At 60.7% G+C, this 56261-nt stretch carries 54 protein-coding genes and 1 pseudogene (2 of these 55 running past the window's edge); 25 read left to right on the plus strand and 30 right to left on the minus strand.

Annotation, left to right across the window (positions count from 1 at the left end; genetic code table 11):
- Window positions 1-3 carry the 3' end of a DUF6279 family lipoprotein gene (locus ELQ88_RS26295; protein ID WP_138968692.1) on the plus strand. The gene continues 867 nt to the left of window position 1, outside the view, so only the last 3 of its 870 coding nucleotides appear in the window; its start codon lies off the left edge, out of view; it ends in the stop codon at window positions 1-3.
- A 154-nt stretch (window positions 4-157) separates the two neighbouring features.
- On the opposite strand, the gene ELQ88_RS26300 is transcribed toward ELQ88_RS26295, so the two are convergent.
- Window positions 158-547 (minus strand): transcriptional regulator, encoded by a 390-nt coding sequence (locus ELQ88_RS26300; RefSeq protein ID WP_128871775.1) that lies wholly within the window; start codon window positions 545-547, stop codon window positions 158-160.
- A gap of 185 nt (window positions 548-732) precedes the next feature.
- On the opposite strand from ELQ88_RS26300, the gene ELQ88_RS26305 reads away from it, so the two are divergent.
- Both ELQ88_RS26305 and ELQ88_RS26310 read left to right on the plus strand, forming a co-directional pair.
- Window positions 733-1467, plus strand: a complete 735-nt coding sequence (locus tag ELQ88_RS26305) for a thioredoxin family protein (protein WP_138968694.1) — start codon at window positions 733-735, stop codon at window positions 1465-1467.
- 153 nt (window positions 1468-1620) lie between these two features.
- Entirely contained in the window at window positions 1621-1896 is a 276-nt protein-coding gene (locus ELQ88_RS26310) for a hypothetical protein (RefSeq protein WP_128871777.1), read from the plus strand.
- A 94-nt stretch (window positions 1897-1990) separates the two neighbouring features.
- Here ELQ88_RS26310 and ELQ88_RS26315 read toward each other — a convergent pair whose 3' ends face one another.
- Window positions 1991-3337 carry a DEAD/DEAH box helicase gene (locus tag ELQ88_RS26315; RefSeq protein ID WP_128871778.1) on the minus strand — a complete coding sequence of 449 codons (1347 nt, stop codon included), beginning with the start codon at window positions 3335-3337 and terminating at the stop codon, window positions 1991-1993.
- A 191-nt stretch (window positions 3338-3528) separates the two neighbouring features.
- Here ELQ88_RS26315 and ELQ88_RS26320 point away from each other — a divergent pair, with 191 nt between their 5' ends.
- Entirely contained in the window at window positions 3529-4827 is a 1299-nt protein-coding gene (locus ELQ88_RS26320) for a mechanosensitive ion channel family protein (protein WP_128871779.1), read from the plus strand.
- Between the two features lie 107 nt (window positions 4828-4934).
- On the opposite strand, the gene ELQ88_RS26325 is transcribed toward ELQ88_RS26320, so the two are convergent.
- From ELQ88_RS26325 to ELQ88_RS26335, 3 genes are all read right to left on the minus strand, one after another.
- A complete protein-coding gene (locus tag ELQ88_RS26325; protein ID WP_138968696.1) occupies window positions 4935-5801 on the minus strand; it encodes a carboxylate/amino acid/amine transporter in 867 nt (288 codons plus the stop codon).
- A gap of 335 nt (window positions 5802-6136) precedes the next feature.
- Window positions 6137-6736 carry an FMN-dependent NADH-azoreductase gene (locus ELQ88_RS26330; RefSeq protein WP_138968698.1) on the minus strand — a complete coding sequence of 200 codons (600 nt, stop codon included), beginning with the start codon at window positions 6734-6736 and terminating at the stop codon, window positions 6137-6139.
- A 244-nt stretch (window positions 6737-6980) separates the two neighbouring features.
- Window positions 6981-7310 (minus strand): 3-phosphoglycerate kinase, encoded by a 330-nt coding sequence (locus ELQ88_RS26335; RefSeq protein ID WP_128872058.1) that lies wholly within the window; start codon window positions 7308-7310, stop codon window positions 6981-6983.
- 48 nt (window positions 7311-7358) lie between these two features.
- On the opposite strand from ELQ88_RS26335, the gene ELQ88_RS26340 reads away from it, so the two are divergent.
- The 5 genes from ELQ88_RS26340 to aqpZ all read left to right on the plus strand — a co-directional run bounded on the left by ELQ88_RS26340 (window position 7359) and on the right by aqpZ (window position 12592).
- Window positions 7359-8282, plus strand: coding sequence for a LysR family transcriptional regulator (locus tag ELQ88_RS26340; protein WP_064679189.1), 924 nt, complete (start codon window positions 7359-7361; stop codon window positions 8280-8282).
- Between the two features lie 14 nt (window positions 8283-8296).
- On the plus strand, window positions 8297-9112 hold the full coding sequence (locus tag ELQ88_RS26345; protein WP_128872057.1) for an alpha/beta hydrolase: 816 nt from the start codon (window positions 8297-8299) through the stop codon (window positions 9110-9112).
- On the plus strand, window positions 9106-9666 hold the full coding sequence (locus ELQ88_RS26350) for a peptidylprolyl isomerase (RefSeq protein WP_128872056.1): 561 nt from the start codon (window positions 9106-9108) through the stop codon (window positions 9664-9666). Before ELQ88_RS26345 ends, ELQ88_RS26350 begins: the two co-directional genes overlap by 7 nt.
- 82 nt (window positions 9667-9748) lie before the next feature.
- Window positions 9749-11581 (plus strand): ABC transporter ATP-binding protein, encoded by a 1833-nt coding sequence (locus ELQ88_RS26355; RefSeq protein ID WP_138968700.1) that lies wholly within the window; start codon window positions 9749-9751, stop codon window positions 11579-11581.
- A 315-nt stretch (window positions 11582-11896) separates the two neighbouring features.
- Complete coding sequence (gene aqpZ, locus ELQ88_RS26360) at window positions 11897-12592, plus strand: aquaporin Z (protein ID WP_138968702.1); 696 nt, start codon at window positions 11897-11899, stop codon at window positions 12590-12592.
- A 15-nt stretch (window positions 12593-12607) separates the two neighbouring features.
- On the opposite strand, the gene ELQ88_RS26365 is transcribed toward aqpZ, so the two are convergent.
- The gene (locus ELQ88_RS26365) at window positions 12608-13732 is read right to left on the minus strand and encodes a GNAT family N-acetyltransferase (RefSeq protein ID WP_138968704.1); all 1125 of its coding nucleotides are present in this window, start codon (window positions 13730-13732) and stop codon (window positions 12608-12610) included.
- A 289-nt stretch (window positions 13733-14021) separates the two neighbouring features.
- Between ELQ88_RS26365 and ELQ88_RS26370 the strand changes: the two genes are divergently transcribed.
- A complete protein-coding gene (locus ELQ88_RS26370) occupies window positions 14022-15314 on the plus strand; it encodes a putative porin (RefSeq protein WP_138968706.1) in 1293 nt (430 codons plus the stop codon).
- A gap of 124 nt (window positions 15315-15438) precedes the next feature.
- Here ELQ88_RS26370 and ELQ88_RS34830 read toward each other — a convergent pair.
- The 4 genes and pseudogenes from ELQ88_RS34830 to aceK form a co-directional block, all read right to left on the minus strand.
- A pseudogene (locus ELQ88_RS34830) lies at window positions 15439-15525 on the minus strand (outer membrane lipoprotein carrier protein LolA); the annotation flags it as partial.
- Window positions 15526-15550: 25 nt separating this feature from the next.
- On the minus strand, window positions 15551-16672 hold the full coding sequence (locus tag ELQ88_RS26380; protein WP_138968708.1) for a beta-ketoacyl-ACP synthase III: 1122 nt from the start codon (window positions 16670-16672) through the stop codon (window positions 15551-15553).
- 432 nt (window positions 16673-17104) lie between these two features.
- On the minus strand, window positions 17105-21016 hold the full coding sequence (hrpA, locus tag ELQ88_RS26385; RefSeq protein ID WP_138968709.1) for an ATP-dependent RNA helicase HrpA: 3912 nt from the start codon (window positions 21014-21016) through the stop codon (window positions 17105-17107).
- A gap of 304 nt (window positions 21017-21320) precedes the next feature.
- Entirely contained in the window at window positions 21321-23042 is a 1722-nt protein-coding gene (gene aceK / locus ELQ88_RS26390; RefSeq protein WP_138968711.1) for a bifunctional isocitrate dehydrogenase kinase/phosphatase, read from the minus strand.
- A 130-nt stretch (window positions 23043-23172) separates the two neighbouring features.
- Between aceK and ELQ88_RS26395 the strand changes: the two genes are divergently transcribed.
- The gene (locus ELQ88_RS26395; RefSeq protein WP_138968713.1) at window positions 23173-24084 is read left to right on the plus strand and encodes a DMT family transporter; all 912 of its coding nucleotides are present in this window, start codon (window positions 23173-23175) and stop codon (window positions 24082-24084) included.
- A gap of 135 nt (window positions 24085-24219) precedes the next feature.
- Here the strand turns inward: ELQ88_RS26395 and ELQ88_RS26400 are convergent, their stop codons facing one another.
- The 5 genes from ELQ88_RS26400 to ELQ88_RS26420 all read right to left on the minus strand — a co-directional run bounded on the left by ELQ88_RS26400 (window position 24220) and on the right by ELQ88_RS26420 (window position 30584).
- A complete protein-coding gene (locus tag ELQ88_RS26400; RefSeq protein WP_138968714.1) occupies window positions 24220-25800 on the minus strand; it encodes an aldehyde dehydrogenase (NADP(+)) in 1581 nt (526 codons plus the stop codon).
- A gap of 120 nt (window positions 25801-25920) precedes the next feature.
- The gene (gene araD1, locus ELQ88_RS26405; protein ID WP_138968715.1) at window positions 25921-26916 is read right to left on the minus strand and encodes an AraD1 family protein; all 996 of its coding nucleotides are present in this window, start codon (window positions 26914-26916) and stop codon (window positions 25921-25923) included.
- Window positions 26917-26972: 56 nt separating this feature from the next.
- Window positions 26973-28148 (minus strand): L-rhamnonate dehydratase, encoded by a 1176-nt coding sequence (locus tag ELQ88_RS26410; RefSeq protein ID WP_128872047.1) that lies wholly within the window; start codon window positions 28146-28148, stop codon window positions 26973-26975.
- A gap of 478 nt (window positions 28149-28626) precedes the next feature.
- Window positions 28627-29631, minus strand: a complete 1005-nt coding sequence (locus ELQ88_RS26415; RefSeq protein WP_138968716.1) for a 4-hydroxythreonine-4-phosphate dehydrogenase PdxA — start codon at window positions 29629-29631, stop codon at window positions 28627-28629.
- Window positions 29628-30584: an amidohydrolase gene (locus tag ELQ88_RS26420; RefSeq protein ID WP_138968717.1), complete on the minus strand. Its 957-nt coding sequence runs from the start codon at window positions 30582-30584 to the stop codon at window positions 29628-29630. The genes ELQ88_RS26415 and ELQ88_RS26420 overlap by 4 nt, the downstream gene beginning before the upstream one ends.
- Window positions 30585-30934: 350 nt before the next feature.
- Here ELQ88_RS26420 and ELQ88_RS26425 point away from each other — a divergent pair, with 350 nt between their 5' ends.
- From ELQ88_RS26425 to ELQ88_RS26440, 4 genes are all read left to right on the plus strand, one after another.
- Complete coding sequence (locus ELQ88_RS26425) at window positions 30935-31951, plus strand: tripartite tricarboxylate transporter substrate binding protein (protein WP_138968718.1); 1017 nt, start codon at window positions 30935-30937, stop codon at window positions 31949-31951.
- A 53-nt stretch (window positions 31952-32004) separates the two neighbouring features.
- Complete coding sequence (locus ELQ88_RS26430; protein ID WP_138968719.1) at window positions 32005-32538, plus strand: tripartite tricarboxylate transporter TctB family protein; 534 nt, start codon at window positions 32005-32007, stop codon at window positions 32536-32538.
- Window positions 32535-34064: a tripartite tricarboxylate transporter permease gene (locus tag ELQ88_RS26435; protein WP_128872042.1), complete on the plus strand. Its 1530-nt coding sequence runs from the start codon at window positions 32535-32537 to the stop codon at window positions 34062-34064. The genes ELQ88_RS26430 and ELQ88_RS26435 overlap by 4 nt, the downstream gene beginning before the upstream one ends.
- 69 nt (window positions 34065-34133) lie before the next feature.
- The gene (locus ELQ88_RS26440) at window positions 34134-35075 is read left to right on the plus strand and encodes a LysR family transcriptional regulator (protein WP_128872041.1); all 942 of its coding nucleotides are present in this window, start codon (window positions 34134-34136) and stop codon (window positions 35073-35075) included.
- Window positions 35076-35112: 37 nt separating this feature from the next.
- On the opposite strand, the gene ELQ88_RS26445 is transcribed toward ELQ88_RS26440, so the two are convergent.
- From ELQ88_RS26445 to cysK, 4 genes are all read right to left on the minus strand, one after another.
- A complete protein-coding gene (locus ELQ88_RS26445; RefSeq protein ID WP_138968720.1) occupies window positions 35113-35976 on the minus strand; it encodes a DMT family transporter in 864 nt (287 codons plus the stop codon).
- 95 nt (window positions 35977-36071) lie between these two features.
- Window positions 36072-36236 (minus strand): hypothetical protein, encoded by a 165-nt coding sequence (locus tag ELQ88_RS34380; protein ID WP_168187379.1) that lies wholly within the window; start codon window positions 36234-36236, stop codon window positions 36072-36074.
- A 221-nt stretch (window positions 36237-36457) separates the two neighbouring features.
- Complete coding sequence (locus ELQ88_RS26450) at window positions 36458-37396, minus strand: aspartyl/asparaginyl beta-hydroxylase domain-containing protein (RefSeq protein WP_138968721.1); 939 nt, start codon at window positions 37394-37396, stop codon at window positions 36458-36460.
- Window positions 37397-37689: 293 nt separating this feature from the next.
- Entirely contained in the window at window positions 37690-38664 is a 975-nt protein-coding gene (gene cysK, locus ELQ88_RS26455) for a cysteine synthase A (RefSeq protein ID WP_138968722.1), read from the minus strand.
- A 126-nt stretch (window positions 38665-38790) separates the two neighbouring features.
- On the opposite strand from cysK, the gene ELQ88_RS26460 reads away from it, so the two are divergent.
- On the plus strand, window positions 38791-39867 hold the full coding sequence (locus tag ELQ88_RS26460; protein WP_138968723.1) for a DUF748 domain-containing protein: 1077 nt from the start codon (window positions 38791-38793) through the stop codon (window positions 39865-39867).
- On the opposite strand, the gene ELQ88_RS26465 is transcribed toward ELQ88_RS26460, so the two are convergent.
- Both ELQ88_RS26465 and ELQ88_RS26470 read right to left on the minus strand, forming a co-directional pair.
- Window positions 39864-40364, minus strand: a complete 501-nt coding sequence (locus ELQ88_RS26465) for a DUF2442 domain-containing protein (protein WP_128872036.1) — start codon at window positions 40362-40364, stop codon at window positions 39864-39866. The two genes, ELQ88_RS26460 and ELQ88_RS26465, sit on opposite strands and share 4 nt — an antisense overlap.
- Entirely contained in the window at window positions 40352-40582 is a 231-nt protein-coding gene (locus ELQ88_RS26470) for a DUF4160 domain-containing protein (protein ID WP_138968724.1), read from the minus strand. The genes ELQ88_RS26465 and ELQ88_RS26470 overlap by 13 nt, the downstream gene beginning before the upstream one ends.
- A 203-nt stretch (window positions 40583-40785) precedes the next feature.
- Here ELQ88_RS26470 and ELQ88_RS26475 point away from each other — a divergent pair, with 203 nt between their 5' ends.
- Window positions 40786-41631, plus strand: coding sequence for a MoxR family ATPase (locus ELQ88_RS26475; protein ID WP_128872034.1), 846 nt, complete (start codon window positions 40786-40788; stop codon window positions 41629-41631).
- A gap of 33 nt (window positions 41632-41664) precedes the next feature.
- Window positions 41665-42843: a VWA domain-containing protein gene (locus tag ELQ88_RS26480; RefSeq protein WP_138968725.1), complete on the plus strand. Its 1179-nt coding sequence runs from the start codon at window positions 41665-41667 to the stop codon at window positions 42841-42843.
- Window positions 42844-42978: 135 nt separating this feature from the next.
- On the opposite strand, the gene ELQ88_RS26485 is transcribed toward ELQ88_RS26480, so the two are convergent.
- Window positions 42979-43905: a biotin-dependent carboxyltransferase family protein gene (locus tag ELQ88_RS26485; protein WP_138968726.1), complete on the minus strand. Its 927-nt coding sequence runs from the start codon at window positions 43903-43905 to the stop codon at window positions 42979-42981.
- On the minus strand, window positions 43902-44606 hold the full coding sequence (locus ELQ88_RS26490) for an allophanate hydrolase subunit 1 (RefSeq protein ID WP_138968727.1): 705 nt from the start codon (window positions 44604-44606) through the stop codon (window positions 43902-43904). The genes ELQ88_RS26485 and ELQ88_RS26490 overlap by 4 nt, the downstream gene beginning before the upstream one ends.
- A gap of 240 nt (window positions 44607-44846) precedes the next feature.
- Between ELQ88_RS26490 and ELQ88_RS26495 the strand changes: the two genes are divergently transcribed.
- On the plus strand, window positions 44847-45761 hold the full coding sequence (locus tag ELQ88_RS26495) for a LysR family transcriptional regulator (RefSeq protein ID WP_128872032.1): 915 nt from the start codon (window positions 44847-44849) through the stop codon (window positions 45759-45761).
- A gap of 55 nt (window positions 45762-45816) precedes the next feature.
- On the opposite strand, the gene ELQ88_RS26500 is transcribed toward ELQ88_RS26495, so the two are convergent.
- Genes ELQ88_RS26500 through ELQ88_RS26510 form a run of 3 tightly spaced genes read right to left on the minus strand, consistent with a single transcriptional unit; the run spans window position 45817 to window position 47675 of the window.
- Window positions 45817-46359 carry a DUF2937 family protein gene (locus ELQ88_RS26500; RefSeq protein WP_138968728.1) on the minus strand — a complete coding sequence of 181 codons (543 nt, stop codon included), beginning with the start codon at window positions 46357-46359 and terminating at the stop codon, window positions 45817-45819.
- Window positions 46360-46371: 12 nt separating this feature from the next.
- Window positions 46372-47148 carry a class II glutamine amidotransferase gene (locus ELQ88_RS26505; protein ID WP_128872030.1) on the minus strand — a complete coding sequence of 259 codons (777 nt, stop codon included), beginning with the start codon at window positions 47146-47148 and terminating at the stop codon, window positions 46372-46374.
- 32 nt (window positions 47149-47180) lie between these two features.
- Window positions 47181-47675 (minus strand): MFS transporter, encoded by a 495-nt coding sequence (locus ELQ88_RS26510; RefSeq protein WP_128872029.1) that lies wholly within the window; start codon window positions 47673-47675, stop codon window positions 47181-47183.
- A gap of 230 nt (window positions 47676-47905) precedes the next feature.
- Between ELQ88_RS26510 and ELQ88_RS26520 the strand changes: the two genes are divergently transcribed.
- Entirely contained in the window at window positions 47906-49960 is a 2055-nt protein-coding gene (locus ELQ88_RS26520; protein WP_138968729.1) for a S9 family peptidase, read from the plus strand.
- A 32-nt stretch (window positions 49961-49992) separates the two neighbouring features.
- Here the strand turns inward: ELQ88_RS26520 and ELQ88_RS26525 are convergent, their stop codons facing one another.
- Window positions 49993-50283, minus strand: a complete 291-nt coding sequence (locus ELQ88_RS26525; protein ID WP_128872027.1) for a hypothetical protein — start codon at window positions 50281-50283, stop codon at window positions 49993-49995.
- 97 nt (window positions 50284-50380) lie between these two features.
- Between ELQ88_RS26525 and ELQ88_RS26530 the strand changes: the two genes are divergently transcribed.
- The 4 genes from ELQ88_RS26530 to ELQ88_RS26545 all read left to right on the plus strand — a co-directional run bounded on the left by ELQ88_RS26530 (window position 50381) and on the right by ELQ88_RS26545 (window position 52631).
- Window positions 50381-51067, plus strand: a complete 687-nt coding sequence (locus ELQ88_RS26530; RefSeq protein ID WP_138968730.1) for a hypothetical protein — start codon at window positions 50381-50383, stop codon at window positions 51065-51067.
- Window positions 51068-51116: 49 nt separating this feature from the next.
- Complete coding sequence (locus ELQ88_RS26535; RefSeq protein ID WP_064679221.1) at window positions 51117-51488, plus strand: YajD family HNH nuclease; 372 nt, start codon at window positions 51117-51119, stop codon at window positions 51486-51488.
- A gap of 202 nt (window positions 51489-51690) precedes the next feature.
- Window positions 51691-52161 carry an RNA methyltransferase gene (locus ELQ88_RS26540; RefSeq protein WP_128872026.1) on the plus strand — a complete coding sequence of 157 codons (471 nt, stop codon included), beginning with the start codon at window positions 51691-51693 and terminating at the stop codon, window positions 52159-52161.
- Between the two features lie 92 nt (window positions 52162-52253).
- Complete coding sequence (locus ELQ88_RS26545) at window positions 52254-52631, plus strand: DUF2892 domain-containing protein (protein WP_128872025.1); 378 nt, start codon at window positions 52254-52256, stop codon at window positions 52629-52631.
- A 134-nt stretch (window positions 52632-52765) separates the two neighbouring features.
- Here the strand turns inward: ELQ88_RS26545 and ELQ88_RS26550 are convergent, their stop codons facing one another.
- Window positions 52766-53995, minus strand: a complete 1230-nt coding sequence (locus ELQ88_RS26550; protein ID WP_138968731.1) for a hypothetical protein — start codon at window positions 53993-53995, stop codon at window positions 52766-52768.
- A gap of 21 nt (window positions 53996-54016) precedes the next feature.
- On the minus strand, window positions 54017-54466 hold the full coding sequence (locus ELQ88_RS26555; protein ID WP_128872023.1) for a YcgN family cysteine cluster protein: 450 nt from the start codon (window positions 54464-54466) through the stop codon (window positions 54017-54019).
- Window positions 54467-54744: 278 nt separating this feature from the next.
- Between ELQ88_RS26555 and ELQ88_RS26560 the strand changes: the two genes are divergently transcribed.
- Window positions 54745-55338, plus strand: coding sequence for a nitroreductase family protein (locus ELQ88_RS26560; RefSeq protein WP_138968732.1), 594 nt, complete (start codon window positions 54745-54747; stop codon window positions 55336-55338).
- A gap of 195 nt (window positions 55339-55533) precedes the next feature.
- Here the strand turns inward: ELQ88_RS26560 and ELQ88_RS26565 are convergent, their stop codons facing one another.
- On the minus strand, window positions 55534-56261 hold the 3' portion of the coding sequence (locus ELQ88_RS26565; protein WP_128872021.1) for a D-2-hydroxyacid dehydrogenase. Its footprint extends 205 nt past the window's final position; the window shows 728 of its 933 coding nt (coding positions 206-933); its start codon lies beyond the right edge, outside the window; the stop codon is at window positions 55534-55536.

The following is a 56261-nucleotide window of genomic DNA, read 5'->3' on the forward strand; positions in this document are numbered from 1 at the left end:
TAGCCCCCCCTGTACGAGCTGGCTTGCCAGCGAAGGCGGCCTTGAGCCTTGCAGTGCCCATGACGACGCCTTCGCTGGCAAGCCAGCTCCTACAGGGGTCAGGCGTTGATCACAATCCAGCGGTATGCAGGTGATCATGTAGGAGCTGGCGTGGGGCTCAGGCGATCTGCGCCTTCGACGCCACTTGATCAAACGTCACTTCGTCCAGCGCATCGTCCTGCTCATCCAGCACCTGGCGCGGATGGTCATTGCCCGGAATGCTGCTGTCGATCAGGCTCAATAAACTCGAGCCCCGTGGCGTCAAAATGTAGTTCGAGCCAGTGCCTCCCTGTTCTTCAGGCCGAGGCTCGATATAGCCGCGCTCCAGCAGCAATTTTTCGTACTCGCCAGCCACCGCTTTCAGGTGATCCAGGTTTTCCGTCTGCTCGCCTTCAGTCGCTTTCTCGGCCGCAAGTTGTTCGGCATAAGGCCGTGGCGTAAAGCTGCTGGCACCGTTCTGTACTTCGTGCAGCAAGCGTTCAATCAAATCCCAGTTATAAGTCGTCATCCTGATCAACCTCCAGCGCCCGTGAGTGAGATGGCTTACATAGGTTGTGACCGACAGCGTGCGCAGCCGTTCAGCCGAGGTATTGAATAGCTTTTGAACAGCACCGACCGGCGGTATGTCGAATTGGGCACAGGTCAAACGACTAGCTGTGTCAGATACCTCCCCGCATCCCGCAGGAGAAACCCATGAACATTCAGAATCATCCCGTCGTCTCCCGAGAAGAATGGCTCGCCGCCCGTAAACAACACCTGGCCAACGAAAAAGCCTTCACCCGGGAACGGGACAAACTCAGCGCCGAACGTCGCGCCCTGCCCTGGGTGAAAATCGACAAGGACTACCGTTTCCAGGGTCCTGACGGCGAATTGAAACTGGCCGATCTGTTCGGCGGCCGCAGCCAGTTGATCATTTACCACTTCATGTTTGCCAAAGGCTGGGACGAAGGCTGTTCCGGTTGCTCCTTCCTGTCCGACCATATCGACGGAGCCAACCAGCACCTGGCCCACCATGACGTGGCAGTGGTGGCGGTTTCCCACGCACCCTTCGCCGAGTTCCAGGCGTTCAAACGGCGCATGGGCTGGAAATTCGCCTGGGTATCGTCAGCAGGCTGCGATTTCAATTACGACTTCGGTGTTTCCGCTCGGGCCGAAGACGTCGCCGCCGGCAAGGCGACCTACAACTACGAAAAATCCGACGGCAGCGAAGACGAACTCCCCGGCCTGAGCGTGTTTTATCGCAACGACGACGGCGAAATCTTCCATACCTACTCCACCTACGCCCGCGGCCTCGACCTGTTGGTCGGCGCCTACAACTACCTGGACCTGACGCCCAAGGGCCGCAATGAAGAGCAAATCATGGAATGGGTGCAGCTTCATGATCAGTATGGAGGTGAGGCTTCATCCAGCTGCTGTCATGGGGAATAGACCGTGGGGACCGAGTCGCGGCTATCGCGAGCAAGCTCGCACAGGTGCAGCTTGAAAGGATAATCTGCATTCGCCCATTCCCGGTGCTGAACTTTTTCCACGCTTGAACCCTCAACCGGATAACCCGCCTTAACCGGAACTGAGGCTCGCCCTATGAAAACCTTGCTGAAATTCACTATCGCCGCCACCCTCGCCTGCGCCCTCCCCGCATTTGCTTGCACGCCAGAAGAAGCCACGGCCAAGCGCGAACAACTGGCCAGGGAGGTCGCCAAGCTCACCGAGCAGAATCCGGCCAAGGCCAAGGAAATCAATGACGAGCTGCAGAAAATGGACCTTGGCACTGCGAGCAAGGATTTGCCGGATAAGTGCCAGTTGATCGATCAGCGATTGAAGGAGCTGGGAACGGCTGAAAAGAAAGCTGAGGGTTGAAGGCCAGATCAAAAGATCAAAAGATCAACCAGATTTCCAGGCATAAAAAAACCCGGACGCTGTCCGGGTTTTTTACTACATCGCTACCAACGCCTTATTCAGCAGCCGGCGCTTCCGGCTTGCGGCGCTTGAGCGGCGCCATGCCGTCCTTGCTGACCAGCGACAGGGCGTCGGTCTTCGGGCGGTTGGCGATCTTGCGCTTGGTCGGGGCCTTGGCGCCGGTTTTCTTCTTGTCGCCCTTGGCGTCGACCTTTTTCTTCTTCACGCCAACGGCTTTGCCCGAGGCCTTGACCTTTTTCGGTCCGCCGTAGGTACCTTTGACTTCCTTGATGGTGCGGCGCTCGAAGCTCTGCTTGAGGTAGCGCTCGACGCTCGACATCAGGTTCCAGTCGCCGTGGCAGATCAGCGAGATGGCCAGGCCATCGTTGCCGGCGCGGCCGGTGCGACCGATGCGGTGCACGTACTCGTCGCCGCTGCGCGGCATGTCGAAGTTGATCACCAGGTCCAGGCCGTCAACGTCCAGGCCGCGAGCGGCGACGTCGGTGGCGACGAGGATTTTCACGCCGCCCTGCTTCAGGCGGTCAATCGCCAGTTTGCGATCTTTCTGGTCTTTGTCGCCGTGCAGCACGAATGCTTTGTAGTCCTGCGCCACCAGGCGGCCGTAGATACGGTCGGCCATGGCCCGGGTGTTGGTGAACACGATGGCCTTCTGATAGGTCTCGTTGGCCAGCAGCCAGTTCACGATCTGTTCTTTGTGCTGGTTGTGGTCAGCGGTGATGATCTGCTGACGGGTGGTCGCATTCAGGTCGCTGACGTTGTTCAGCTGCAGGTGCTCAGGGTCGTTCAGCACCTTGGCGACCATCTCGCGCAGGCCCGAACCGCCGGTAGTGGCGGAGAACAGCATGGTCTGCTGGCGGTTGGTGCACTCTTGCACCAGACGCTGCACGTCTTCGGCAAAGCCCATGTCGAGCATGCGGTCGGCTTCGTCGAGCACCAGGACTTCAACTTCTTTCAAGTCGAGGTTGCCGGCGTTGAGTTGCTCGATCATCCGCCCCGGCGTACCGATCAGGATGTCCGGCACTTTGCGCAGCATCGCGGCCTGGACCTTGAAGTCTTCACCGCCGGTGATCAGACCGGATTTGATGAAGGTGTACTGGGCGAAGCGCTCGACTTCCTTGATGGTCTGCTGGGCCAGCTCGCGGGTCGGCAGCAGGATCAGGGTCTTGATACTGACGCGGACTTTCGCCGGGCCGATCAAGCGGTTGAGGATCGGCAAAACGAATGCAGCGGTTTTGCCGCTACCGGTTTGCGCTGTCACCCGCAGGTCACGCCCTTGGAGCGCCAGCGGAATAGCCGCTGCTTGCACAGGCGTTGGCTCGACAAATTTAAGCTCGGCCACGGCTTTGAGCAGGCGTTCGTGCAGGGCGAATTGGGAAAACACGGGTGCTACCTCGAAGAAATACAAAAAAACAGCTGCATAGGGTAACGGTTTCGAGCGCCCAGGCCGAGTTTCTTTATACAAACGGCTGCAAACAGTGGCTTTTTTGTTGCCTGATTTGTCCCAGAACGTAATACGTAGCGTCTTAAATGCTCTAATCGCCCCGTCGCGTCCTACAGAAGATACGTTTGCCCATGGATATCAAACAGCTCTGGCTCAATGTCCAAGACCTTTGGGGTGCTCTCGATCAGCACCCGCTCCTGCATTCCAGCCTCGGTTTGCTGTTGCTGCTGGTGGTGGCGCTGGCCCTCGGACGAGTGGCGCGTTACCTGATTCTACACGCGACCAAAATACTTGGCCGCCAACCGGCGCTGCACTGGATCAACGATTTTCGCCACAACAAGGTGTTTCATCGCCTGGCACAGATGACGCCGTCGCTGGTGATCCAGTTCGGTCTGCACCTGGTGCCGGAACTGGGCAAGACCAGCCTGGTGTTCCTCGGCAACGTGGCGCTGGCGTTCACCATTCTGTTCCTGGTGCTGGCCGTCAGCGCCCTGCTCAACGCCCTGCTGGACATCTATGCCCGCACCGAACACGCCCGTACCCGTTCGATCAAAGGTTATGTGCAACTGGCGAAAATGGTGTTGTTCGTGTTCGGCGCGATCATCATCGTCGCCACCCTGATCGACCGTTCTCCGCTGTTGCTGCTGTCAGGCCTGGGCGCCATGTCGGCGGTGATTCTGCTGGTCTACAAGGACACCCTGCTGTCGTTCGTCGCCAGCGTGCAGCTGACCAGCAACGACATGCTGCGGGTCGGCGACTGGATCGAGATGCCGCAAGTCGGCGCCGATGGCGATGTGGTGGACATCACGCTGCACACGGTGAAGGTGCAGAATTTCGACAAGACGATTGTGTCGATCCCGACCTGGCGCCTGATGTCCGAGTCGTTCAAGAACTGGCGCGGCATGCAGCAGTCCGGTGGTCGACGGATCAAGCGCAGCCTGTTCATCGATGCCAGCGGCGTGCGTTTCATTCGCGACGACGAAGAACAGAAGCTGGCCCAGGTGCATCTGCTGACCGACTACATCAGCCGCAAACAGGCCGAACTCAAGGCCTGGAACGAAGCCCAGGGCAACGTCGCGGCGATGTCGGCCAACCGGCGGCGGATGACCAATATCGGGACCTTCCGCGCCTATGCGCTGGCCTATCTGAAGAGCCACCCGGAAATCCAGCCGAACATGACCTGCATGGTTCGCCAGATGCAGACCACCGCCCAAGGCATTCCGCTGGAAATCTATTGTTTCACCCGCACCACGGTGTGGGCCGATTACGAGCGGATCCAGGGGGATATTTTCGATTACCTGCTGGCGGTGCTGCCGGAGTTTGGCTTGAGTCTTTATCAGCAGCCCAGTGGCGGGGATCTAAGGGCCGGGTTGTTGCCGGCGGTGCTTGGCGCGAGCCATATTCCCCAGCCTGAAAAGCACGTTATGTAAGACTACATACCCCGTAGGAGCGAGGCTTGCCCGCGAAGGCGGTGTGTCAGACACCCATCGCCTGACTGACACACCGCCTTCGCGGGCAAGCCTCGCTCCTACAGGGTTCAGTGTACGGTTACAGGTTTGCGTACACCCAACCGGCTGATCCAAACCGCCATCAGTATCACCGACCCGCCCAGGAACAACCGCCCCAGCTCCTCATCCTGATTCCAGATCAGCAAATTGATCAGCAGCCCCACCGGCACATGCAAATTGTTCATCACCGCCAGCGTCCCGCCGTTCACCAGGCACGCCCCCTTGTTCCACCAGTACAGGCCCAATGCCGTCGAGACCAGGCCGAGGAATAGCAGCACGCCCCATTGCAGGGGTGCCTCAGGCAGGAAGTTCTGTTTGCCGAACAACAGAAACGCCGGCAATGCCACCGCCAGTGCGCCGAGGTAGAAGTAACCGAAGCGCCGGTAGTGCGGCAGGTCGCTTGGGTGACGGGCCACCAGATGTTTGTAGAGCACCTGCCCGGCCGCGTAGGTGAAGTTGGCCAATTGCAGCAGCAGAAAACCCATGAAGAAGTCCGGGTTGATCCGGTCGAAGCGGATCACCGCCGCGCCGAGCACGGCCACCAGGGCCGCCACCAGGGCCCAGGGATTGAAACGCCGGTTCAGGGCATCTTCGATCAGGGTCACGTGCAACGGCGTGAGGATGGTGAACAGCAACACTTCCGGCACCGTCAGCACCCGGAAGCTCAGGTACAGGCAGACGTACGTCACGCCGAACTGCAAGGCGCCGATCAACAGCATGCCGCGCATGAACGCCGGTTCCACCGAGCGCCAGCGCGTCAGCGGGATAAAGACCAGGCCGGCGAGCACGACTCGCACCAGCACCGCGAAGTAGCTGTCGACATGTCCGGCCAGGTATTCACCGATCAGGCTGAAGGAAAACGCCTGGATCAGCGTGACAAAAAGTAGATAGCCCATGCTCGCCTCATTTTCGGATGGCGGCGACGATAGCGGGTTTTGCCCGTCACTGCGACTCGGCAACCAATACAAAACCCCCTGTAGGAGCTGGCTTGCCAGCGAAGGGGCCCTCAAGTCTTGCAGCGCTCTCCAGGCCGCCTTCGCTGGCAAGCCAGCTCCTACAGGGGGTTGTGTGTGAGCCCAGCAAATCCCGGGCAAAAAAAAGCCCGATCTCGCTAAAGCGTTCAATCGGGCTACCGCACTCAGGAGCAACAAGTGCAAAGGGAGGTTTGATGCGTGTTCAAGTGTTGCGTCAGGTCACTAGACCCTCCAGCGATTATCTGGCGATTAACGGCTCAGGCGACCAGGGAAAGCCTGGCGTTGGCCTGGTTCAGGCCTTTCTCCTGGAAGTCACCGCCCAGGTTCATGCCTTCGGCGTGAATGAAGGTCACGTCGTGAATGCCGATGAAGCCCATGACCTGGCGCAGGTAGGGTTCCTGGTGATCCGCCGGGCCGCCGGCATAGATCCCGCCGCGAGCGGTCAGCACGTAGGCACGCTTGCCGCTGAGCAAGCCTTGCGGGCCGGTCTCGGTGTACTTGAAGGTCACGCCGGCGCGCAGCACGTGGTCGAGCCAGGCCTTGAGGGTGCTCGGGATCGCGAAGTTGTACATGGGCGCGGCCATGACCAGCACGTCGGCGGCCAGCAGTTCGTCAGTCAGTTGGTTGGAGCGTTCCAGCGCAACCTGTTCGATGTCGTTGCGCTGCTCGGCGGGTTTCATCCAGCCGCCCAACAGGTTGATGTCTAGATGCGGCACCGGGTTGATGGCCAGGTCACGCACGGTGATCTGGTCGTCAGGGTGAGCGGCTTTCCACTGGCTGATGAAGGTCTGGGTCAGTTGACGGGAAACCGAGTCTTGCTGACGGGCACTGCTTTCGATGATCAGAACGCGGGACATGGGCTGTAGCCTCCATCTGAGAATGCTGTAGGTCGATGGAGTGAAGGTTAAACAGAACCATATCGATGAAAAAGCGCAAATAACTGCTATAACCCATCAATAAATTCGTTTATAAACTGAGCATACCTGTGGGGCGGGCTTGCTCGCGAAGGCGGTGTGCCATTCAACAAATTTGTCGACTGATACGCCGCCTTCGCGAGCAAGTCGAATCGTCTCACCGCCGCTCCCACAGGGGACATCGATGCTATTTGGGGGTGCAACTCAGGTTGATCCGCATCTTGATGATGGTCCGGGTGAACTTCGCGGTGGCATTGGTGTGCTTGCCGGCAGGCACGTCGATCCTGCGGGTGCGCGGTGCTTCCGGGCCATTGTTGAACACCACCTTGCAGATCGCATCGGTCGTGCCGAAGTTGTTGACCTGAATGGAAGCGATGTCGCTGTCGGTGTCGTAGGCGTTGTAGTCGATGCTCATGCCGTTCAGCTGTTTCTGCACATCGATCGGATAGGCAAACGCCGTCAGCGGCAGCAGCGCCAGCACGACACAACCCGACAGCACACCACAAAGCTTTTTCATTCAGCAGTCTCCAATAAGGACTGCCAGCTTAGACAAGAGGAGCTGTTCATGAAAGCGCCCCGCGTGACCCTTGATCAATGGCGAACGCTACAGGCCGTGGTCGACCACGGTGGTTTCGCCCAGGCCGCCGAAGCGCTGCACCGCTCGCAATCGTCGGTCAGCTACACCGTGGCACGCATGCAGGATCAACTCGGCGTCCCGCTGCTGCGCATCGACGGCCGCAAAGCGGTGCTGACCGAAGCCGGCGGGGTGCTGCTGCGTCGCTCCCGCCAACTGGTGAAACAGGCCAGTCAGCTCGAAGACCTGGCCCACCACATGGAACAAGGCTGGGAAGCGGAAGTGCGCCTGGTGGTCGACGCCGCGTACCCGAGCGCCCGTCTCGTGCGCGCCTTGACCGCGTTCATGCCGCAAAGCCGTGGCTGCCGGGTGCGTCTGCGCGAAGAAGTGTTGTCGGGCGTAGAGGAGGTATTGCTCGAGGGCGTGGCCGATCTGGCCATTACCGGTTTCAGCATCCCCGGTTACCTGGGCGCGGAATTGAGCGACGTCGAATTCGTCGCGGTCGCGCACCCCGACCATCCCCTGCACCGCCTCAATCGCGAACTGAATTTCCAGGACCTGGAAAGCCAGATGCAAGTGGTCATTCGCGACTCCGGTCGCCAGCAGCCACGGGATGTCGGCTGGCTCGGTGCCGAGCAGCGCTGGACCGTCGGCAGCCTGGCCACCGCGGCGACCTTTGTCGGCAGCGGCCTGGGTTTTGCCTGGTTGCCGCGGCACATGATCGAACGGGAACTCAAGGAAGGTACGCTCAAGCTGCTACCGTTGGATCAGGGCGGCAGCCGTAATCCGAGCTTCTACCTGTATTCGAACAAGGACAAACCCCTGGGCCCGGCGACACAGATCCTCATCGAATTGCTGCGCACCTTTGATACCGCGCCGCTGGATGCGCCTTTCGCCGCCCCTGAACAAGCCTGACACGGAGTGAGAACATGGCCTATTTCGAACATGAAGGTTGTAACCTGCACTATGAGGAATATGGCCACGGCGCGCCGTTGCTGCTGGTCCACGGCCTGGGTTCGAGCACCCTGGACTGGGAACAGCAGATCCCGGCGTTGTCGGCGCGCTACCGGGTGATCGTCCCGGATGTACGCGGCCACGGTCGTTCCGATAAACCCCGCGAACGCTACAGCATCGCCGGGTTCAGTGCCGACCTGGTCGCGCTGATCGAGCATTTGCACCTTGGCCCGGTGCATTTTGTCGGGCTGTCCATGGGGGGCATGATCGGTTTTCAATTGGCAGTGGACCAGCCGCAGCTGCTCAAAAGCCTGTGCATCGTCAACAGCGGGCCGGAGGTCAAACTGCGCAGTCGCGATGATTATTGGCAGTGGTTCAAACGCTGGAGCCTGATGCACGTGTTCAGCATGGGCGCCATCGGCAAAGCCCTGGGCGCCAAGCTGTTTCCTGAACCCGAGCAGGCTCAATTGCGACAAAAAATAGCCGAGCGCTGGGCAAAAAACGACAAGCGTGCTTATCTCGCCAGCTTCGATGCGATCATAGGCTGGGGGGTTCAGGAACGACTTTCCAGGGTTGCCTGTCCAACTCTCATCATCAGCGCCGACCGTGACTACACACCGGTATCGCTGAAAGAGAAGTACGTAAAACTGCTGCCCGATGCGCGGCTGGTGGTGGTCGCCGACTCGCGCCACGCCACCCCGCTGGATCAACCCGAACGCTTCAACCAAACCCTGCTCGAGTTTCTCACCGCAGTCGACACAAACCCAATCAGGATCACTGACCCATGCTGAAAAAAATCGCCCTCGTCGCCGGCTCCGTGCTGTTTGCCGCCAATCTGATGGCCGCAACGCCCGCCGCCAAGGCGCCGCACGTGCTGCTTGAAACCACCAATGGCCAGATCGAGATCGAACTGGACCCGGTCAAGGCGCCGATCAGTACCAAGAACTTCCTTGATTACGTCAACAGCGGCTTCTACAACAACACGATTTTCCACCGGGTGATTCCGGGCTTCATGGTCCAGGGTGGTGGTTTCACTCAACAAATGCAGCAGAAAGACACCAAGGCACCGATCAAGAACGAGTCCAAGAACGGCCTGCACAACGTCCGTGGCACCCTGTCCATGGCCCGTACTTCCGTGCCGGACTCGGCCACCAGCCAGTTCTTCGTCAACGTCAAGGACAACGACTTCCTGGACCAGGGCGACGGCTATGCGGTGTTCGGTAAAGTCGTCAAAGGCATGGACGTGGTGGACATCATCGTCAACACGCCAACCACCACCCGTGGCGGCATGAAAGATGTGCCGGCCGACCCGGTGTTCATCAAGTCGGCCAAAGTCATCGACTAAGCTACACGGCAAGTCTTGAGCGGCTGCCGGAGTGCGCCGCTCACACTGTTCAAAGGAGAGCCCGTGCGCGGGCGGAGAACTGATGCTTTATCGCCGTTTCGAGAAATTGATCGACATTTTCCGCGATGCACCGACGGCCGCTCCACCGGATCGGGTTCTCCCCTTTTATACCTATTACTTGAAGCAGGTCTGGCCGAGTTTCGCCGTGCTGCTGCTCGTCGGTCTGATCGGCGCGCTGATCGAAGTGGCGTTGTTCAGTTACCTGAGTCGGATCATCGACCTGACCCAAGGCACGCCTAACGTCGATTTCTTCAAGGAACACGGGATCGAGCTGGCCTGGATGGCGGTGGTCGCCCTGGTTTTTCGGCCGATTTTTGTTGGCCTGCATGACCTGCTGGTGCACCAGACCCTGAGCCCGAGCATGACCAGCCTGATCCGCTGGCAGAACCACAGTTATGTGCTCAAGCAGAGCCTGAATTTTTTCCAGAACGACTTCGCCGGACGCATCGCCCAACGCATCATGCAGACCGGCAACTCGTTGCGCGACTCGGCCGTGCAAGCGGTGGACGCGCTGTGGCATGTGCTGATCTACGCGATCAGCTCGCTGGTGCTGTTCGCCGAGGCCGACTGGCGCCTGATGATCCCGCTGCTGACCTGGATCGTCGCCTTCATCAGTGCCCTTTATTACTTCGTGCCGCGGGTCAAGGAGCGCTCGGTGGTGTCCTCCGATGCGCGCTCCAAACTCATGGGGCGGATAGTCGACGGCTATACCAACATCACCACCCTGAAGCTGTTCGCCCACACCAACTTCGAGCAGCAATACGCGCGCGAAGCGATCAAGGAACAAACTGAAAAAGCCCAACTGGCCGGCCGGGTTGTGACCAGCATGGACGTGGTCATCACCAGCATGAACGGCTTGCTGATCGTCTGCACCACCGGCCTGGCGTTGTGGCTGTGGACGCAGTCGCTGATCACCGTGGGGGCCATTGCGCTGGCCACCGGCCTGGTGATCCGTATCGTCAACATGTCCGGCTGGATCATGTGGGTGGTCACCGGCATCTTCGAAAACATCGGCATGGTCCAGGACGGTCTGCAGTCTATTTCCCAACCGGTCAGCGTCACCGACCGCGAGCAGGCCAAGCCCTTGGTGGTGCCCCGTGGCGAAGTGCGTTTCGAGCAGGTGGATTTCCACTACGGCAAGAAGAGCGGGATCATCGCCGACCTCGACCTGATCATTAAACCTGGCGAGAAAATCGGCCTGATCGGCCCGTCCGGCGCCGGTAAATCGACCCTGGTCAATTTGCTGCTGCGCCTGTATGACGTGCAGGGCGGGCGGATTCTCATCGACGGCCAGAACATCGCCGAGGTCGGCCAGGAAAGCCTGCGCGAGCGTATCGGCATGATCACCCAGGATACGTCGCTGCTGCACCGCTCGATCCGCGACAATCTGCTGTACGGCAAGCCCGACGCCACCGACGCCGAGCTGTGGGAAGCGGTACGCAAGGCCCGGGCCGACGAGTTCATCCCGTTGCTGTCGGACTCCGAAGGGCGTACCGGCTTCGATGCCCACGTCGGTGAGCGCGGGGTGAAGCTCTCCGGCGGCCAGCGTCAGCGTATTGCGATTGCCCGGGTGCTGCTCAAGGACGCGCCGATCCTGATCATGGACGAAGCCACCTCGGCCCTGGATTCGGAGGTCGAAGCGGCGATCCAGGAAAGCCTCGAAACCCTGATGCAGGGCAAGACCGTGATCGCCATCGCCCACCGGCTCTCGACCATTGCCCGGATGGACCGGCTGGTGGTGCTGGAAAAAGGCACGATCGCCGAAACCGGCAGCCATGCCGAACTGCTGGCCCATGGCGGGTTATATGCGCGGTTGTGGCAGCACCAGACGGGTGGGTTTGTCGGCATCGATTAAACATTCTGATCGCCCCCCATCCTGTGGGAGCGGGCTTGCTCGCGAAAGCGTCGTGTCAGTCGACATAAATGTTTCTGTTACACAGCTTTCGCGAGCAAGTCGAATCGTCGCACCGCCGCTCCCACATTTGATCTTCGACAACCTGAAAAACCGTCAGAGACCTTCAACCACGGGCTCTGGCGGTTTTTTATTGCCACTGGAAATCCATCAAAACCCTGCTGTAATCAGCCAAGGTTCTGGAGATGAGCCTGTCGTAAATGTGCAGGATGCATCACTCGATACAGTCTCGATAGGAAGCCTATCAAGGACACTCTCATGTCTCTGTTCAAACGTTCAGTCACTGAGTTGTTAGGTACGTTCTGGCTGGTGTTGGGGGGTTGCGGCAGTGCGGTCCTGGCCGCGTCTTCTCCGCTGGGGATCGGGGTGCTGGGTGTGGCCCTGGCCTTTGGTCTGACGGTACTGACCATGGCATTCGCCATTGGCCATATTTCCGGCTGCCATCTCAACCCCGCCGTTTCGGTCGGTTTGTTCGTTGGCGGTCGATTCCCCGCCAGAGAGCTGCCCGCCTACATCATCGCTCAGGTAATTGGCGCGATTATCGCGGCGGCCTTGATCTACTACATCGCCAACGGCAAGGAAGGCTTCGAGCTCGCCAACGGTCTGGCTTCAAACGGCTATGGCGAGCATTCTCCCGGCAAATACTCGATGGCCGCAGGCTTTGTCTGTGAGCTGGTGATGACGGCGATGTTCGTGCTGATCATCCTCGGTGCCACCGACAAGCGAGCCCCCGCCGGGCTGGCGCCGATCGCCATCGGCCTGGCCCTGACGCTGATTCACCTGATATCGATTCCAGTCACCAATACTTCGGTCAACCCGGCCCGTAGCACTGGCCCGGCGCTGATCGTCGGTGGCTGGGCCATCGCGCAATTGTGGATGTTCTGGGTGGCACCGATGGTCGGCGCGGTGATCGGCGGCGTGACATATCGATGGTTAGGCAAGGAAGGCAGCTGAAGCCCAGGGCGAGGATCAGTCTTGCCGGTAAGGCAAGGCCGTCCTCGCTTCCTCGGCATACGCCAACACACCGACGCGCTCTTGCTGCAGGAAGTCTTTGACGGCCGCTTTCAGGCCGGGATGGCGCAGGTAGTGCCAGGAATGGGTGATCACCGGTTCGAACCCGCGAATCAACTTGTGTTCGCCCTGGGCACCGGCATCGAAACGCTGGAAGCCGTTGGCAATCGCGTAGTCCATGCCCTGATAGAAACACGTCTCGAAGTGCAGGCGGTCAAACTCCGCCAGGCATCCCCAATAGCGACCGTAAAAGCTGTCGCCCCCCACCAGGCTGAACGCCATGGCTACTGGTCGCGAGCCCTGTTTGGCCAATACCACGCGAATCGATTCCGGCATCCGCTCGGCCAACAGACTGAAAAACTCCCGGGTCAGATAAGGCCGTTGCCGCCGCACTGCGTAGGTGTTGGCGTAGCAGGCATAGACAAAATCCCACTGCAGCTGATCCAGCTGCCGACCTTCAAGCCATTCGAAATCAATCCCCTGCCCCGCCACTTGCTCGCGCTCTTTGCGCATCTGCTTGCGCTTGCGCGAACTGAGGACGTCGAGAAAATCCTGAAAGTCCCGATAGCCGCGATTCTGCCAGTGGTACTGACAGCCGATGCGCTGCAACCAGCCCGGTTGTTCGGCCAATGCGGCATCGGTGAAGGGATCGGTGAAGTTGATGTGAGCACTTGAGAGCTGTTCGATCTCAAGGTAGCCGGGCAGGCTTTTCAACAGCTCGAAACCATCTTCGAGGGAGGCCGCCAGCAAGCGCGGGCCACTGACCGGGCTGAACGGTACGGCGCTCAACAGCTTGGGGTAATAGTCGATGCCGGCGCGCTCGCAGGCATCGGCCCAGGCGTGATCGAACACGTACTCGCCATAGGAATGCCATTTGCGGTAACCGGGCAGCGCGGCAATCAGGCGATCGCCTTCGATGTTCAGCAAATGCTCGGGTTGCCAGCCGGAATGCGGGCCGACGCTACCGCTGTCTTCCAGGGCGCAGAGAAAAGCATGGCGCAGGAATGGCTGGCTATCCGGCACCAGGGCATCCCAGGTGTTCGCAGCGATTTCGGACAGATTTTCCAGACGTTGCAACGGCATCAACTTCCTCTCCACTTCTTTGCGTGAAAGCCCCGCGAGTATCGCTTATCGCGCAGCTCTCCACACGATCTATCCGACCGCAGCGCTCTGGAAAGGGGTTTCCAGGTGGTTCCAGGGGCATCGGTACGGTCATCGAGACGCCATCATTTTGCCACTGCTTTGTCATAATCGATCGCGATACTGGCGCCAGTTTTTAGAGCGTCGGGTTCTACCCGGCCCCTGTTTCCGTCCTCAAGGTCGGTTGTGTTCTGGATGGCTCAGTCATCCTCTTACATCTTCGGAGATTGATATGCGTCTTGCTTCCACGAAAACTGCGGCAGCCCTGTGCGGTGGCCTGATGCTGGCCATGAGTGTTCCGGCCAGCGCCGCAGTCGACGCCAAACTGCTCGACATGCTCAAGGCCAACGGTTCGATTTCCCAGGCGCAGTACGCTGAACTGCAGGCCGAACTGGCCAAGGATCAGAAGGACCAGCAGATTGCCCGTCAGGCTCAGCAAGAGACCAACGAACAAATCGCGGCCACCGCGAAGAAAACCAATGAGCTGAGCACCTTCGACCAGAAACTGGCGTGGGCGGCCAAGACCCAGTTCAAGGGCGATGTGCGTTTCCGTCAGGAGACGGTCAAGAACGACGGCGTGTCCAACTCCGGCGACCAGGACCGCCAACGTATTCGTGCCCGCCTGGGCGCCTACACCGAAATCAATCCGCAAGTGGACACCGGCATTCGTATCGCCACTGGCAACAACAACGACGCTCGCTCCACCAACCAGAGCCTGGAAGGCAACTTCTCCAAGAAAGATATCTGGCTGGACCAGGGCTACGTCGACTACCACCCGACTGCCATCAAGAATTTGCACTTGATCGGCGGCAAGATGCCACAGCCATGGGTGAGCATGGGCGACATCATCTGGGATAGCGACATCAGCCCGGAAGGTCTGGCGGTGACTTACAAATACCCGCTAGGCAGCACGGCCGAGCTATTCGGTAGCGCCGGCCACTACACTCTTCAGGACAACGTCGACGGCGAAGGCAAACAGTTCCGTCACGACCTGCGTCTGTATGCTGGCCAGTTGGGCGCACGCTTCGCGATCACCGACAACCTGAAAATGACGCTCGGTGGCAGTCTTTACGCTTACGACAACGACGAGGACGCCGCGACACTGGCTATCAACGGCAACAGCCCGGGCGAAGAGTTCAAAGTGTACGAAGGCTTCGGTCAGCTCGACATCGGCGGTCTGCCGATGCCACTGTCGCTGTACGGTCAAATCGTCAACAACGACAGTGCGAGCAACGATCAGGACATGGGCTGGCTGGCCGGGGTCAAGACCAAGTTCTACGGCTTCGGCGTGGATTACAACTATCGCGACGTACAGCGTAACGCCGTGGTCGGTGCCTTTACCGACTCCGACTTCGCCAACGGTTTCACCGGTTCGCGCGGCAGCAAGTTGAAAGTGAGCTACGAGATCGACAAGAACTTCGCCCTCGGCGCGACGTACTTCATGGCTGACTCCGACTTTACCAACGCCAACCTGCGGGATTCGAAAATCAACACCCTGCAGCTGGATGCAGAAGCCAAGTTCTGATTCCTCGCTACATGGCTCGGGCAAGGAAGCCTGAGCCGCATTTTTTACAGCCTGGCGTTGCTGCATCGGTCCCCATCATCCGTCCGATGCAGCAACGCCAGGCTGTTTTGTTTTTGCCAACCCCTGTAGGAGCGAGCTTGCTCGCGAAAAACCTGAGAGCGCTGCGGGGTGTCAGGTTGCCAGCGTTATCGTTGACGACCTTCGCGAGCAAGCTCGCTCCTACAGGAGGGGTGGATTCAGCGCTTGCGCAAAATCACGCTACCAATCGAATAACCGGCGCCGAACGAGCTGAGCACCGCCAGCGAACCGGCCGCCAGATCATCCTGATGCTTGTGAAAGGCAATCACCGAACCGGCAGAGCTGGTGTTGGCATAGGTGTCGAGAATCACCGGCGCTTCTTCTTCGGTGGCTTCGCGGCCCAGCAGTTTCCTGACGATCAAGTGGTTCATGCTGAGGTTGGCCTGGTGCAGCCAGAAACGCTTCACGTCAGTGATGTTGAGCTGGTTTTCTTCCAGATGGTTGGCGATCAGTTCCGCGACCATCGGGCAGACGTCCTTGAACACCTTGCGGCCTTCCTGGACGAACAGTTTGTCCTTGGCGTCGATGCCTTCTTCCGCTGCGCGATTGAGGAAGCCGAAGTTGTTGCGGATGTTGTTGGAGAACTTGGTCAGCAGCTTTGTGCTGACGATGTCGAACTGGTACTGGGAGGTGGCCAGGTCGGCACGTTCGATGATCACCGCGGTCGCGGCGTCGCCGAAGATGAAATGACTGTCGCGGTCGCGGAAATTCAGGTGACCGGTGCAGACTTCCGGGTTGACCATCAGGATCGCCCGGGCCTGGCCCAGTTGCACGCTGTTCGCCGCGGTCTGGATGCCGAAAGTCGCCGAGGAACAGGCGACGTTCATGTCGAAGCCGAAACCCTGGATGCCCAGCGCTTCCTGGACTTCGATGGCGATGGCCGGGTAGGCGCGCTGCAGGTTGGAACAGGCGACGATCACGCCGTCAATGTCCGCGGCGGTCTTGCCCGCACGCTGCAGGGCTTGCTCGGCAGCGCCGATGGCCATCTGGCAGAGCACCGACCACTCGTCATTCGAGCGCTCCGGCAGGCGTGGCGCCATGCGTTGCGGGTCGAGGATGCCGTCCTTGTCCATGACGAAGCGGCTTTTGATGCCAGAGGCTTTTTCGATAAATGCCGCGCTGGATTCGGTCAGCGCTTCGATTTCACCGCGGGCAATGGCTTCGGCGTTATCGGCGTTGAACTGCCCGACGTAAGTATTGAAAGACTGCACCAGCTCTTCGTTGGAAATGCTGTTGGCCGGGGTGTACAAGCCGGTGCCACTGATGACGACGTTATGCATGGTCGTTTCTCTGATCTGTTCAGGCAGAAAGCATTGGCACCGACGTACCAATACGCAAAGGGTCTACTCCAGGGCAACCTGGCATCGCTTTATTCCGATCCGCCCGGGCCCGTGAAGGCTGAAAACTGCGGGACTGGCGTTTATAGGCGCGAAGTTTGCCATAAACCTGGGGTTTTGGCGCCTTTTGCGAGAATACCCGCAACACGCAAATCCTGTAGGAGCCCGGCTTGCCGGCGAAGGCGTCTTCGTGGGCGATACAAGGTTTGAGGCCGCTTTCGCTGGCAAGCCAGCTCCTACACGATCTCCGGTATGCAGATGGAGAGTGGTCAACGCCAATCCCTGTAGGAGCCCGGCCTGGCGAAGGCGTCTTCGTGGGCGATGCAAGGCTTGAGGCCGCTTTCGCTGGCAAGCCAGCTCCTGCAGGGGGGCGTGTCAGGGTTCGACCTGGGTCCATTGCTTGCCCAGGCGCTTGTCGGAGATTGGCACCTTGGTCCCCAACTGCTGGGCGAACAACGACACCCGGTATTCCTCCAGCCACCAGCGATAAAGCTCCAGCTGCGGGTCGCGCTTGCCTTCCTGGGCGTGCTTGTTGGCGCGGGTCTGGTATTGGCTCCAGAGCCCGGACAACTCGCCGCTCCAGACCCGGTCCTTCTGCACCTGGGCGCCGAGTTTTTCAAAGCGTTGCTCGATGGCCTTGAGATAACGCGGCAGTTCCTTGAGCCACTGCATCGGCGTTTCACGCACGAAACCCGGATAGACCAGATGACTGAGCTGCTGCTTGATGTCGTTCAGGGCCACGGCTTGCGCCAGGTCGATCTTGCCCTTGAAGCGCTTCTGCAGACCGTGCCAGTGCTTGAGAATCTCCAGCGTCAGCTTCGCCAATCGCTCGGCGTGCTCGGTCCAGCCGCCACGTTTGCGCTCGGCCAGCGCCGCCAGTGCAGCGCCATCGCGCGGCAGCGGGTCTTCGCCGTCGAGGATGCAGCTGTCGAGGCTGGCCAGCAGGATGTCTTCCACCAGGCTGTCGATACGCCCCATGTCGCGGTACATCAGGCCCAGTTCGGTCAGCCCCGGCAACTTGCCGCGCAGGAACTTCGCCGGCTCGGCCAATTGCTGCATCAGCAAGCGCTGCAAGGCCCGGCGATGCTGGAACTCGGCTTCGGCCGGCGTCGAGAAACGCCCTTCCTTGACCGTGCCGCTCTCCTCCACCAGCGCCGGATACACCGTCATCGACAGCCCGGCGATCTTCTGCTGGGTTTTCTCAGCGACGGCGGCAAAGACTTTCGCCTCCACCGGCTGCTGGCTTTTCGCGGTTTGCGGCACGGCCAACGCCGCCTGGCTCGCCTCGGCAAAGCGCGCGGTCAACTCGGCCAGGTCCCGGCCTTCACCGAGGAACTTGCCCTGGCCGTCGACGATTTCCAGGTTCATCCGCAAATGGCTGTCGACCTGCTGCGCCGCTTCGGCCCAGGCTTCATCGCTGACCCGCGCCCCCGTCATGCGCAGCAATTCACGACCCAACGCCTGCGGCAACGAGCCCTCGGCGAAGGTCATGCGCTGCAGCGCTGCCTTGACGAAGTCCGGCACCGGCACGAAGTTCTTGCGCAGGGCCTTGGGCAGGTTACGCACCAGCGCAATGCACTTGGCCTCGATCACGCCCGGCACCAGCCACTCCAGGCGTTCCGGCGGCAGCATCGGCAACAGCGGCGCGGGCACCCGCAGGGTGACGCCGTCGCGTGGATGGTTGGGCTCGAAGTGGTAACTCAGGGCCAGTTCCAGATCGCCGATGTGCAAGGTATCCGGGTAATGCGCAGCAGTGACTTCACTGGCCTCGCGGGCCAGCACGTCTTCTTCGCGCATGATCAGCAGCTGTGGATCTTTCTGGCTGTTGACCCGGTACCAGCTGTCGAAGGTCGCGGTCTGGTGGATCTCGGCCGGCAGTCGCGCGTCGTAGAAGGCGAACAGGGTTTCTTCGTCGGCCAGAATGTCCCGGCGACGCGCCTTGGCTTCGAGTTCGTCGAGCTGTTCCAACAGTTCTTTGTTCGCCGTCAGGCATCTGGCCCGGGACTGGATCTCGCCACGCACCAAGCCTTCACGAATGAACAACTCACGGGACGTCACAGGATCGATCGGCCCATAGTGCACCGGCCGGCGACCGACCACGATCAGCCCGAACAAGGTGATCTGCTCGAACGCCACGACCTGGCCGCGCTTCTTCTCCCAATGGGGTTCGAAGTGGTTTTTCTTGATCAGGTGCCCGGCGAGCGGCTCGATCCAGTCGGCATCGATCTTGGCCACCATCCGCGCATAAAGCTTGGTGGTCTCCACCAGTTCGGCGGCCATCAACCATTGCGGGCGCTTTTTACCCAGCCCGGAGGACGGGTGAATCCAGAAGCGGCGCTGACGGGCACCGAGGTAGTCGCCGTCTTCGGTTTTCTGGCCGATCTGGCTGAGCAGGCCCGAGAGCACGGCTTTGTGCAGCTTCGGGTAATCCGCCGGCTCTTTATTGAGGCTCAGCTGCATGTCGCGGCAGATCAGGCTCAACTGCCGGTGAGAATCGCGCCACTCGCGCAGGCGCAGGTAATTGAGGAAATTCTTGCGGCACCAGTTGCGCAACGGGCTCGCCGTCAGCGCCTGGCGCTGTTCTTCAAAACCACGCCACAGGTTGACCAGCCCGGCGAAGTCCGAGTCCACGTCCTTCCATTGCGCGTGGGCCTGATCCGCCGCTTGCTGACGCTCCGGCGGACGTTCGCGCGGGTCCTGGATCGACATGGCGCTGGCGACGATCAGCACTTCCTGCAAGCTGCCGAGCTTCGCCGCTTCCAGCAGCATGCGGCCCATGCGCGGGTCCACCGGCAGTCTCGCCAGTTGACGACCCAGCGGGGTCAACTGGCTGTTGCGGTCCACTGCCGAGAGTTCTTGCAGCAGGTTGAAACCGTCGCTGATGGCCTTGCCATCCGGTGGCTCGATAAACGGGAAATCGGTGATCTCGCCCAGGCGCAGGTGCAGCATCTGCAAGATCACCGCCGCCAGGTTGGTGCGCAGGATCTCCGGGTCGGTAAATTCCGGACGACCGATAAAGTCCTCTTCGCTGAACAGCCGCACGCAGATGCCCGGTTCGACCCGCCCGCAACGGCCTTTGCGCTGGTTGGCGCTGGCCTGGGAAATGGCTTCGATGGGCAGGCGCTGGACCTTGGCCCGGTAGCTGTAGCGACTGATGCGCGCGGTGCCGCTGTCGATCACGTAACGAATGCCCGGCACCGTCAGCGAGGTTTCGGCGACGTTGGTCGCCAGCACCACGCGCCGGCCTGGGTGCGACTGGAAAATCCGCTGCTGTTCGGCCGGCGACAAGCGTGCATACAGCGGCAGGATTTCGGTGTGCTTGAGCTGGGCCTTGCGCAACATGTCGGCGGCGTCGCGAATCTCGCGCTCACCGGGCAGGAACACCAGCACATCGCCCGGGCTCTTGCGCTCGCTGCGTTCGAACGCGGCGATTTCGTCGAGGGTGGCCAGAATGGCCTGATCCACGGTCAAGTCATCCTCGACGCGGTTGCCCTCCTCGTCCTGCTCCAGGGTCAGCGGGCGATACCAGGTCTCTACCGGGAAAGTGCGCCCGGAGACTTCGACGATCGGCGCATCATCGAAATGCTTGGAAAAACGCTCCAGGTCGATGGTCGCCGAGGTGATGATGACTTTCAGATCCGGACGACGGGGCAGCAGGGTTTTCAGGTAACCGAGCAGGAAGTCGATGTTCAGGCTGCGTTCGTGGGCTTCGTCGACGATGATCGTGTCGTAGCGTTCGAGGTAGCGGTCGTTCTGGGTTTCCGCCAGCAGGATGCCGTCGGTCATCAGCTTGATCAGGGTGTTGGCATCGCTCTGATCCTCGAACCGCACCTGATAGCCGACCAGCGCGCCCAACGGCGTGCCCAGTTCTTCGGCGACCCGGCTGGCCACGCTGCGCGCAGCGATCCGGCGGGGCTGGGTGTGGCCGATCAGGCCATGCTGGCCGCGACCGATTTCCAGGCAGATCTTCGGCAACTGGGTGGTTTTACCCGAACCGGTTTCGCCAGCAATGATCAGCACCTGATGCTTGAGCAGCGCCGCCTTGATTTCATCGCGCTTGGCGGCGATCGGCAGGCTGTCGTCGTAACGCACCACCGGCAGGCTGGCGCGCCGCGCCAGCACCTGATCACAGGACGCTTGCAGGCGCGCCGCCCACTGGGCCAGCTTGGCCTCGTCAGGTTTCTTGCGCAGCTCGAGCAACTGCCGCCGCAGCCGGTGGCGGTCGGCGAGCATGGCGTGATCGAGGTTTTTCAGCAGTTTGTCGATGGAAGGCGATTCGTCAGTCATCAGGTACGCAATAAGTCGTCTAGTGGCGCAGGGGGCGGATTGTCGCAGATTTGAAGGACTATTGTAGGAGCCGGCTTGCTGGCGAAGGCGATGCGTCAGTCACATCGTAGGTGACTATCAGGCCGTCTTCGCTGGCAAGCCAGCTCCTACAGGGGTTGTGGTGTGACAGGCACAGTGGAGGTGTCTGTCAGGCCGTCTTCGCTGGCAAGCCAGCTCCTACAGGGGGTTGCGGTGTGACAGGCACAGTGGAGGTGTCTGTCAGGCCGCCTTCGCTGGCAAGCCAGCTCCTACAGGGGGGTGCGGGTTATTCGTTATCTCGGCTTTTGCGGCGGTACGGGAACACGTCGATCACCTTGCCGGCCCGAATCGCCTCCTGCAGGCTTTTCCAGTAATCGGCGTTGTACAGCTCGCCATGCAGTTGATCGAATAACTTGCGCTGCCCGGCATCGGCAAACAGAAACGGTGGAAACTCTTCGGGAAACACATCCAGCGGTCCGATCGAATACCACGGCTCGGAGGCCATTTCATCTTCCGGGGTACGCGGTTGCGGGATATGGCGGAAGTTGGCCTCGGTCAGGTAGCAGATTTCGTCATAGTCATAAAACACCACACGCCCGTGGCGGGTGACGCCAAAGTTCTTCAGCAGCATGTCGCCCGGAAAGATGTTCGCCGCCGCCAGCTGCTTGATCGCCAGGCCGTAATCTTCCAGCGCCTCGCGCACCTGCGCCGGGTTGGCGTGTTCCAGGTACAGGTTCAGCGGCGTCATCCGCCGCTCGGTCCAGCAGTGACGAATCAGCACCGTGTCGTCCTCCACCGACACCGTGGACGCGGCCACTTCGAGCAATTCTTCCAGGCACGCCGGCTCGAATTTGCTCAACGGGAAACGAAAGTCAGCGAATTCCTGGGTATCGGCCATGCGCCCGACCCGGTCGACGCTTTTCACCAGGCGGTACTTCTCGATCACGGTGGCGCGGTCGACGTTTTTCGACGGCGAGAAGCGGTCCTTGATGATTTTGAACACGGTAGTGAAGCCCGGCAGCGTGAACACGCTCATGACCATGCCGCGTACGCCGGGCGCCATGATGAACTGATCGTCGGTGTTGGCCAGGTGATTGATCAGTGCCCGGTAAAACTCGGATTTGCCGTGTTTGTAGAAGCCGATCGAGGTGTACAGCTCGGCGATGTGCTTGCCCGGCAGGATGCGCTTGAGGAAACCGATGAACTCCGCCGGTACCGGCACATCCACCATGAAATACGAACGGGTGAAGGAGAAGATGATCGACACGTCCGCTTCATCGGTGATCAACGCATCGATCTGAATCCCGCGGCCTTCGCGGTGCAGCAGCGGAATCACCAAGGGCCACTGCTCGTCCTGGGTGTAGATGCGCCCCACCAGGTACGCTCCCTTGTTGCGGTAAAGCACCGAGGAAAACAGCTCGACGCTCAGCTCCGGGTCCTTGCACACCCAGTCCGGCAGGTTCTCGCGCAATTGCGCTTCGAGACGGCGCAGGTCGGCGGGCAGGTCGGCGTAATCCTCACTGAAGCGGTAATCGGCGAAAACGCTGGCGAGCATGCCCGACAGCTGGCCTTGAGGTTTATAGGTGCGGGTTTGCGCGGCACGTGCCCGGCGCAGGCTGGGCCGGGTGGTGTGGATGAACATGCAGCCATCGCTGATCAGGTCGTGGCTGAACAGCCCGCAGAAGATCGAGTTGTACCAGGTCTCGGATAACTCATCGTCGAAGCGCAGGTCGATCAGGGTGATGTAGGCGCTCTTGACCAGCGGCCAGCAACTGTCGTCCATCAGCGTGTCGGCGTCGAAGGCGCTGCGCAGTCGCGCCACGGTTTCGCCGACTTTTTCTTCGTACAGATTGATCCGTGCAGCCGACGCGATTTGCGCCTCCTGCCACTTGGCCTGTTCGAATCGGGCTCGGGCGCCGTCGGTGATCTGACGGAAATGCTCGCGGTAATCGTCAAAGCCGTCGAGGATCATTCGGGCGATGTCGGCGGCTGGCCAATGCTGCGGCATAGGTAAAACCTCGGCGGCTGATGCTGATCGTTGGAGCCTGAGCTTAGTGGCCCTGTGTGACGCAACGCAACCATTGCCTTGTACCCTGACTGGCGCGACACTTGCGCGCCAATCATGGAAGGAAACCGCTGTGAACCTCGTCGATACTCTGCGTTTGCTGGCACTTGCCGCCATTTGGGGGGCGAGTTTCCTGTTCATGCGCATCATCGCCCCCGTGATTGGCACGGTGCCCACGGCTTTTTTCCGCGTGTCGATTGCGGCCGCCGGGTTGCTGGTGATCCTGGGCCTGATGCGCATCAGCTGGGACTTCAAAGGCAAACTCAAGACGGTGATGCTGCTGGGGATGATCAACTCCGGGATTCCCGCGACCCTCTATTCCGTCGCCGCCCAAGTGCTGCCCGCCGGTTACTCGGCGATTTTCAATGCCACGACGCCGCTGATGGGGGTGTTGATCGGCGGACTGTTCTTCCATGAAAAACTCACCGCGGCCAAGGTCGGCGGGGTATTTCTCGGCCTGTTCGGCGTCGGCATCCTGACCCGGGCCGGGCCGGTGGCGTTCGACATGGACCTGTTGATGGGCGCCCTCGCCTGCCTGCTCGCCACCACCTGCTACGGTTTCGCCGGGTTCCTCGCACGCCGTTGGCTCGACCAGGCCGGCGGTCTCGACAGCCGTCTTTCGGCGCTGGGCAGCATGCTGGGCGCGACGCTGTTGTTGCTGCCGCTGTTTGGCTACAGCGTGATCAGCCAACCGCCTGCGAGCTGGGGCGGCTGGAGTGTCTGGCTGTCGTTGCTGGGGTTGGGGCTGGTATGTACCGCGTTGGCGTACATTATTTACTTCCGCCTGCTCAGCTCGGTCGGGCCGGTGAAGTCAATGACCACGACCTTCCTGATTCCGCCGTTTGGCGTGTTGTGGGGGGCCTTGTTATTGGATGAGCCGTTGTCGATGGCGCATATTTATGGCGGGGTGTTGATTGCGGCGGCGTTGTGGATGGTGTTGAAGCCGGCTGTGGTGAAGGCTTCCAAGGTGGTTGCCCGGCAGTGATGCGGTGCTGTCGATTACGCCTTCGCTGGCAAGCCAGCTCCTACAGAGATTGGTGTCGTACACAAAATTTGTGAGCAATACCCCATCCTGTAGGAGCTGGCTTGCCAGCGAAAGCGTCAGCTCTGGCACCGACAATTACAAAGGCAGGTCACTCATCTCCCCATCCACCAACCGCCGAATCCCCAGCGGATTAGCATCCTGCAATGCCTCCGGCAACAACGCATCCGGATAATTCTGGAAGCACACCGGCCGCAGGAAACGGTCGATCGCCAGGGTCCCCACCGATGTCCCTCGCGAATCCGACGTCGCCGGATACGGCCCGCCATGCACCATCGCTTCGCACACCTCGACCCCGGTCGGATACCCATTGAGCAGAATCCGCCCGACCTTTTCCTGCAGTAATTCCGCCAGCCAGCGATACTCCGGCAGCTCCCCGGCCTCGCCAATCAACGTCGCCGTCAGTTGCCCGCGCAGGCCCTGCAGCGCTGCCGTCAGCTGCGCCCTATCCTCGACTTCAACGATGATGGTGGTCGGTCCGAAAACCTCTTCCTGCAGCCGTTCATCGCCCTTGAGCAACAGACTGACATCCGCCCGGAACACCTGCGGTTGAGCCTGACTGCCCTGTTGTGGCTTGCCCGCCAGATGCGTCAGTCCCGGATGTTCGTGCAGCTCGCCCAGGCCTTTGCTGTAGCTGACCAGCGCACCGGCGTTGAGCATGGTCTGCGGCGGTTGCTGGTTCATGCTGGCGCAAAACGTTTCGACAAAGGTGCTGAACTGTGGAGAGCGCAGGCCGATCACCAACCCCGGATTGGTGCAGAACTGACCGCAACCCAGGGTCACCGAACCGGCCAGTTGCGCGGCTATCTGTTCGCCACGCACGGCGAGAGCTTCGGGCAGCAGGAACACCGGGTTGATGCTCGACATCTCGGCAAACACCGGGATCGGCTGCGGGCGGGACGCGGCCATCTGACTCAGGGCATTGCCGCCCTTGAGCGAACCGGTGAAACCCACGGCCTGGATCGCCGGGTGCTTGACCAGCCATTCACCGACGCCACCGCCGTAGATCATGTTGAACACGCCAGCGGGCATTTCAGTACGTTCGGCAGCGCGGATGATTGCATCCGCCACCCATTCGGCGGTCGCCATGTGGCCGCTGTGCGCCTTGAATACCACCGGGCAACCGGCGGCCAGCGCGGAAGCGGTGTCACCACCGGCGGTGGAAAATGCCAGGGGAAAGTTACTCGCGCCAAATACCGCGACCGGCCCCAAGGCGATGCGGTACTGGCGCAAATCCGGACGCGGCAACGGCTGACGATCCGGCAGCGCCCGGTCAATCCGCGCGCTATAAAAATCACCACGGCGCAGGACCTTGGCGAACAGGCGCATCTGCCCGCTGGTGCGCCCGCGTTCACCTTGAATGCGCCCGGCCGGCAACGCGGTTTCGCGGCACACGATGGCGACGAAATCATCGCCCAAGGCATCGATTTCATCGGCAATGGCGTCGAGGAACTGCGCACGTTTTTCCGCGCTGAGGTTGCGGTAGATCGGGTAGGCAGCCGCGGCAGCATTGGCGGCGGCATCCACTTCGGCTTCGGTCGCCTGGAAGAAGCTGCCGGGCAGCGGCTCACCACTGGTCGCGTCGAGGCTTTGCAGCTGCAGGGTGCCGTTGGCGCTGCGCCGGCCGCCGATGTAGTTGTGTCCAAGTAGCGTGGTCATTTCGCATTTCCTTGATCGATGGCAGACCCTGTAGGAGCGAGCTTGCTCGCGAAAGAGGTACATCCGACACATTTTCTGTGCCTGTACGACCTTCGCGAGCAAGCTCGCTCCTACAAGGGGTCAGAGTGTGCGCACCTGGCCGATGGCCAATGGTTGGGCGCTTTCGCCGATGCCGTTTTCCAGCGCTGCGCCGAACTCATCGAGGCTGATCTGGAAGCGATCCCCCGGCTGGGTTTTCACCCCGTCGGCAAACGATAGCGTGGCGGTGCCGAAGTAATGCACGTGGACATCGCCCGGACGCAGGAACTGCGCGTATTTGAAGTGGTGGAATTCGAGGTTGGCAAGGCTGTGGCACATGTTGTCTTCGCCGCTGAGAAACTCCTGTTCCCAGATCGTTTCACCGTTGCGCGTGATGCGGCTGGTGCCCGCCAGGTGCCTGGGCAGTTCACCGACCCGCAGTTCCGGGCCATAGGCACAGAAGCGCAGTTTCGAATGGGCGAGGTACAGGTAATTGCGCCGCTCCATCACATGGTCGGAGAACTCGTTGCCCAGGGCAAAACCGACCCGATACGGCTGGCCGTCGTCGCCGATCACATAGAGACCGGTGAGCTCCGGTTCTTCGCCGGCATCTTCGGCAAACGGTGGCACCGGGAAGTCCGCGCCGGGGCGCACGACGATGCTGCCATCGCCCTTGTAGAACCATTCCGGCTGCGCACCGACCTGGCCGGCCGCTGGTTTGCCGCCCTCCAGGCCCCATCTGAAGATGCGCATGGTGTCGGTCATGCCGGCTTCGACCGCTCCGTCCTGCTGGTGCATCTTGTCCCGCGCCGAGGCGCTGCCCAAATGGGTCAGGCCAGTGCCGCTGATCAGGCAATGGGCCGGGTCTTCGTGGTCCAGCGGCGGCAGGACGTTGCCCTGTTGCAACAGTTGCGCGTAATCCGGGCCGGGCTCGGTGCCGCGCTGGGCGACCTCTTCTTGCAGGCTGCGCTGGGCGCGGATCGCCGCGAGTGCCAGTGCACGGGTGCTGCGGGTGTCGCGCACTACCTGGACCTGGGAACCTTCGACGAGACCGACCTGGCGCTCCCCGGCAGTGTTTTCATATTGAATCAGGCGCATGTCCGGCCCTCCAGAAAGTCGTGGATGTGTGGCGAGGCAATCCCCTCGCCACAGGATCACTCGATGATGTTGAAGTCGCCGAGGTACTCATCGGAGATTTCCAGGCCCAGGCCCGGCTTGTTGTCGTCGAGCTGGATGTAGCCGTTGACCGGTTGTGGTTCGCCCTTGAACACGTAGTAAAAGAGTTCGTTGCCGACCTCGACATCGAACACCGGGAAGAACTCGGCCATCGGCGAGGCGGTGGTGGACATGGTCAGGTGGTAGTTGTGCATCTGCCCGGCGTGCGGGATCACCGGTACTGACCAGGCTTCGGCCATGGCGTTGATCTTGCGCGCGGCAGTGATGCCGCCGACGCGGTTGGTGTCGTACTGGATCACGTCGATGGCGCGGCGTTCCAGCAGGTCCTTGAAGCCGTAGGAGGTGAATTCATGCTCGCCGCCGGAGATCGGCATGATCCCCATTTTCTTCAGCTCGATATAACCCTCGATGTCGTCGGCGATCACCGGTTCTTCAAGCCAGCGTGGTTCGAACTCGGCCAGTTTTGGCAACATGCGGCGCGCATATTCCAGGGTCCAGCCCATGTAGCATTCGAGCATGATGTCGATGTCCGGGCCGGCCAGTTCACGCAGCGCCCGCACTTGTTCGATGTTTTTGCGCATGCCCGCCGGGCCATCCTTCGGTCCATAGCCGAAACGCATTTTCAGCGCGGTGAAGCCCTGGTTCAGATAACCCTGGGCTTCTTCGAGGAACAGGTCGAGGTTGTCGTTGGCGTAGAGCTTGGAGGCGTAGGTCCAGATCTTTTCCTTGGTCCGCCCGCCGAGCAGTTTGAACACCGGCTTGTTCACGGCTTTGCCCATGATGTCCCAGATGGCGATGTCGATCGCCGAGATCGCCGCCATGCCGATGCCTTTGCGGCCCCAGGCGTGGCTCTGACGGTACATTTTCTGCCAGATGTATTCGTTGTCGAACGGGTCTTCGCCAATGGCGATCGGTGCCAGGTAGGTGTCGATGATTTCCTTGGCCACACGCGGCGCCAGGGCGCAGTTACCGATGCCGACAAGACCGGTGTCGGTCTCGACTTCCACCACCAGCCAGCCATGGAAACGGAACGAGCCCATGGCGTCGCCGCGTTCGAACAGGATGTCGCTGGCATTGGTGCAGAAGTGCGCTTGCGGGGGGACGACTTTGCCTTTCCACTCGAAAACGCGGGTTCGGATGGCTTTGATTTTCATGAATACAGTTCCTTGCGCTGCCGGCTTTTTGTAGTTGTCGGGTCGCTGCGCGGAGCCGCTCGTACGGGCCGGTCCGGGCATTCGATGGAGCGACTTTAGCCAGCGCCTGGGGGTGACGGATAATCACTTATGCGTATCCGGCGATAACCTGGGGTGATAGCAAAAACCGGTTATCCGCTAGATCGGGTTATCAGACACCACACAAAAAAAGTAGGAGCTGGCTTGCCAGCGAAAGCGGTCTGACAGTCACCTTGTGTGTGTCTGTCAGACCGCCTTCGCTGGCAAGCCAGCTCCTACAGGGGGTTTGCGTTGATCAGAAAAAGCGGGCAGCGCCAGCAATTCCTGTGGGAGCGAGCTTGCTCGCGATAGCGGTCTGACAGTCACCTCATATGTGGCTGTCAGGCCGTCTTCGCTGGAAAGCCAGCTCCTACAGGGTCCAGGGTGGACAAAGGATTGGTGTTGTTTCAGAGACCGGGTGTCAGTAGCTGTTGGCCCCCATCCGGCAGGCAATCTCGAACGCCTGACGGATCGCTCCGACATTCGCCTTGCCTTGCCCCGCGATATCGAACGCGGTGCCGTGGGCCGGCGTGGTAATCGGGATCGGCAACCCGCCTTGCACCGTCACGCCACGGGAGAACCCCATCAACTTGATCGCGATCTGTCCCTGGTCGTGATACATGGTCACCACTGCGTCGAAGGCACTGGCATCGCCCTGCACCTTGAGGAAAATCGTATCGCCGGGATAGGGGCCTTCAGCCGCAATCCCCAGCGCCTGGGCCGAGCGAACTGCCGGGCCAATGATGTCCAGCTCTTCGCGCCCGAACGAGCCGTTATCGCCGTTGTGCGGATTCAACCCACACACACCGATGCGCGGTTTCTCCAGGCCGTTGCGCTTGAGCGCAGTGTCAATCAGTTGGATCGCCTCCACTACCCGCGCCTGGGTGAGCATGCCCGGCACATCGGCCAGGGCGACGTGGGACGTCACCCGGGAAGTCCAGAGGTTATCGAGCACGTTGAATTCGCAGAACGGTCCATGGAAATCCAGCAGCTCGGCGAACCAGTGCAGCTCGTCGCTGTGGGCCATGCCGGCCATGTGCAATGAGGTCTTGTTGAGCGGCCCGAACAGCACCGCGTCGGTAGCGCCGGCCTCGGTCAGGCGCAAGGCCTTTTCCAGGGTGTCGAGGCTGTAGCGGCCGCCGATGACACTGGCTTCACTGCGCGCAAATTCGCCAATGGTGTCGCCACGAAAGTCATAGAACAGCGGCGTGTCATCGTCAAAGTCCAACTGGTCCAGAGACTCGACGCGACGATACGGAAATTCCGTCCCGGCGATGCGCATGCCACGGCGCATTTCCGCCTCGTCGGCAATCAGAATCACATTGGCCTGGCTGCGCACTTCGGGCTCGCCGAGCAGGCGGGCGATCAGTTCCGGGCCGATGCCCGCCGGGTCACCCAGGACCATGGCGATGGTTGTCTTGTTCATGCTTCACTCCTCAAGGGTTCTGGCCCTGTCCGGTCGATGGCGCAAGGCTCGCAACGATAGACCCGCTGCGCGTTGCTGTAGAACAGTCGCTCCTGATCGGCCCGCGGCAGATCGGCAACAATGGATTTGAAACCGTTGTAAATGTCATTGAATGAGCCGCACAACCCGTCCACTGGAAAGTTGCTGGCGAACATCACTCGACCGGGACCGTACATCGCGATCACTTCGCGCACGATCCAGGCATTGTCCTTGGCGCGCCATGCCTGGCCGCGCTGCCCAAGGCCGGAGATTTTCACCTGCACGTTCGGCCATTGGGCCAGCCGCGCCATCGCCAGACGCCAACCCGCCAGGCCCTCGGCACTGCGGTCGCTCGGCAACCCGGCGTGATTGAGAATCAGCGTGGTGCCGGGAAAGTCCCGGGCCAATCGTTCGGCTTCGTGCAAGTTCCACCACGGTGTCTGCAAATCGAAGTGCAGCCCCAGGCCTTGCAGTGCAGCGAAACTGCGTCGCCAATGCTCGTCGCTCATCAGGCTGCGCACATGGCCTACCTGCGCCGGCGTGGTCGGGCCGCCGGGTTTGTGGCGAACGCTGCGCACGCACTTGTAACTCGCTTGCTCGGTCATTACCGCAATGGCGTCGGGATGGTCCAGCCAGGCCTGGGCGACGATTGCATTCGGTACGCCGTAGCGGGCCGCCAGCTGTTCGATGAAGCGGGTTTCGCCAATCGGGTCTTGCGGGTCCCATTCGGTCTCGATATACACCGTCTTCACCACATCATGAGGACCGGCATCGGCGAAGTAATCCTCAGGAAAATAGCGACGCTTGAGCGCACTGTAATCACCGTAGCGAAACGGGATGTTGGCCTCGGGCGCCAGCCAGGGATGGCCATTGATCGACGGGTCCCAGAAGTGATGATGGGCGTCGATGATCGGTCCATTCCAAAGCTCACCCATGGGGCACCTCGTCGAGGTTGATGATCGGTTCTGACGAGCACTATCGAAGGCCCATTGATAACCGTCCAATCAAAACTTGAGATAAGGCGATAGCCTTGGGTTATGTCACGCCCTGTTTTCAGCGGGCTTTCAGGATATTGCGCCTACGCCGACTTTCCACTCAAATGGCTCTGGCGCAAAGCTCCTGGCGACATGGGCGATTTTACTCGTAGCGACCTATAACCCCAGGCTATCGGCGTATGTATTGTTTTGACTAGACGCGGGCCGTGCGCCTTCCCACACTCAGGCCAGGCTTGCAACTTTCACCACCGACAAGTCGCTCATAACAACTACAAAAACGAGGCCCTTCCATGCGAAATGCATTCGTCCGTCGCACATCCCGTCTGGCTCTTGGCTGCACGCTGGTCGCTGCCGGCGCCCTTCCCGCTCTGGCCCACGCCGCCTGGCAACCGGACAAGAACGTCGAAATCGTCGTCGCCGGCGGTCCCGGAGGCGGTACCGACCAACTGGGTCGCCTGATCCAGTCGATCATCACCACCCACAAGTTCCTCGACGTCAATACCATCGTCCTGAACAAAGGCGGCGGCAATGGTGCCGAAGCCTTTCTCGACCTGAAAATGAACAAGGGCGACCCGGAAAAACTGGTGATCGGCACCAACAACATCTACCTGTTGCCGCTGGTGTCCAAGCTCGGTTATCAATGGCAGGAACTGACCCCGGTCGCGGCCGTGGCCGAGGATGACTTCATTCTCTGGAGCTATAAAGGCGCACCGTGGAAAGATGCCAAGGACTTCTATGAAGCAGCCAAGGCCGACCCGTCGAAACTGCGCATGGGCGGCAGCCAGTCCAAGGATGTCGACCAGACCCTGACCCTGCTGCTGAACCAGACCAACAACAGCAAACTGGTGTACATCCCGTTCAAGAGCGGCAGTGAAGCCGCGACCCAACTGGCCGGCAAGCACATCGCCGCCAACGTCAACAACCCCAGCGAAAGCATCAGCCAATGGCGTGGCGACCAGGTCGAGCCGCTCTGCGTGTTCAGTAAGGAGCGCATGAGCTACACCGAGAAAGTCGCCGGCGATAAATCCTGGGCCGACGTTCCGACCTGCCACGAACAGGGCCTGGGCATCGACCAGTACCGCTTCCCGCGCACCGTGTTCATGCCCGGCGAAGTCACCGCCGAACAGCGCGCGTTCTATGTCGAATTGATGCGCAAAGTCACCGAGACTCCGGAATTCAAGGCCTACGTCAAGCAGAACGCGTTGGTGCCGACGTTCCTCGAAGGCGAGCCACTGACCGCCTACATCGAGAAAGACACCGCGCGCGTTACCCCGGTGTTCAAGGAAGCCGGCTGGCTGAAAAACTGAGTTGCCCGCGGCCGTCCGCCTGCGCACGGCCGTCACCTGCTGGAGGTGTTTGCATGTCCCATTCTTCGGATTCACCGGCGCTGGTCGGTACCCGCTGGGTCGAACTCGGTCTGACACTCTTCACCACGCTGATCGGCGTGGTGGTGATGTACGGCAGCGTCGAACAAGGTATTGGCTGGGGCGATTCCGGCCCCGAGCCGGGTTACTTCCCCTTTTACATCGGCCTGCTGTTGAGCGCCGCGAGTGTGGGCAACGGCGTATTGACCCTGGTGCGCTGGCAAGCGCTGAGCATTTCATTCGTCAGTCGCCCTGCATTCAGGCAAGTGCTGTCGGTGTTCATCCCGATTGCGCTGTTCGTCGCGGCCATGCCGCTGACCGGTATCTATGTGGCCTCGGCCTGTTTCATCGCCTGGTTCATGTGGCATGACAAAACCCGGGGCAAACCCTATGGCAAGTTGATGATCGCGACTATATCCCTCGGTGCAGTCCTCGCCAGCTACCTGATTTTCGCACTGTGGTTCAAGGTCCCGCTGGATGCCGGCCCTCTTGGCGACTGGATTGCCCTGGCCGGGAGACAATTCAAATGAGCGAGTTCGATTCCCTGCTGCAAGGCATGAACCTGATCCTGACCCCCGGCCATATCGGCCTGATGGTGATCGGCGTGCTGCTGGGCATCCTGGTCGGCGTATTGCCTGGCCTCGGCGCCCCCAATGGCGTGGCGTTGCTGCTGCCGCTGACGTTCACCATGTCGCCGGTGTCGGCGATCATCCTGTTGTCGTGCATGTATTGGGGCGCGCTGTTCGGCGGCTCGATCACCTCGATCCTGTTCAACATCCCCGGTGAGCCCTCATCGGTGGCGACCACCTTCGACGGCTACCCGATGGCCCGCGAAGGCCGCGCCGCCGAAGCGCTGACCGCCGCCTTCAGTTCGGCGTTGATCGGGGCGCTGGCCGGGGTCCTGCTGCTGACGTTCCTGTCGACGCGGATTGCCGAATTCGCCATGTCTTTCAGTTCGCCGGAGTTCTTCGCGGTGTACCTGCTGGCATTCTGCACCTTCATCGGCATGAGCAAGAACCCGCCGCTGAAAACCGTGGTGGCGATGATGATCGGCTTCGCCATGGCCGCGGTCGGCATGGACACGGTCTCGGGCAACCTGCGCCTGACCTTCGACCAGCCGGCCCTGATGACCGGCATCAGTTTCGAAGTGGCGGTGATCGGCCTGTTCGGCATTGGCGAAATCCTCTGCACGGTCGAGGAAGGCCTGGTGTTCCGCGGCGAGCATGCGCGCATCACACCGATGGTGATCCTGCGCACCTGGGCCAAGTTGCCACGTTACTGGTGGACCATCGTGCGCAGCACCCTGGTCGGCTGCTGGATGGGCATCACGCCTGGCGGGCCGACTGCGGCATCGTTCATGAGCTATAGCCTGGCGCGACGTTTCTCGAAGAACCGCGAAAACTTCGGCAAGGGGGAACTCGAAGGCGTGATCGCCCCGGAAACCGCCGACCATGCGGCCGGCACCAGCGCGCTGCTGCCCATGCTGACCCTGGGCATTCCCGGTTCGGCCACCGCCGCCGTGATGCTCGGCGGGCTGATGATCTGGGGCCTGCACCCGGGCCCGACGCTGTTCGTCGAACAACATGACTTCGTCTGGGGCCTGATCGCGAGCATGTACCTGGGCAACGTGGTAAGTCTGATCGTGGTGCTGGCCACCGTGCCGCTGTTCGCGTCGATCCTGCGCATTCCGTTCTCGATCATTGCACCGATCATCATCATGGTCTGCGCCATCGGTGCCTACTCGGTGCACAACTCGTTCTTCGACGTGGTGCTGATGCTCGGCTTCGGTGCGCTGGGTTATCTGTTCAAGAAACTCGGCTACCCGATCGCACCGCTGGTGCTGGCCGCAGTTCTGGGGGACAAGGCCGAAGATGCCTTCCGTCAGTCGATGCTGTTCTCCGATGGTCAGATCGGGATCTTCTGGTCGAACCCGTTGGTGGGCGGCCTGACCACGGCAGCGCTGCTGATGCTGTTCTGGCCGCTGATTTCCAAGGCGCTGCAAACCCTGACGGGCCTGCGCAAACCCCAGGTCGCCAAGCCAAAATCGGTGCTGTGACACAGCAATGCTGGCAACGCCTGACATTTGTTGTCAGGCTTGCCGCAGTCCTTTTTCGCGAGCGCGACCATGACCCGAATTCCTGTTGCCAATGTGATCCACAGTCGACTGCGATTGCGTCAGCTACGGCTGATGCTGGCGTTGCAGGAATTCGGTTCGTTGCGACGCGCCGCCGACCACATCGGCATGACGCAACCGGCGGCGACCAAGATGCTGCACGAAGCCGAGGACTTGCTGGGCGTGGAGCTCTTCGAGCGACTGCCCCGGGGCATGCGTTCTACCCCGTTCGGGGAAACCGTCACGTATTACGCACGCATGGTGTTCGCCGAAATCAGCGGCATGCGTGAAGAGCTGGTTGCACTTGAATCCGGCAACCTTGGGCGGGTCGCGGTCGGGGCGATTCCGGCGCTGGCCTCCGGGCTGTTGACCCGGACCATCGCGACCTTGAAACAAAGCCATCCACGGTTATCCATGAGCATCCAGGTCGACACCAGCGACGTGCTGGTGCAGGCACTGTTGCAGGATCAACTGGATATCGTATTGGGCCGGATTCCGGCGGGTGCGCGGGCCGAGGAGTTGCTGTTCGACAGCTTGGGTGAAGAAGCGCTCTGCGTGATTGCCGGTGCGCAAAATCCCCTGGCCAAAGAAACACAGCTGAGCTGGGCGGAACTGCAGAACATGACCTGGGTGCTGCAACAGCATCCAAGCCCGATGCGCTCGATCATCAATCAGGTGTTCCACAATGCACGGGTCGATATCCCCAGCAGCATTGTCGAAACCACCTCGATCATGACCCTGCTGTCGTTGATCCAGCAGACCGACATGCTCGGTGTGACACCGGTGTCGGTGGTCGAGGACTATCCGGGCCGTCATCTGCTGGCCGTGTTGCCGATCAAGTTCGAAGCCCGGCTGCCCCCCTATGGGCTGATCACCCGGCGTCATCGCATTCAATCGTCGGCGATGCAGGCGTTCATGAATTCAGTGCGGGCGGAACATGCGCAAGCCAAGTAGCAAGGCCCCGGGGCATGCCCCGGAGCCTTGTTTTGCTTCAAGCGGTTTTACGGAAGACGAACACCAGACCAACGATGATCAGCAACATGCCAAGCACGCTCAAGGCCGCCAGGCGATTGCCAAAAATCAGGTAGTCCATGACTGCCGTCACCGCGGGTACCAGGTAGAAAAGACTGGTGACATTCACCAGGTTGCCCCGGGCTATCAGCCGATACAGCAGCAACGTCGCCAGCACCGACACCACCAGTCCCATCCACAACACCGGCACGATGAACCCGCTGCCGTATTCGAAACGGAAAGGCTGGAACGGCACGAAGATCCCGCAGAGCAACAGCCCGGCGAGGTACTGCACCGGCAGCGTGCCGAGGGGATTGTCGGTGATGCGCTTTTGCATGATCGAGCCGAAGGTCATGCTCGCCAGTGCCAGCAAACCGAAGAGCATGCCCGCCAGCGACATGCCGGCCAGACCGATGCCTTGGTAGACCACCATGATCAACCCGGTCAGACCCAGCGCCAGACCGAACATCCGGCTCCACGAACGCTGACGCTCCATCAGCACCACGGTGAGGATCGGTTGCACGCCCATGATGGTTGCCATCACGCCGGGCGTGACTTTCAGGTCCAGGGCCAGCAGATAGAAAATCTGATAAGCGCCCAGTAACACCACGCCCGTGGCCATTGCATACATCATCGGTTTGCCGCCCTTGGGCAATTTCAGTTTGAGCAATGGCATCAACAGCACCAGCCCGCACAACGCGATGGCGAAGCGAATCAGCAGAAATGCGAAGGGCGACGCGTGCGCCAGGCCCCATTTGGAGAAGATCGCCCCGCTGCTCCACAGCAGGACGAACAGGCTCGTGGACGCCGCCGCGAGCGCGGTTTTTTTCGAAAGGACAAACATGAATGCCACCTGTAGTCAGGCAAAAAGCCAACTCAGCCGAAGCTGAAATCCAGTAGTTTTTTCAAGCGGGCACGGGGAACAGCAGAAAAAACTGATCAGCCCGAAATGCCGACGCCTGGCGGTGATACGACTGCGCACACCGGCGTGCTGCTGACAGGTGGGGGGTAATGACTGATCTGCACCGGTTGCTGGTTCCCGCACGGCACGACGCCAGCGTTGACCGCTGAATCGACTACCGCGTTGATGAGGGAAGCTGGCATGGGCTGATCTTTTTTGAGGGGTGGATCGGTGGTTTGGAGAACGACCGAGCGCCGACTATAACCAGCGCGTGGCATGGATTGCAATAACGCTCTGTAGGAGCGAGCTTGCTCGCGATGGACGTTAACGATAATGCGTTTTTTCTGGGTAAACGCGTAGTCCTTGAATCCATCGCGAGCAAGCTCGCTCCTACAGGGACCGATATTCTATTCGGGAATAGGCATCAGCCAAACAGCCAATAACCCAACAACGTCAGGACTACGACCGCCAGCATCGGTCGCATCACGCGGTAAGCCTTGGGGTTGCGGCGCTTCCACTGTTTGATCCCGCCACTGAAGCTGTCGCCGAAGTTCTTGCTCCAGGCATAGGCCTGGTTGATCCCGCCAACACGTTCGTCATCCAGGTTCTGCGGTGCGGTGGCACGCCCCAGGAAGCCACTGACCCAACGGTTGATGCGGGTCATGAAGCGGTTGCTCAATGGGCGTTCGACATCGCAGAACAGGATGACCCGGGTCTTCTCGGTTTCGTTCTTGACCCAGTGCACATAGGTCTCGTCGAACATCACGTCCTCGCCATCGCGCCAGGCGTAAATCTGACCATCGACGAAAATGCGGCAGTCGTCGGAGTTCGGCGTCGACAGTCCCAAGTGATAACGCAGGGAGCCGGCAAATGGATCGCGGTGCGGGTTGAGGTGACTGCCGCCCGGCAGCAAGGCGAACATGGCGCCTTTGACGTTGGGAATGCCGCTGAGCAGGGCCACGGTTTTTGGGCACAGGGTTTGTGCCGACGGCAGCGGTTTGTCATACCACTTGAGATAGAAGCGCTTCCAGCCCTTCTTGAAGAACGAGCCGAAACCGGCATCGTTGTTCTTCTCGGCAGCGCGGATGTAGCCCTCGTCGAACAGGTGCATCGCTTCGTCGCGGATGACTTCCCAGTTGTCCTTGAGTACATCCAGTTCGGGGAATTTGCTGCGGTCCAGATAGGGCCTGGACGGTACGCTGGAGAACAGGTACATCAAGGCGTTATAGGGGGCAAACAGCGCCGAGTGATTGACGAACTGACGCAGCACCGGCAATCGTGCCTTGCCGCGCAAATGCACATAAAGAGTACTGCTCAGAAACAGCAGCAACAGCGACGCCTTCGCGGCAAGGGAAAAGGTCATCAGCAACTCCTTGATAGTCGACAACTCTGCACAACGCCATTTACCCGACGTGGCAGTCGGCATGATAAACATTACCGGCTGCAGGAAAAACCGCATAACTCAACATTCAGTGTTGAGGAATTTGCAACAAAGCACTTCTAACACAAGGTTCCTGAAGGGGGGCTGACCTGAGTCAACCGCCCTTTCACAAGATAAAAAACAAGATTAGAAACCAGATCAAAAGATCGCAGCCTGCGGCAGCTCCTACACAATCTCCCGGATTGGCGCAGCCTGCGATCTTTTGATTTTTTCAGTTACTGCTGAGTCTCCTGCTCGGTAAACAGATCACTGAACAACATGCTCGACAGGTAGCGCTCGCCGGAATCGGGCAGGATCACCACGATGGTCTTGCCCTGCATCTCCGGGGTTTCCGCCAGTCGGACCGCTACAGCCATCGCCGCGCCAGAGGAGATCCCGCACAGAATGCCTTCTTCCTGCATCAAACGCAGGGCCATGGCCTTGGACTCTTCGTCGCTGACCAGCTCGACCCGATCGACCATCGACAGGTCCAGGTTCTTCGGCACGAAGCCGGCCCCGATACCCTGGATCTTGTGCGGGCTCGGCTTGATCTCCTCCCCGGCCAGCGCCTGACTGATGACCGGCGATGACACCGGCTCCACGGCCACCGAAATGATCGGTTTGCCCTGGGTATTCTTGATATACCGCGAAACCCCGGTAATGGTTCCACCCGTTCCGACGCCCGCCACCAATACATCGACCGCACCATCGGTATCGTTCCAGATTTCCGGGCCGGTGGTTTTCTCGTGAATGGCCGGGTTGGCCGGATTGTCGAACTGTGCGGGCATGAAATAGTTGGACGGGGCGCTGGCAACAATTTCAGCTGCTTTCTCGATCGCACCCTTCATGCCCTTGGCCGGTTCGGTCAAGACCAGATCGGCACCGAGCGCCTTGAGCACTTTGCGTCGCTCGATGCTCATGGAGGACGGCATGGTCAGCATCAACTTGTAACCACGCGCCGCGGCAACGAACGCGAGGCCGATACCGGTATTGCCCGAGGTCGGCTCGACGATGGTCATGCCTGCTTTGAGTTTGCCGGAGCTTTCGGCGTCCCAGATCATGTTCGCGCCGATCCGGCACTTGACCGAATAACCCGGGTTGCGCCCTTCGGTCTTGGCCAGGATGGTCACGCCGCGCGGGGCGATGCGGTTGATCTGCACCAGCGGCGTATTGCCGATGGAATGGGCGTTGTCAGCGAAAATACGGCTCATGGCTGGGTCCTTGTACAGCATTGAATAAGCCCTCCAAGGTATGCCTGTTGCCTGTGGTCGTCCAGTCAGTCGAACGTCCGGTTACAACCACAGTCAATGGCTTTACATCACCAGAGATTTGCCATCATGAAACGGAGATACCGTTGGCCGCTGTGGACGCTAGCCGGCCTGGTCGTACTGCTGATAGCCCTGCATTTCGCCCTGCCCTACATGGTGCGCAACTACCTGAACGACAAGCTGGCGGACATGGGCGACTACCGTGGCCAGATCGTCGACGTGGACCTGGCCCTGTGGCGCGGCGCTTATAAAATCAACGGGCTGAAAATCGTCAAGGTCGACGGCAAGGTCCCGGTGCCCTTCGTCAACGCGCCGCTGATCGACCTCGCCGTCAGTTGGCACTCGCTCTGGTACGACCACGCGGTGGTGGCCGAGGTGCAGTTCATCAAGCCCGAAGTGAACTTCGTCGACGGTGGGGCCAACAAGCAAAATTCCCAGACCGGCCAGGGCACCGACTGGCGGGCGCAACTGGGCAAGTTGCTGCCGATCACCCTGAACGAAGTGCGCATCACCGACGGCAAGATCAGCTTTCGAAATTTCAATTCAAAACCGCCGGTCAACATGAATGCCACCCAGGTCGACGCCAGCATCTATAACCTGACCAACGTGGCCGACACCGAAGGAAGACGCGACGCTCGCTTCGAAGGCAAGGCGATGTTGCTGGGACATGCACCCTTGGAAACCACCGCCACCTTCGACCCGCTGAGCAATTTCGAAGACTTCGAATTCCGGCTGCGCGCCAGGGGCATCGAACTCAAGCGCATGAACGACTTCGCCTCCGCCTACGGCAAGTTCGATTTCAACGCCGGTCATGGCGATGTGGTGATCGAGGCGCAGGCCAAAAAGGCAAAATTGACGGGTTACATCAAACCGCTGTTGAAGGACGTGGACGTGTTCAATTGGCAGCAGGACGTCGAGAACAAGGACAAAGGAATCTTCCGTTCCATCTGGGAGGCCATCGTCGGCGGCTCCGAAACCGTATTGAAAAACCAGGGCAAGAACCAGTTTGCCACCCGCGTTGAATTGAGCGGCAATGTGCATCGGCAGGATGTCAGCGCGTTCCAGGCGTTTTTGCAGATTTTACGCAATGGTTTCATTCAGGCATTCAATGCCCGGTATGAACAGCCGAAGCCGGATGCGGGTTAAGGTTTGCGCGTGACGGTATAGCGACCGGTCTCCTCAGCCGCTCGCGCCGGGTCTCGCTGCTGCAAAAAATCCCAGCCCAGACACGCCAGGGCCAACGATCGCGGCACTGCTTCACGGCCACTGCTGTAGCGCGTGATGCTTCGGGCGCTGACGCCCAGCGCCTCGGCCGCCTGGTTGAGCGGTAACCCGGTGCGAGCGCGCCAATCGATGAAAATCCGGGTGTTTTCGTCCGAGGCGTTTTGTGCAAGCGCATCCAGGTAGAGCGTGTCGGCACCAATCTGGATGTCCAGTTCAGGCCACTCGACACACCAGCCATCGTCGCCCAGGGTTGCACCTTCGAAAGCGCCGGGCTCCAGCAAGGGCTGCAAGCCTGGATAGGCGCGCAGGTCACGACTTAGATCGAGGGTCAGTTGCCGGCCGTCGATAAAGGTCAGTGCGAGGCGATAATCCGGCAATGCCTGCAAGGCCGACAGCCGCGGTCGTTTCATGGGTAACATCGTTTCCAGTCCTCCAGCAATTGCACTTGATGAGCCCTGACCCACTCCAGCGCTTCCTTGATGATCAGCGGCGGCGCCTGGCCCATCATCACTTCGACGGTTTCCAGACTCAGCACCACATCCAGACCGCCACCGGTGAGGTGGACATGGGGCGGCGGATGATCCTTTTCGCGCAACTGGATGCGGTACTTATCGCGAAATCGATATTTAGTAGACATGCCCGGCACGCTATCGCCAAAATGACGATACCTCAATACTGGCCTGGCGCCGAGACTGAGTCAAGATGTGACGCCCCATTCAGAGACTGAATAACCCGTCCGCGTTCACAGTGGACCGGGCGCCGCGTTATAGTCGGGGTACTACACATTATTACGCCCCGCCCTGCCTCGTCAGGTCGGCGTTAACGTTCGAGGATTAGCAGATGAAGTTCGAAGGCACCCAGGCCTACGTTGCCACCGATGACCTGAAGCTGGCAGTCAACGCCGCCATTACCCTGGAGCGTCCGCTGCTGGTCAAGGGCGAACCGGGCACCGGCAAGACCATGCTCGCCGAGCAACTGGCCGAGTCCTTCGGCGCCAAGCTCATCACCTGGCACATCAAGTCCACCACCAAGGCGCATCAGGGCCTGTACGAGTATGACGCGGTCAGCCGCCTGCGCGATTCGCAACTGGGCACGGAAAGGGTCCACGACGTTCGCAACTACCTGAAAAAGGGCAAGCTCTGGGAGGCTTTCGAGGCCGAAGAGCGGGTGATCCTGCTGATCGACGAGATCGACAAGGCCGACATCGAGTTCCCGAACGACCTGCTGCAAGAACTCGACAAGATGGAGTTCTACGTTTACGAGATCGACGAGACCATCAAGGCCAGGAAACGCCCGATCATCATCATTACTTCCAACAACGAAAAAGAACTGCCGGACGCGTTTCTTCGCCGCTGCTTCTTCCACTACATCGCCTTTCCGGATCGCGTCACGATGCAGCGGATCGTCGACGTGCATTACCCGAACATCAAGAAAGACCTGGTCAGCGAAGCGCTGGATGTGTTCTTCGATGTACGCAAGGTGCCGGGCCTGAAGAAAAAGCCGTCGACCTCCGAACTGGTGGACTGGCTGAAGCTGCTGATGGCCGACAACATCGGCGAAGCGGTGCTGCGCGAGCGCGATCCGACCAAGGCCATCCCACCGCTGGCCGGCGCCCTGGTGAAGAACGAACAGGACGTGCAGTTGCTTGAGCGCCTGGCGTTCATGAGCCGTCGCGGCACTCGCTGATCCCTCTGTTTAACCAGATAGAGGGCGATAGCCATGCTGCTCAACCTGTTCAATGAAATGCGCGCAGCCAAGGTCCCGGTCTCGGTGCGCGAGCTGCTGGACCTGATCAACGCGCTGAAACACCGGGTGACGTTCGCCGACATGGATGAGTTCTATTACCTGGCCCGGGCGATCCTGGTAAAGGACGAAAAGCATTTCGACAAGTTCGACCGCGCGTTCGGTGCCTACTTCAATGGCCTGGAAAAACTCGACGACCACCTCCAGGCCTTGATCCCGGAAGACTGGTTGCGCAAGGAATTCGAACGCTCCCTGAGCGATGAAGAGCGCGCGCAGATCCAGTCCCTCGGCGGCCTGGACAAGTTGATCGAAGAATTCAAGAAACGCCTGGAAGAACAGAAGGAACGCCATGCCGGTGGCAACAAGTGGATCGGCACCGGCGGCACCAGCCCGTTCGGCTCCGGCGGTTTCAACCCCGAGGGCATTCGGGTCGGCGATGCCGGCAAGCGCCAGGGCAAGGCGGTCAAGGTCTGGGATCAGCGCGAGTACAAGAACCTCGACGACTCGGTGGAACTGGGCACGCGCAATATCAAGGTCGCTTTGCGCCGGCTGCGCAAATTCGCGCGCCAGGGTGCGGCGGAAGAGCTGGACATCGATGGCACCATCGACCACACCGCACGCGATGCCGGGCTGCTGAACATCCAGATGCGGCCCGAGCGGCGCAACACCGTCAAGCTGTTGCTGCTGTTCGACATCGGCGGCTCGATGGACGCGCATGTGAAGATCTGCGAGGAATTATTTTCGGCCTGCAAGACCGAGTTCAAGCACCTGGAGTACTTCTACTTCCACAACTTCATTTATGAATCGGTGTGGAAGAACAACATGCGCCGAAGCTCCGAACGCACCTCGACCCAGGATTTGCTGCACAAGTACGGCGCCGACTACAAAGTGATCTTCATTGGCGACGCCGCCATGGCGCCCTACGAAATCACCCAGCCCGGCGGCAGCGTCGAACACTGGAACGAAGAAGCGGGTTATGTGTGGATGCAGCGGTTCAAGGAGAAGTACAAGAAGCTCATCTGGATTAACCCGTATCCGAAAGATACCTGGGGGTATACCTCGTCGACCAACATTGTGCGGGAACTGATTGACGATCAGATGTACCCGTTGACGTTGCGGGGGCTGGAAGAGGCGATGCGGTTTCTTTCCAAATAGAAATGCATTGCCTGCAAGGGCCTCTTCGTCGGAACGCCGCCCGGAGCAAGCCCGCGCCCACATTGGATTTTGTTCGCACACAAATAATGTGTCCGCTGGAGATCAACTGTGGGAGCGGGCTTGCTCGCGAAGCTTTTAGCAGTTAACGAACCGGCGCAGATACTCGACCTGTTCCCGATGCGCCACCTCCTGCACCACCGGCTTCAATCTCACCTTCGATCCGGGCAAACGCTGCGCCAGCCGCGCCAACGCCAACGGCGTCAACGCCCCCAACCGCGGATACCCGCCGATGGTCTGCCGATCATTGAGCAACACGATCGGCTGCCCGTCCGGCGGCACCTGGACTGCGCCCAGCGGGATGCCTTCGGAAATCATCGGCTGGCCCTGGTACTCCAACGCCGTTCCCAGCAAGCGAATGCCCATGCGATCGGCACGGCTGTCGAGGGTCCAGACGCTGTTGAACGCGTCGAACAGACTCTGCCCGCTGAACTCACCGATCTGCGCGCCCAGCACCAGGTCCAGCGGCGTAGCGAGGTCAAGGTCCGGTCGCTGATCGGCAGGCAACTCCCGCAGCAGCATCAGCGAGTTACCGGAATAACTCAACGACCGCCCCTGGGTCAGCGGGCGCCCCATGCCCTCCAGGCCACCGAGCTCTTCGCGCACCACCGTCGACCGACTGCCCAGGACCTCGGGGGCTTCGAATCCTCCCGGGGCCGCCAGATAGGCCCGCGCCCCGAGTAGCGGCTGAGTGAATTGCAGCCGCTGACCTTTGTGCAACCGGAAACTACGCCACGGCGCCAACGCCTCGCCATCGATGTGCGCGCCCAGATCCGCGCCACCCAGGGCGAGCACACACTCCTCCTCGGCCAGCACGCTGAAACCGCCGAGGGTGATCTCGATCACCGGCGCATCCAGCCGGTTACCCAGCAACCAGTTGGCCCACGACATCGATCGCCAATCCAGCGCTCCGCCCTGGGTCACGCCCAGATGCCGCACACCGAAACGGCCAGCGTCCTGCAACAGACACAACGGTGTACTCGCTTCTATCGATAGACGGCTCATGCCTGCGCCTCCAGTGGTGTGTCGTCACCGCCCAGGTTGATGAATTCGGCATGACTGACGGCTTCAAAGCGTACAGTGTCGCCCGGTTGCATCAGGCTGTAGCCGTCGCGCTCGCGGTCGAACAGTTTGGCCGGGGTCCGGCCGATCAGGTTCCAGCCGCCCGGCGACACCACGGGGTAAGCCGCCGTCTGGCGTTCGGCGATGCCGACACTGCCGGCAGCGACCTTTTTACGCGGAGTGTCCAGGCGCGGTGCCGCCAGCGCTTCCTCCACCAGGCCCATGAAGGCGAACCCCGGCGCGAAACCCAAGGCGAACACCTGATACTCGCGCTCGCTATGGCGGCGGATCACTTCATCGACCGCCAATCCGCTGCGCTGCGCCAACAGACTCAGCTCCGGACCGACACTCAAGTCATACCAGACCGACAGCACATGACATTTGCCAGGGGTGCGGGCGTTGGGCGACAGATCGATCAAGGCTTCGGCAATCAACTCCCGAGCCTGGGCCGGACTCAGTGAAGTCAGGTCATAATGCACCATCAACGTCGTATAGGACGGCACCAGGTCAATCAGGTGCCCGGCGAACGCAGTGCGAAGACCTTCGCTGGCCGCGAGTATCCACGGCATGTTCGCTTCGCTGATCGCATCGAACAGACGCACCATCAGGCAGTCCAGCGCCACCACTTCCACGCGCGGCTTCATGATGCGCCCTGCTGATCGAGTGCTTAAAGCTCCCGGGCGAGCCGGTGCTTTCGGAATGAAGGGGGTGTCGGGCGCACTCATGGCAAATCTCCGCGCTGGTTTTTATTAATATTGTTCTGAGCCCCGACGACGCCTATCGTGGGAACCGGATAGCCTGATTTTTGGACGCATGGCCCTGCCGCGTCCAACTAATAAAATCCCGCCCTAGACATAAGAAAACTTTATCCGCGAGCTGCTCCCATGAACCTGAAGTTTCTCGAGACCTTTGTCTGGGTCGCCCGACTCAAGAGTTTTCGCCTGACGGCCGACAAACTCTTCACCACCCAGGCCTCGATTTCCAGCCGCATCGCGGTGCTCGAAGGCGAACTCGGCGTAAAACTGTTCCTGCGCGATTCCCGCGGCGTGAGCCTGACGCCCGAAGGCCTGAAAGTGCTCGACTATGCCGAGCAGATGATGGACACCATGCAGGCGCTCAAGCAGTCGATCGAGACGCGTTCGTGCAAGGTTGGACGGGTGCGGATCGGCGTGATGGACACGGTGATCCATACCTGGCTGAGCCCGTTGGTAGCACAGATGATGGATCACTATCCGCTGGTGGAAATCGAGCTGGTGGCCGATACGGCGCTCAATCTCTGCGATCAGCTGCAAAAAGGCTTTCTCGACCTGATCCTGCAAACCGACCTGTTGCGCCAGGAAAGTGTCCGCAGCCTGGAGCTGGCCAGCCACCCGATGGGTTGGATCGTTGCCAGTAACTCGATCTACAACCGCGAGTATTGCGACATCGCCGATCTGGCTCGCGAGCGAATTATTACCTACTCGAAAAACTCCCACCCACATCAGGACATCTTGAGCCTGATGCAGGCCAACGGTGTCATGGCACCACGGCTCAACTGCGTGAACTCGGTGTCGGCGATTACCCGCTTGCTCCGGGATGGCTTCGGTATCGGCGCGTTGCCGCCGGTGCTGGTGGCCGAGGAACTGGCGCGAGGGGAACTGACCTTGCTGGCCATCGAGCAACGGCCGCCGAATTTGCAGGTGGTGGTGTCGTGGCGGACCGGGGTGGAGTGGGTCGAGGAGATAGTGGCGTTGTGTCAGCAGGTATTGGACGGGTATGCGCACAAGGTGGGTGAGGATTACATCGTCCTCGCGCGGTGATCACACCCTGTGGCGAGGGAGCTTGCTCCTTCGCCACAGAGATCGCATCGCCCCCTTACAACCCCCGCACATCCCGGTCTTCGATCGGCCGGCTCTGGCGCAGGCGTTTGCCGCCCAGCACCACCCAGTCGATCAGCCGGAACAGGCATTCGATGCCGAAAGACAGCAACAGCGCGCCGCTCATGCCCCAGATCATCGCTTCCGGCGTCAGCAGGATCTGGTAGTTGTAGCCATTCCAGGTTTCCTTGCGAATCTCCGGATCGGCGGCCAGGACCACTTGCAGGAAGCGGATATACCACGGCCCCTGCATCGCCTGGAACTGTTTGTCGAGGGCCTGTCGACGGGTCAACAGGGTGTTCAGGCTGTCGGCATCGCTACGAAAGATCGGGTCTTCGCTCGCGCGGTAATGGGCCACCAACGCCTGCATGTCACCCTTGAAGAACTGATTGGCAGTCCCCTGAAAACCGCTCAGCCCGGTCTGCGCTTCGATCAGATGGGCTTCGACCCGCTTGGCGTAATCGCTGATGAACCCCGGCACCTGGACACCGATCAACAGGCCTGCCGCAAACAACACCAGCCGTAGATAACTGAGCAACATGGTTGCGTGTCCTTATTCGGTCTTGCCCTGGCTGACGCATTCACCGCGCCGCCACAGGCTCCATTGGCCCGGTTCGTAGCGGGTCCAGGTTTCGTTTTCGGTCAAGGGCTCGGTGGCAATCACCGTGACCACGTCGTTGGGCGTGGTTTCGGCCTGGAAGTCGACGATCACGTCGACATCCTTCAAGCGCGCCGGGCCAAACGGTGCGCGGCGGGTAATCTGCGCCAGTTTGGTCGAGCAGTAGCAGAACAGCCAGTCGCCGTCGCTGAGCAGGCAATTGAACACCCCTTTGCTGCGGTATTCGGCGCACGCGGCCACCAGGTCCGGCAGCAGTTCTTCGACTTCCACCGGTTCCGGGAAGGCGGCACGCACCCGATTGAGCACGTCGCAGAACGCCGCTTCGCTGTCGGTATCGCCGACCGGGCGGTAAAAACTGGTGATGGGTTGAAAGTCCGCCAGTTGGCCGTTATGGGCGAAACACCAGTTGCGTCCCCACAACTCGCGCACGAACGGATGGGTGTTGGACAGGCAGACCTTGCCGACGTTGGCCTGGCGGATGTGCCCGATCACCACTTCGCTCTTGATCGGATAGCGTTGCACCAGGTTCGCGACTTCCGATTCGCAGCTCGCCGCCGGGTCCTGGAACAAGCGCAGGCCTCGGCCTTCATAGAAGGCGATGCCCCAACCGTCGCGGTGCGGACCGGTGCGGCCGCCGCGCTGCATCAGCCCGGTGAAGCTGAACACGATATCGGTCGGGACATTGGCGCTCATGCCCAATAACTCACACATGTTCTGACTCTCGATTCAATGCAGGGGCAAGGTTACAACCGCGGTTCGACCCGCAAACGCTGGGGATTGCTCGGCACCGGCGGGCGACCGTAACGATCGTCGCCGGCACCGCCGAAAGGCTGGTCTTCAGGTTCATCGGCCCTGGCCGCGGCCTGGGCGGCGGCAGCCTGCTCCATGCGAGCCTTGGAGCCGCGCTCGATCATGAAACGGATCGCCACGAACACCAGGTAGAGGCCGAACGCGAGCATGCTGTACATCAACAGATCGGAAATCGCCCGCCAGGCGTTGTTGCCGACCTTGAACAACAGGTCCAGGGCCGTGATGGCGATGGCCGGGGCGACCTTTTCCTTCACCGGGTCGATGATGGTCGGGCTGAACAGCAACACGAAAACCAGCAGCCGCAACGGCTCACGCAGCCAGCGCCACATCCAGCGGGTCATGCGCATCCACACTAACAGGCAGCCTAAAGCGGCGAAGGCGTAAAGGCCCCAAGCGATCAGATAGTCGTTCTCGGTCATGGTGTCCATGGCAAGGCAGGCAAAGAGGCGCTTATAGTAACGACTTTTCGCCCATCAGGCTTGTCCCAATACCTGTCTGTAGAGCGCAACCCCTGTGGGAGCGGGCTTGCTCGCGAAGAGGCCAGTCCATTCAACAACTGCGTTGACTGGCACACCGCTTTCGCGAGCAAGTCGAATCGTCGCACCGCCGCTCCCACAGGTTGCGAAGCCCCTTTCCGCACATTGTTCGAGAGCCCTTCATGCCCCTATCCGCCAACGTTTCCAACGCCCCGATCGCCCACAAGGCCGAAGGCGATGACCCGTATGCCTGGCTCCAGGAGCGCGACACCGACGCGGTGCTCGACTACCTGAAAGCGGAAAACACTTATCAAGAGGCGCAAACCGCCGATCAGGCCGGGCTGCGCGAAACCCTGTTCGAAGAGATCAAGGGCCGGATTCTCGAAACCGACCTGTCGCTGCCCTCCCCCTGGGGGCCGTACCTGTATTACACACGCACCACGGCGGGTGACGAATACGCCCGTCACTACCGCTGCCCGCGCCCGGCCGACGACAGCCTGCAGCTCGACGAAAGCCAGGAGCTACTGCTGCTGGACCCGAACGAACTGGCCAAGGGCGGCTTCTTTTCCCTGGGCGCATTCAGCATCAGCCCCGACCACCAACGCCTGGCCTACAGCATCGACTCCACGGGCGATGAGATTTTCACGTTGTTCGTGAAGGAATTGTCCAATGGTCGTGTCAGCGAATTGGAATTCCAGGACTGCGACGGCAGCATGACCTGGGCCAACGACAGCCTGACGCTGTTCTTCGGCGAACTGGACGACACCCACCGCCCGCACAAACTGTACCGCTATCGACTGGATGGCACGGCGGCTGAAGAAGTGTTCCATGAAACCGACGGTCGATTCTTCATGCACTGCTACCGGTCCAGTTCCGAGCAGCAATTGCTGCTGTCGCTGGGCAGCAAGACGACCAGCGAAGTCTGGGTGCTCGACGCGTTCCAGCCGCAGCAAGCCTTTGCCTGCGTAGCGCCGCGGGTTGAAGATCATGAATACGACGTCGACCACGGTGTGCTCGACGGGGTCTGGACCTGGTTCATTCGCACCAATCGCGACGGCATCAACTTTGCCCTGTACACGGCCGTCGATACCGGCGTCGCGCCGACCCTGGCTGACTGGCAGAACCTGATTCCCCACAGCGACACCACGATGATCGACGGCATGAGCCTGAACGCCTCGGCCATGACCCTGAGCCTGCGGGTCGGCGGCTTGCCGGTGATCGAAGTCCATCCGCAAGACCTGCCGAGCTACCGTGTGCAACTGCCGGATGCGGCCTACAGCCTGCACGTGCAGAACAGCCTGGAATTCGTCAGCGACAGGATTCGCCTGCGCTACGAAGCGTTGAACCGTCCGGCGCAAATCCGCCAGCTGGGACTGGCCACCGGCGAGCAGCAAGTCCTCAAGCAAACCCCGGTACTGGGCCCGTTCGATGCCGATGCCTACGTCAGCCAGCGTCTATGGGCGACGGCACCCGACGGTACGCAAGTGCCGATCAGCCTCGTCGTCAAACGCGAAGCCCTCGGTAAGCCGACGCCCCTTTATCTGTACGGCTACGGCGCGTATGGCGAAAGCCTCGACCCGTGGTTCTCCCATGCGCGCCTGAGCCTGCTGGACCGCGGCGTGGCGTTTGCCATCGCTCACGTGCGTGGCGGCGGTGAATTGGGCGAAGCCTGGTATCGCGCCGGCAAGCAGGAGCACAAGCACAACACCTTCAGCGACTTCATCGCCTGCGCCGAGCATTTGATCGACAACGGCTTCACCACATCAAGGCAACTGGCGATCAGCGGCGGTAGCGCTGGTGGGTTGCTGATCGGCGCCGTCCTCAACACGCGGCCGGAGTTGTTCGGCGCAGCGATTGCCGAAGTGCCGTTCGTCGACGTGCTCAACACCATGCTCGACCCGGACCTGCCGTTGACCGTGACCGAGTACGACGAGTGGGGCAATCCGCAGGAACCGGACGTTTATGAGCGGATCAAGGCTTATGCCCCGTACGAAAACGTCACCGCGCAGGCATATCCGGCGACGTTGGTGATTGCCGGCTACAACGACAGTCGCGTGCAGTATTGGGAAGCGGCCAAGTGGGTGGCCAAGTTGCGTGCGACCAAAACCGACAACAATCCCCTGTTGCTCAAGACCGAATTGGGCGCCGGGCACGGCGGGATGAGCGGGCGGTACCAGGGATTGCGTGATGTAGCGCTCGAATATGCATTTGTGTTCAAAGTGCTGGGTATTGCCTGAGAAACCTGGGCCGACGGCCGATCGTCTTCGCCTTAACCGCCCGGCGACTTGATCTTCGTGCCGTTCTGCTCAAGCCCCGGCAACGTCTGGTCCTTGGGCGGGCTGGGCATTTCGATCGGCGGCAACAACGGCGGCCCGCCACTGCCGGACCCGGCCTTGGGCACGCTGATCGGGGTAATCTGCGGGTAGGGCGTCGGCGTTGCGGTGCCCGGCGACCCGGGCAATGGCCCGGGGCTGGTGGGAATGGTGGGTTGTTCCTGGGCCTGCACTGCAGTTATCGAGAGCGCGGCCAGGGCAATGACCGTTAGAATGGTGCGCTTCATCAATGGCTCCGTTGGCCTTGTAGTCTGTTTGCAGGCTACTCCCAACCGCCGCTGTTTGCCTGCCCCTGATTGCCGATTTTCCATCAAGAGTGCCCCAATGAAACGTTTCGTTCTGCTCGACACCACCCCGATTCCTGAAAATGGCGGTGCCTTGTGCCTGTTCGAATACGGCGAGGACTTTGTCATCAAGATCCAGGGGGGCGATGGCGGGCAGTTGATGAACACACGCATGCACGGTTCCGAAGACGCCCTGGCCGAGATCCCGTGCCGCAAGGTGGCCGGCCGGCCGAACTCGCGGGTGTTGATCGGTGGCCTGGGCATGGGCTTCACCCTCGCCTCGGCCCTCAAGCATCTGGGCAAGACCGCTGAAGTGGTGGTCGCCGAACTGGTGCCCGGCGTCGTCGAATGGAACCGTGGGCCGCTGGGCGAGAAAGCCGGCAATCCGCTGCTCGATCCGCGCACGGTGATCCGCATGGAAGACGTGGCCAAGGTGCTGCAAACCGAGCCACAGGGCTTCGATGCGATCATGCTCGACGTCGACAACGGCCCCGAAGGCCTGACCCAGAAGGCCAACAGTTGGCTCTATTCCGCTGGAGGCCTGAGCGCCTGCGCCAAGGCCCTGCGCCCCAAAGGCGTGCTGGCGGTGTGGTCGGCCAGCGCTGACCGGCAGTTTTCCGACAAGCTGAAAAAGGCCGGTTTCAAGGCCGAGGAAGTGCAAGTCTTCGCCCATGGCAACAAAGGCACCCGCCACACCATCTGGATTGCCGAGAAGCTCAAGGCCTGAGCTAAACTGACCTCATAACCGTCATTAGTCTTTTTACAAAGGTGAACCCATGAGTTCGTCCACCCCAACCAATACATCGAAGCTGGACCGCATCCTCGCCGACAACCAGCGCGACAAGGAAATGGGTTACCGCGACAAGGCCCTGAAGATGTACCCGCACGTGTGCGGCCGCTGCGCCCGCGAGTTCTCTGGCAAGCGCCTGAGCGAACTGACCGTGCACCACCGCGACCACAACCACGACAACAATCCGCAGGACGGCTCGAACTGGGAATTGTTGTGCCTGTATTGCCACGACAATGAACACTCGCGATACACCGACCAGCAGTACTTTGGTGAAGGCTCGCTGAGCTCGCCGAAGATCGCCAAGGCGACGCATAACCCGTTTGCGGCGTTGGCCGGGTTGATGAAGAAAGACGAATAATCTTCAGCGCCTGAGCTGGCCTCTTCGCGAGCAAGCCCGCTCCCACATTGATCCGTGGTGACCACACTTATGATGTTCGCCGCAGATCCAGTGTGCGGGCTTGCTCGCGAAGGCAATCTCCTCGCCACCACAAGTCTCCAAACCGGACACCCCTCCCCCAATCCCCGTATAATCGCGCTTTTTCCCCGAAGGCACCCCGCTCGTGGCAGACAAACGGTACAGCTGCATAGGTTTGTATAACCCCAAATCACCGGAAAACGTCGGCTCGGTGATGCGCGCCGCCGGCTGTTATGGCGCCGCGTCGGTGTTCTACACCGGCAAGCGTTATGAACGCGCCGCAGACTTCGTCACCGACACCAAGCGCGTGCACTACGACATTCCGCTGATCGGCATCGACGACCTGAAGAAAATCCTGCCCCTGGGCTGCGTCCCGGTCGCGGTGGAACTGGTCGAAGGCGCCCGTTCGCTGCCCGAATACACCCACCCGGATCGCGCGCTGTACATCTTCGGCCCGGAAGACGGCTCGCTGGATCAAGAGATCCGCGACTGGTGCGAAGACGTGGTGTACATCCCGACCACCGGCTGCATGAACCTGGCGGCCACCGTCAATGTCGTGCTGTACGACCGCATGGCCAAGGGCCTGAACACCCGCTCGGGGCCGAAATTCCGCTGAATTGCTGTACATCCGATGGAACAAGCCGCCCGCCTCGGCAGTCAGCTTAATTATCTATTCTTGCAGCAGCCCATCCAGCCAGGAGACAGATCATGAGCGAACTCACACGCGTAGAACGCATCGAGTCCACCCCGTTCCAGACCCATTCCGACCATAACGTTCAGGGCTGGGAGCGCATCGGCTCCGTGGCCGGTGGCGTGGTGATGGTCAGCAAGGGCCTGCGTCGCGGCGGTGTGTTCGGATTGATTCAAGTGGCGATCGGCGGCGTGGCGCTGGCTCGCGGGATTACCGGGCACAGTTCGGTCAAGAGCCTGTTGGAGAAAAGCCGCCAGGACATGAATAACGTGCGGGCGAAAATCGAGCGGGCCGGGGAAGAGTTGGGGCGGTTGAAGGCGAATGCCGACGCGGCGACCAAGACGGCTACCGTGACCGGAAATGATTCGTTGAAGTCGCCTAAGACCGGGGTTTGACCCGGGATTTGATCCCGGATTTGATCCCGGATTTGTAGTGGGGCTTATGGCCTCTTCGCTGGCAAGCCAGCTCCTACAGTGATCTGTGCGGTTCACGAATCACTGTAGGAGCTGGCTTGCCAGCGAAGGCGATATTACTGAAGCAACTCGGTATCAAGAACCTTGGAAGACTCGCCAATCACGCTCTCGGCGAGCTGAACGAATTCCTTGGTGTCCACACCCTCCAGACGCATCGCCCCACGCAACACATCATCCAGCGAACGCTTGTTGCGGGTCTTCAGGCGAATTTCGCGATCCAGCTCCTGCAGCAACAACACCGCCTTCGAAACCTGTGTCGGGCTCATTTGCTCACCGCGCAACGTCGTGACTTTCTGGCCGTCCTTGACCAACTTGCGGTGCAAACTCTCGTAGCGCTCATCACTCATGCCACCCGCCCGGCGCACCAGTTCGATGGCGTAATACTCGGCAAAGCCTTCACTGATCCAGTCACTTCGCTGCCGGTCGTTGATCCGGCCGAATACCTGGGCCAATTCACGCACCACCGCGCTGCGGCCGCTTTCGCTGACCAGCGGCAAACGTGTGTTCAGGTAAATCGATTCGTGCGCCGCCAGGCTGCCGCGCCACATCGGGTCATTGGCACCGACGATCAGCAGCTTGGTGGGATGACGCGGGAACACTGCCTGCACTTGCGGCCAGACAAAAGTCAGCAACGTCAGCACGTCCATGCGACGCATGCCCTGGCCTCGGGGCGAAGCGACGGTGACTTCGGTTTCCCCCAATCGCGTGCGACGGCTGCCAAGGTGGCCGGCGAGCATCCAGCCCGTGGGCCGGTCGAACAATCGGGAGACGTTATCGATGCGAAAGGTGTTCTTGCCGATCCGCGGCCAGGCGGTTTCGACGCTTTTCCAGCCGCTGGGCAACTCGAATTCAAGGCGTGAAACCAGCTCGATGCCGTCCTGTTGATCGAGCCGGGCAGCCGGCACCAGATCGTCGCCACGCATCAACGCCCAGGTCGGGGTCATGCGAGTGTCGAAACTGCCGCTCTTGCGGCCATGGCTGATGCGCACGCGGTAGGTCAGGCTGGCCTTGTCGGCGGACGGAAGCCAGACACCGCGCATCGGCTTGCCGGGCGTCAGTTGCCATTGGCCGTCGGCCTTGAAATCGCTGTAGTGGCTGCCATCGCCCAGGTCGAAATCCAGACTGCGCACTGCCGAGCCTTGAGCCAGGGTCAGGCGGACTTCGGCCTGATCGCTTTGCGGCAACAGGCGCACGTGATAATCCAGATCGACCTTCTTCGCCGCCAACACCGGCAAACCCAGGGCCAACAGCCCAACGACCAACGCCAGCCGCAATCCTACAGCCATACACACTCCTTGGAGAAAACCTCAACCCGCCCGGAAAATCAGATGGTCTTCCCAATCCTCTTCGGCCACGCTGCCTTCGGCGAGCATGCGCCCGGATTGTGAAATTCGCTCGTGGTGCACGGCGTCGCGATCACCGCACACCAGGTGATGCCAGAGCGGCAGGTCCTTGCCCTCGCTGACCAGTCGATAACCGCAGGTCGGTGGCAGCCATTTGAACGTGTCGGCCTTGCCTGGCGTGAGCTGGATGCAGTCCGGCACGAAGTCGCGACGGTTGGGGTAATCGGTGCACTGGCAGGTTTTCAGGTCCAGCAGTTTGCAGGCAATGCGCGTGTAATAGACCGAGTTGTCTTCTTCATCTTCGAGCTTTTGCAGGCAGCACAGGCCGCAGCCGTCGCACAGCGATTCCCATTCCTGCGGATCGAGTTGATCGAGGGTTTTGCGCATCCAGAACGGTTCGACTTTAGCGGCCATGGTTCAACATCGACATCAGGTGGTGAAAAGGCCGCCAGTCTAGTGCCAAGGCCCTTGCGGGCCAAGCATTGGCGACTGCCGGTCGACAGGGCTTGTCAGTTTTTGCGCCGCGAAGTAGCTTTGCCAGTCGCCAGGAGCCAGACCCGCGTGCCATTAACGCTCGACCGCGTTGCATTCCGGCGAACTGCCCAGGCTCAAGAAAAACCTCAACGCTCAGCTCAACTGCGGCCGCAGGTTTCAGACGACCCTCACCTTCAACCGTAGCAAGGAACCTCTTGATGAGCGCTAATCCTCGCGTTGCCGACCACGCCATTCACCCACAATTCACCGATCGTTGGTCGCCCCGCGCCTTCACCGGCGAAACCATTCCTGTCGAGACCCTGCTGAGCTTCTTCGAAGCCGCACGCTGGGCGCCATCGGCCTACAACTCGCAACCCTGGCGGTTCCTCTACGCGCGTCGCGACACGCCGAACTGGGAGCGTTACCTGGGCTTGCTGAACGAGTTCAACCGCAGCTGGGCACAACACGCCTCGGCGCTGGTGATCGTAATCTCGAAAACCACCTTCATCGCGCCTGGCGCCACCGAAGAAACCCCGGCCCTGTGGCACACCTTCGACACCGGTTCGGCCTGGGGCCATCTGGCGCTGCAAGCGAGCATCAGCGGCTGGCACACCCACGGCATGGCCGGCTTCGATCAGGAACTGACCCGCAAGGTGCTGAATATTCCTGAGGGCTACGCCCTGCATGCGGCCGTGGCGATCGGCAAGTTGGGCGACAAGGCGAGCCTGGCGGAGTACCTGCAAGCGCGTGAAGCGCCGAGCCCGCGTCGTCCGTTGAACGAATTGGCGGCCGAAGGCGATTTCACCCTCTAAACCACACCGCCGCCCCCCTGTAGGAGCTGGCTTGCCAGCGAAGACGGCCTCAAGCCTTGCAGCGGCCATGAAAACGCCCTCGCCGGCAAGCCTGGCTCCTACAGGTTCAGCTTGCCAGTGAAGGCGGGCTCACGCCATGCAGCGGCCATACAACGCCTTCGCCGGCTAGCCGGCTCCTACAGGTTCATGGTGGTCTCAATACCCGCGATTGAAATCCACTTCCCCGCGCAACGCTTCGCCCGCCTCATACGCCCGCAGGTTCTCGACAAACAGCTTGACCATCATCGATGGCGAGGTCGGCGCCGAACTGTGCCCGGTCAACAGCAAGCCCCAGGCGGTCCAGAACGGGTGACGTTGCGGCAGCGGCTCCTGACGGCAGACATCGATCACGGCGCCTGACAGATGCCCTTCCTTCAAGGCTGCCACCAGATCCGCATCGACCACTGCCACCCCACGTCCGACATTGATGAACAAGCCGGTCGGCTTGAACTGCTTGAACAGCGCCGCGTCGTACAGGTCATGGGTACTGGGCGTGTTCGGCAACAGGTTGATCACGTAATCCACTTCACCGACCAGACGCGGCAAATCAGCCAACGCGCCTACTTCGACAAACGGCGCCTGCTCGCGGGCCTCGCTGGCGATGCCATACAACACCACGCCAAACGGCAGCAGGAACTGCGCCACGGTCTGGCCAATGTCACCGGTGCCGACGATCAACACCTTGCGCCCTGCCAGACTGTGCCCCTGGCGGCTGTCCCACTTGCGCTCGACCTGGCTGACCAGTCGCGGCAGCACTTCGCGCTCGTGGCCGAGCATGTAGGTGAGCACGTATTCGGCCATGACCTGGCCGAAAATCCCCACCGCCCGGGTCAGGCGATAATGCCGTGGCAAGCCGTCGGCCAACAGCGGCGTAATGCCGGCCC

Origin of the sequence: Pseudomonas sp. MPC6 (genome assembly GCF_006094435.1) — a bacterium.
GTDB lineage: Bacteria > Pseudomonadota > Gammaproteobacteria > Pseudomonadales > Pseudomonadaceae > Aquipseudomonas.

Bases quoted from the DNA above. Each gene is read 5' to 3' on its own strand.
- ELQ88_RS26550 (WP_138968731.1), bottom strand. From the start codon at position 53,995: ATGGCTGTAGGATTGCGGCTGGCGTTGGTCGTTGGGCTGTTGGCCCTG.
- ELQ88_RS26350 (WP_128872056.1), top strand. From the start codon at position 9,106: ATGCTGAAAAAAATCGCCCTCGTCGCCGGCTCCGTGCTGTTTGCCGCC.
- ELQ88_RS26415 (WP_138968716.1), bottom strand. From the start codon at position 29,631: ATGAACAAGACAACCATCGCCATGGTCCTGGGTGACCCGGCGGGCATC.
- ELQ88_RS26495 (WP_128872032.1), top strand. From the start codon at position 44,847: ATGAACCTGAAGTTTCTCGAGACCTTTGTCTGGGTCGCCCGACTCAAG.
- hrpA (WP_138968709.1), bottom strand. From the start codon at position 21,016: ATGACTGACGAATCGCCTTCCATCGACAAACTGCTGAAAAACCTCGAT.
- ELQ88_RS26445 (WP_138968720.1), bottom strand. From the start codon at position 35,976: ATGTTTGTCCTTTCGAAAAAAACCGCGCTCGCGGCGGCGTCCACGAGC.
- ELQ88_RS26525 (WP_128872027.1), bottom strand. From the start codon at position 50,283: ATGAAGCGCACCATTCTAACGGTCATTGCCCTGGCCGCGCTCTCGATA.
- ELQ88_RS26310 (WP_128871777.1), top strand. From the start codon at position 1,621: ATGAAAACCTTGCTGAAATTCACTATCGCCGCCACCCTCGCCTGCGCC.
- ELQ88_RS26345 (WP_128872057.1), top strand. From the start codon at position 8,297: ATGGCCTATTTCGAACATGAAGGTTGTAACCTGCACTATGAGGAATAT.
- ELQ88_RS26340 (WP_064679189.1), top strand. From the start codon at position 7,359: ATGAAAGCGCCCCGCGTGACCCTTGATCAATGGCGAACGCTACAGGCC.
- ELQ88_RS26300 (WP_128871775.1), bottom strand. From the start codon at position 547: ATGACGACTTATAACTGGGATTTGATTGAACGCTTGCTGCACGAAGTA.
- ELQ88_RS26485 (WP_138968726.1), bottom strand. From the start codon at position 43,905: ATGAGCCGTCTATCGATAGAAGCGAGTACACCGTTGTGTCTGTTGCAG.
- ELQ88_RS26410 (WP_128872047.1), bottom strand. From the start codon at position 28,148: ATGAAAATCAAAGCCATCCGAACCCGCGTTTTCGAGTGGAAAGGCAAA.
- cysK (WP_138968722.1), bottom strand. From the start codon at position 38,664: ATGAGCCGTATTTTCGCTGACAACGCCCATTCCATCGGCAATACGCCG.
- ELQ88_RS26380 (WP_138968708.1), bottom strand. From the start codon at position 16,672: ATGCATAACGTCGTCATCAGTGGCACCGGCTTGTACACCCCGGCCAAC.
- ELQ88_RS26545 (WP_128872025.1), top strand. From the start codon at position 52,254: ATGAGCGAACTCACACGCGTAGAACGCATCGAGTCCACCCCGTTCCAG.
- ELQ88_RS26430 (WP_138968719.1), top strand. From the start codon at position 32,005: ATGTCCCATTCTTCGGATTCACCGGCGCTGGTCGGTACCCGCTGGGTC.
- ELQ88_RS26520 (WP_138968729.1), top strand. From the start codon at position 47,906: ATGCCCCTATCCGCCAACGTTTCCAACGCCCCGATCGCCCACAAGGCC.
- ELQ88_RS26365 (WP_138968704.1), bottom strand. From the start codon at position 13,732: ATGCCGTTGCAACGTCTGGAAAATCTGTCCGAAATCGCTGCGAACACC.
- ELQ88_RS26450 (WP_138968721.1), bottom strand. From the start codon at position 37,396: ATGACCTTTTCCCTTGCCGCGAAGGCGTCGCTGTTGCTGCTGTTTCTG.
- ELQ88_RS26480 (WP_138968725.1), top strand. From the start codon at position 41,665: ATGCTGCTCAACCTGTTCAATGAAATGCGCGCAGCCAAGGTCCCGGTC.
- aceK (WP_138968711.1), bottom strand. From the start codon at position 23,042: ATGCCGCAGCATTGGCCAGCCGCCGACATCGCCCGAATGATCCTCGAC.
- ELQ88_RS26470 (WP_138968724.1), bottom strand. From the start codon at position 40,582: ATGTCTACTAAATATCGATTTCGCGATAAGTACCGCATCCAGTTGCGC.
- ELQ88_RS26425 (WP_138968718.1), top strand. From the start codon at position 30,935: ATGCGAAATGCATTCGTCCGTCGCACATCCCGTCTGGCTCTTGGCTGC.
- araD1 (WP_138968715.1), bottom strand. From the start codon at position 26,916: ATGCGCCTGATTCAATATGAAAACACTGCCGGGGAGCGCCAGGTCGGT.
- ELQ88_RS26560 (WP_138968732.1), top strand. From the start codon at position 54,745: ATGAGCGCTAATCCTCGCGTTGCCGACCACGCCATTCACCCACAATTC.
- ELQ88_RS26535 (WP_064679221.1), top strand. From the start codon at position 51,117: ATGAGTTCGTCCACCCCAACCAATACATCGAAGCTGGACCGCATCCTC.
- ELQ88_RS26435 (WP_128872042.1), top strand. From the start codon at position 32,535: ATGAGCGAGTTCGATTCCCTGCTGCAAGGCATGAACCTGATCCTGACC.
- ELQ88_RS26335 (WP_128872058.1), bottom strand. From the start codon at position 7,310: ATGAAAAAGCTTTGTGGTGTGCTGTCGGGTTGTGTCGTGCTGGCGCTG.
- ELQ88_RS26355 (WP_138968700.1), top strand. From the start codon at position 9,749: ATGCTTTATCGCCGTTTCGAGAAATTGATCGACATTTTCCGCGATGCA.
- ELQ88_RS26305 (WP_138968694.1), top strand. From the start codon at position 733: ATGAACATTCAGAATCATCCCGTCGTCTCCCGAGAAGAATGGCTCGCC.
- ELQ88_RS26400 (WP_138968714.1), bottom strand. From the start codon at position 25,800: ATGACCACGCTACTTGGACACAACTACATCGGCGGCCGGCGCAGCGCC.
- ELQ88_RS34380 (WP_168187379.1), bottom strand. From the start codon at position 36,236: ATGCCAGCTTCCCTCATCAACGCGGTAGTCGATTCAGCGGTCAACGCT.
- aqpZ (WP_138968702.1), top strand. From the start codon at position 11,897: ATGTCTCTGTTCAAACGTTCAGTCACTGAGTTGTTAGGTACGTTCTGG.
- ELQ88_RS26500 (WP_138968728.1), bottom strand. From the start codon at position 46,359: ATGTTGCTCAGTTATCTACGGCTGGTGTTGTTTGCGGCAGGCCTGTTG.
- ELQ88_RS26475 (WP_128872034.1), top strand. From the start codon at position 40,786: ATGAAGTTCGAAGGCACCCAGGCCTACGTTGCCACCGATGACCTGAAG.
- ELQ88_RS26420 (WP_138968717.1), bottom strand. From the start codon at position 30,584: ATGGGTGAGCTTTGGAATGGACCGATCATCGACGCCCATCATCACTTC.
- ELQ88_RS26370 (WP_138968706.1), top strand. From the start codon at position 14,022: ATGCGTCTTGCTTCCACGAAAACTGCGGCAGCCCTGTGCGGTGGCCTG.
- ELQ88_RS26530 (WP_138968730.1), top strand. From the start codon at position 50,381: ATGAAACGTTTCGTTCTGCTCGACACCACCCCGATTCCTGAAAATGGC.
- ELQ88_RS26505 (WP_128872030.1), bottom strand. From the start codon at position 47,148: ATGTGTGAGTTATTGGGCATGAGCGCCAATGTCCCGACCGATATCGTG.
- ELQ88_RS26555 (WP_128872023.1), bottom strand. From the start codon at position 54,466: ATGGCCGCTAAAGTCGAACCGTTCTGGATGCGCAAAACCCTCGATCAA.
- ELQ88_RS26325 (WP_138968696.1), bottom strand. From the start codon at position 5,801: ATGGGCTATCTACTTTTTGTCACGCTGATCCAGGCGTTTTCCTTCAGC.
- ELQ88_RS26510 (WP_128872029.1), bottom strand. From the start codon at position 47,675: ATGGACACCATGACCGAGAACGACTATCTGATCGCTTGGGGCCTTTAC.
- ELQ88_RS26460 (WP_138968723.1), top strand. From the start codon at position 38,791: ATGAAACGGAGATACCGTTGGCCGCTGTGGACGCTAGCCGGCCTGGTC.
- ELQ88_RS26330 (WP_138968698.1), bottom strand. From the start codon at position 6,736: ATGTCCCGCGTTCTGATCATCGAAAGCAGTGCCCGTCAGCAAGACTCG.
- ELQ88_RS26320 (WP_128871779.1), top strand. From the start codon at position 3,529: ATGGATATCAAACAGCTCTGGCTCAATGTCCAAGACCTTTGGGGTGCT.
- ELQ88_RS26440 (WP_128872041.1), top strand. From the start codon at position 34,134: ATGACCCGAATTCCTGTTGCCAATGTGATCCACAGTCGACTGCGATTG.
- ELQ88_RS26465 (WP_128872036.1), bottom strand. From the start codon at position 40,364: ATGTTACCCATGAAACGACCGCGGCTGTCGGCCTTGCAGGCATTGCCG.
- ELQ88_RS26490 (WP_138968727.1), bottom strand. From the start codon at position 44,606: ATGAAGCCGCGCGTGGAAGTGGTGGCGCTGGACTGCCTGATGGTGCGT.